A 57,671-nucleotide genomic window follows, 5' to 3' on the forward strand; every position below is an offset into this window, starting at 1 on the left:
CCAGCAAGTAACACGGTAAGCATACATGCTATAACTACCCAACCTTTTCTAAATCTCACTATATTTTCACTCCTCATCTCGGCCTAATATTTCCATTTTCATCATAAACATCCGGAATAGGTGTATCTACCTTGTTTCCATCATCATCAATCCCTGTAAAATTAGTAATAGAATGACTTGAAGGACTTAGTCCCAATTGATTATCTAATCCGTCTTCATCTTCCGCCCTATGTACACTACCATCCGATTCAATCTCATAGGTTACTCCCGGCCGGTATCCTAAAGAGCCAATAGTATCGTCATTATACCGATAGTTTCGAATCAATCCGTCATACGTACCCGCTTTTTCATTAGCAGCTTCTGCCCGGACTTGGGGATCTAACTGATTTAACTTATAGATAAGTTCTGTTGCAACTTCTGCGCCAAGAGGTCCGTGCAGTCCTCCTAACAAAGTACTGGCATTAACATTTCGAAACAGATTTTTCCCAGGTGCGTTGAAGGTCACCGCCGGAATCTTATATCTCGCAGCGGAATCCAAGGCCAAATAACCCCCCAGTGAATGACCGGTTAATACAATGTTATAACCTTGATATTCCGGATTATTAATAACACTTTCCACCAATTCCCGTGCTTTAACAGCTTGTGGATTGATAATATCATTTCCCAATGCAATCGGTATATCTCCAATAACAATATCCTGATACCATTTATCAGGCTCTGTCCCTCGAAAAGCTATAATCATCTCAGAACTTTCTTTATTTATAAAAACATAAGCTTCTAATCCATTGGCTGAATCACACTTTAAACTAGTCTCCCAACCATCCCCAAGAGTTTCCTTTAATTTTAGAATATCAATCTTCTCTTCATAGACTAAATCTGATATTTCAGCTAACTGTCTATCTGAAACCTTAATATCATTTAACATTATTTGTGGATGGCTCTGACCGACATTGCTACTACCGGGAATGGAACTACCAGTGCTTGCAGTCAAATGCCTTTTATCGCTAAAACTGTTACGTCCCAACAAATTCCTAATCCACTGCCTTGCACCACTGTACGCTGATTGAACCCCTTTTTTGATCTGTTGGCCATATCTGCGAAAGATCGCGGTAATGGCAGCAGCGCCAAAAGCGATACCGCCTGCGACCTTGCCTGTTTCTGAGGTCAGCCAGCCCCAGGCTCCTTTTGCTTTGGATACGGTCCAATTTTTTGCCGTCTTTAATCCTGTCTTTGTCTTTTCCCATGTACCGGAAAAAAAGTCTCCCACTTTATCGAAGAAACCTTTTTCCTGTCTGGTCTCTGTAATTGGTGACTCTTTAGCGGGGGCAGGGGTTTGTTCCACCTTGTTAAAGTCATCATTTACATCGGGAATTTCAAAACTTCCTCCCCCAGTAGCGCCGACAGGATGAATGCCAATAAAACTTACAACTAAAATGAAAAAGAGAATGACACTTACCTGATGCAAGATTTTCATTTTGTCACCGTTTCACCCCTTTTTTTATATGAGCTACAAAATAAATGATCCCCCGGTTCTGAAAATTATTAACAGATAATGCCCATTTTTTATTTTATTCTTAATGATTCGTATCCAGATTGAATAACTCCTTTAATATATAAAATATCGAATTTTGCAATCAATCCTAGTTTCTCTCCTATATTCTGAAATGGAAATAGCTGCAAAAATATCCCCGCCCTGTAGTTTCAGACGGGGATCAGGTTTATTTGTTTTGCGGGAACAGTTTGGCCAGTGCTTCTTTCAGGGCGGGGTTGCCCAGTTCCTGCTGCTGGTTCTGTTTGAGGTATTTGTTGATTTCTTTTCTGGATACTTTGCCTTTTTTCTCTTTTTCCATCCGTTCCTGGAAAGAAGCATATTTTTCACGGTAGCCACAGGCGCATACGAAGATGCGTCCTTCTCCTTCGCCGCGCAATTCGAGTTTTTTCCGGCATTCCGGACAGCGGGCATTGGTGAGGCGGGCAATGTTTTTGCGGTAGCCGCAAGCCCGGTCCTGGCATACCAGCATGCGCCCTTTTTTCGTTTTGACTTCCAGCAGGCGTTTGCCGCAATCAGGGCATTTGCTTGCCGTCAGGTTATCATGGCGGAAAGTTTGCTCGCTGTCCTTGATTTCCTGAACTACCCGCCTGGTATAGTCTCTCATCTCGTGGAGAAAAGCGTCTTTTTTCAATTTCCCGTTCGCGATCGCCTGCAGCTTTTGCTCCCATTTGGCCGTCAGTGCCGGCGATTTCAACTCTTCCGGAACCAGGTCGAGCAACTGCCTGCCTTTGGAAGTAAGGTGAATATATTTTCCTTTCTTTTCAATCAGGAAGCTGTCAAACAGTTTTTCAATAATGTCGGCCCGGGTGGCCACGGTTCCAAGACCGCCGGTTTCCCCGATCGTTTTGATCAGGTCTTTTCGCTCATTGCCCATAAATTTGACCGGATTTTCCATTGCCGCAACCAGCGTGCCTTCCGTAAACCGTTCTGGAGGCTGTGTTTCGCCTTGCGTCAGTTCAAGGGATCTGACAGTAAGCCGGTCTCCTTCTTTGACTCCGGAGAAGACCGGTTCATGTTCTTCCTCATCATCATGGCCCAGAACCTGTTTCCAGCCAAGAGAAAGAACCGTTTTTCCCCGGGCAACAAATGTTTCATCCCCGATCTCCGCCTGAAGTGTGGTTTGTTCGTATTCATAAGGCGGAAACAGGACGGCCAGAAACCTTCTTACAACCAGGTCGTAAATCTTTTTTTCTCTTGGACCCAGCCGCTCCGGATGAACCGGTTCTTCCGTAGGAATAATGGCATGGTGATCGGAAACTTTGCGGTCGTCAACAAAACGCGGACTCGCTTTCACCTGTTTTTTGGCCTGTTGTGCCAGTTCCCGATAGGGTCCCACCCGGCAGGCTTCGATCCGGTCCTTTAATGTATCGACAATATCGGATGACAGATATTTGGAATCGGTTCGCGGATAGGTGACCACTTTGTGGGTTTCATACAATTCCTGCAAGGTCGACAAGGTTTCCTTGGCAGAAAAGCCATACCGCTGATTGGCCTCCCGTTGCAATTCCGTCAAGTCGAACAAGGTGGGAGCCCATTGTTTTTTCCTCTTTTTGATCACCCGGGTGACGGTTGCCGCCTGATTCCGGCATTGGCTGATCACCCGTTCGCAAGTTTCCTTGCGAAAACTTCGGTTCTCTTTGGTTTTTTGATCCTGCCAGGTGAATTTCAAACCATTTCCCATAAGCGCTTCGATGCCATAAAACGTTTTCGGCTGAAAATTCCTGATCTCTGCTTCCCGGCTGGAAATCATGGCCAGGGTTGGTGTTTGCACCCGCCCGCACGAAAGGGAGGCGTTGTGTTTGCATGTCAGTGCCCTGGTGGCATTGATGCCGACAATCCAGTCCGCCTCCGCCCTGGCAACCGCGGAACGGTACAGGTTTTCGTACAATTTGCCATCCTTTAACCGGGCAAATCCTTCTTTAATCGCTTTATCGGTAACCGAAGAGATCCACAAACGCTTGACCGGCTTTTTGACATGGGCTTTTTCAATAATCCAGCGGGCAACCAGTTCACCCTCCCGCCCGGCGTCTGTGGCGATCACGATATTTTTGATATCAGGCCGTGCCATTAATTTCCTGACCACATGAAATTGTTTGCTCGTTTTGCGAATGACTACCTGTCTTAAAGTTTTTGGCAGGAGCGGGAGATCTTCCATCCGCCACACCTTGTACTGCTTGCCATATGCCTCCGGCTCGGCCAGGGTAACGAGATGGCCGAACGCCCAGGTAACGACATATTTGTTTCCTTCCATGTATCCATTTCCCTGCTTTCGGCAGCCGAGAACTTTGGCAATATCTCTGCCGACAGAAGGTTTTTCTGCCAATACCACTGATTTACTCATTCTGACATCCTTTCAATCAAACAAAAAGTTCTAACAATCTCACTCTACCACTGATTTCGGCCAAGTGCCAGTTTCAAAAGGTCCGGAAGCAAGGACCGGCAGTTCGAAACAAAAAGAAACCGGCCTGCCCACCGGTTTCCTTTATTCCAATTCAACAGATCCTTGGCAGCATCATTCCGGAAAGCCTGTTTAATCTTCTTGTACTTCCCAGACCCGTTTTCAAGTGGAGATGGCCTTTTCCCTTTCCGGTGATATGGCCGATCACCCTCGCATCCCGTCCGAGTTCATGCTGCTTCAGCAGTTCCAATACTTTTGCTTCATTTTCCTTCTTCACAATGATAATCACTTTTCCTTCATTGGCAAGATACAACGGATCATATCCAAGGATGTCACATGCTCCCTGAACCTGCTTTTGAATTGGAATCTGTTCTTCGACGATTTCCATTGTTACCTGAAAATCTTCCGCTATTTCCACCAATGTGGTGGCAAGGCCGCCTCTTGTTGGATCTCTCATGATGCGAACGCCATCAACATTTTTCAGGATGCTGTCAATCAAACCGTTTAACGCGGCACAATCACTGTTTACATCGGACTTGATGCCAAGCTCCCCTCTTGCTCCCAGGATCGCCACACCATGGTCACCGATGGTGCCGCTGATGATGATCGAATCCCCTGTTTCTATATGTTCGGGATTTACGGTTCTGTCCGGGTCAACAAACCCGACCCCGGTCGTATTGATATACAAGCCGTCAATGCTTCCCCGTTCTACAACCTTTGTGTCTCCGGCAATGACCCGGACATTCGCCTTTTCAGCCTCAGAAGCCATCGTACGGACGATTTCTTTCAGATCGTTTATCTTAAAGCCTTCTTCTATAATGAAAGCAGCAGTCAGATACATCGGCACCGCACCGCTGACCGCCAGATCATTGACAGTTCCCGCAATGGCAATCTTCCCGATATTTCCGCCTGGAAAGAAAATCGGCTTTACCACAAAACTGTCCGTCGTCACCGCCAAACGGGCCGAGGGAGCATCAATGATCGCCGAATCAAACCGGGCTTGATCATTATGTCCGAATGCCTGCACAAACACATCCTGAATCAGATTGTGCGCCAGTTCCCCTCCGTCCCCATGTGCCAGGCTGATTCTCTGATTCTTCATGTCATGAATCCTCCCTCATATACAGATAATGGGCTGAACATGTTCCTTCACTGGATACCATACAAGGCCCAATCGGTTTTGACGGAGTACAGGCTTTTGCAAACAGGGGGCATTCCTCAGGGGTTACAAGACCGCGAATGATTTCACCGCAGCGGCATTTTGTTTTTCCTGGTTCCCCCACGGTAATATTGAAGCGTTTCCTGGCATTGAAACGGTCATACTCTTCCCGAATATCCATTCCGCTGTCGGGAATTACCCCGATTCCTCGCCACGGTTCATCGACCGGTTTAAAAAACGTGTTGATCAATTTTTTTGTTTCTATATTGCCCTCGTCCGTGACAACTGCTGAATAGTTGTTTTCAATTTCAACCCGGCCTTCCAGGAGCTGGCGGATCAATTTGTAAATTGACCCCAACATTCCAACCGTTTCAAAACTGCTGATTACGCCCGGAACCTGGTATTCATCCACCAGGTACTGGTAATCGTTTTTCCCCAGAACAATGGAGACATGTCCCGGAAGGATGAATCCATCAATATTCAGTTCTTTTGTTTCAAGCAATGTTCTCAGGATCGGCTCCACCAGCTTGGTTGTCATCCACATGGAAAAATTGCGGACTCCCCGGTCCATCGCTTCTTTTATAGCAACTCCCAGCACTGGTATGGTCGTTTCAAACCCGATACCCAGAAAAATAACTTCTTTATCCGGATTCTCCTCCGCAATTTTAACAGCATCGGGCGGTGAATAGACTACCCGGATATCTTTTCCTTCCAACTTTGCTTCCATCAGGGAGAATTCGGTACCCGGAACGCGAATCATGTCGCCAAACGTACAGATGATGCGATTTTCCCCTTCGGCGAGTTTGATCATGGCGTCAATCGACTTTTGATCGGTCACACAGACGGGGCACCCCGGTCCGGAAATCAAATTCACATGATCTTTCAGCGCCCTTTTTACCCCTTTTTGGGCAAGAGCCATTGTGTGGGAGCCGCATACTTCCATAAATGCAGGCCTTCTACCGTTTAGCCGAATAAATTCTTCAGCAGCTTCCTGTACTTTATCCAGAAGCTTACGGCTGAGGGTTGAATCGGAAAATTTACTCAACAGCTCTTGCATCGGCGATTTTCCTCCATTCTTCTATACTGAGCATTGCATTTTCTTCATCAATAATCGACATTGCCTGTCCTGCGTGTACAATCACATACTCTCCCACTTTTACTTCAGGAACAAAAATGATGCCAACTGTCATTGTGGACCCCATTACGTCTACAACCGCTGTGTAATCATCTCTTTCAACCACTTTTGCCGGAACTCCGACACACATTTTTCTCCCCCCTTTATTTATAATAATAAAACAACAATCAGGAATCGGTTGCCTCTTCTTTTCTATTTGCAGCAACAATCAGCTGACCCAGTGAAAGTCCCCCATCATTGCACGGAACCCGGCTGTGGGAATAAACGTCAAACTGTTTTTCCTTCAGCCGTTTCGTGATTTCATGCAATAAATAGGGATTATGGAAACTCCCTCCGGATAAAACGACCCTCCTGTTCAGATCCGGATTCTCCCTGCTCAATGAGACTACGGTCTCTACACAAATCGAGACAATCGTTTCATGAAACTTTTGTATAATGGTTTGAACAGGCTTCTCTTGCAGGCGGTCCTCGACAATTCCAAGGAGGGCATCTCCAAAATCAATTGTTGCCACATCATCCCCGTTTTTGTTGATTTTAAAAGGATAAGATTTTTCCAATTTATCCGCTTTCATTTGCTCAGACAACCTGATCGCTGCTTCCCCGTCGTATGTAGACACCTGACATTGACCCAAAATGGCACTGACCGCATCAAACAGGCGACCGCATGTTCCTGCAAGCGGACTGTTAATGTTTCTCCGGATCATTTGGTTGATAATCCCGATTTCGTAAGATTTGTCCGGGAACAACTTTTCCGCAAACTCTTTTCCCCGTTCTCCAAAGTAATCAATCAACATGGCTGTGGCGTTTCGCCAAGGCTCCCTGATCGCCTTTTCACCACCAGGCAAATGGGTATATGTAAGATGTGCCATTCGTTTGTAAAAGTGCGCACTTCCATACAAAATTTCAAATCCCCATATATTCCCGTCTTCGCCATAACCGGTGCCATCCAGAATAATCCCGAATACCGGGTCCGTCAGGCGATTGTCCTCCATACAGGATACGAGATGGGCATGATGGTGCTGTACCAAAATAACACGGGCTCCCATTTCCTCTGCCATGCTCGTGGTCATATACCCGGGATGCAGATCGGTGGCAACCGTTTTCACTTCCGTTCCCATCCACTTCATTAAATAGGCATACTCTTTTTTGAAATGGTCCACAACCTCCAGATGTTCCATATCCCCAATATGCGGACCCACGAAAATCTGCCTGTTCCGTCCAATGGCAAAGGTATTTTTTTGCTGTGAACCAAGCGCCACTACTTCGTGAACAGGTTGGCCTGTCACCATCGGGTCAGGCACATAACCCCGCGCTCTTCTGTGAAAGGTCAGTTTCCCGTCCAGAACGCGTACGACTGAATCATCAACAGGACGCAAAATCTTTCGATTGTGGGATAAGATATAATCGGCTATTCCTGTTAAATACTCATGGGCTTCATCGTCTTTGTACACAAGGGGAAGTCCGGAAGGATTGGCACTTGTCATGACCAAAACGGAAACTTTCTTTTCATCAAACAGCAAATGATGAAGAGGAGTGTAAGGAATCATGACCCCCAGCGTATTCATCCCAGGAGCCAGACTTTCTGCCAATTGGCTGTCACGCTTTTTCAAAATGACGATGGGGGCTTCTGGTGAACGCATGATCTTTTCCTCTTGTTCAGAAACGTCACAAATCGCCTTTGCCACATCGATATTCGCCGCCATCACCGCAAGCGGACGATTTGGCCGGTTCTTTCTCTTCCTGAGCAGGCGAACCGTTTCTTCATTGTACGCATCGCAGGCAAGATGGTATCCGCCCAGACCTTTAATCGCGACAATTTTTCCTTCACTCAAAAGCCGGGATACCGTACGGATTGCTTCATCTTTTCCGGCAATGAACTCTCCGTCAATCGAGGTCAGGGTTACTTCAGGACCACACGCGTCGCAGGCGATCGGCTGGGCGTGATGCCTTCTGTTCCTTGGATCATTGTACTCGCTTTCACACCGGTCGCACATCTGAAAATCCTTCATAACCGTATAAGGGCGGTCATAAGGCAGGGCATCAATAATCGTGTACCTGGGTCCGCACTGGGTGCAATTGATGAATGGATAGCGATAGCGAAAATTGGCAGGATCTCCCATTTCCTCCAGGCAATCATTGCAGGTTGCCGAATCGACCGGAATGACAAGAGAGGATTTGCCATCCCGGTCACTGGGGATAATTTCAAACCTGTCAAATCCGGTCGGCTGTCCCTTCTCCACAATTACTTCATCAATTCGTGAAAGTCTTGGCGGCTCTGTCCGGATCGCTTTTACAAAAGCTTCAAGTTCTTCCTGGCTGCCCTCCGCCTGGATCCTGACACCATCCATGTTGTTTTGAACCGTCCCGCAAATCCGATACTGTTCAGCTATCCGGAAAATAAAAGGGCGGAATCCAACGCCTTGAACACGCCCCTTCACAGTCACTTTTATTGACTTTGACATTTGAGGTACGCCTGTTTTATCCATTGACACCACTCGTCCAATCCTTCTTCTGTTCTGGAAGATACCTTGATCAGTCCGGAATCCGGATTGATTCCTTTCAGATCTTCAACAGCTGTATCCACATCAAAATCGAGATATGGCAACAGATCGATCTTGTTCAAAACAACCAGCTCTGTCCGCCGAAACATCACCGGGTATTTCGGAATTTTGTCGTTTCCTTCCGGAACACTTAAAATGGCCACTTTATGGTTCTGTCCGAGGTCGTAACCGGAAGGACAAACAAGATTTCCTACGTTTTCGATAAACAGAATATCGATTTCATCGAGATTGAATTCCGGAAGAACCTTGGCAATCATTCTGGCATCCAGGTGGCAACCGCCGTTTGTATTGATCTGAACCGCCTTCGCCCCCAGTTTTCTGATCCGGTCAGCATCCTTTTCGGTTGCCAGATCGCCTTCGATTACACCGATTCGATATTCATTTCGCAAAGCTGCTACCGTTTTTTCCAGCAATGTGGTTTTTCCGGCACCAGGCGAGCTCATCAAATTGATGACAAGGGTTTTGCTTTTTTCAAAAAGATCACGGTTGAATTTTGCTGCCGCGTTATTATCGGATAGCACTTCTTCTTCCAGATTGATTTTCATAGTACCTAATTCCCTTCATATAACTTTACTTTGAATGTTTCCCCTGCGGTCAGCTTTCCGCTTGGCAAACCGCATTCGGGGCAGATGCTCAAACGTACCTCCGGGTGATATTCATACCCGCAAACGGTACATTTTGCCCTGGCTTCTTCTTTCCGGATGACCAGTTGCGACTGTCTGGTTAACATGGCAAGTTCTCTGGCCCGGAAGGTTTCAAATGCCATTTCAAGTGCGTCAGGAAGTGCATTGCTTAATTCGCCGACAACCAGCTCGATTTTATTGATCTGTTTGATGTTCCTTGCTTTTGCGTCCCTCTCCACAAGCTGAAGAATGTCTCCCATCAGTGCCATCTCATGCATCATGATCTTCCTTATGGTAAGAATTGGTTTAAAAGTCCATTCAACTTATACCAATATACAATTTTCCGTTTTCTTCTTTCAACGGATATTGCCGCAGTTTCATATCGTCGCTGTCTGAATCCACATGATACTCCTCGTCACAAAGAAAACATTTGAATTTTTTTTCATAGGCAATCCACTGGAGCATCGTCTTGCAAGTCGGGCATGCCTTTTGAAAAGCGGTAAATTGCTTTCCCTCACAAATAATGCTGACAGGTGCCTCCTTGATATACAAATCATGGATTCCCTCAACCGGCAAGGATTGCACCGAACCAACCTCGTGCCACTTGACACCGGCCAGTTCGTCAACAACTGTATCCAGCTTTTCCAAATAACCGGAGACAAATGGGGACGCCACTTCTTTCACTGTTTGGAGAAAGCCTTTTCCCATTTCAGAAAAAAATTCAGACCGCTTCAATTTTTTCCACTCCATTGTTTAATCTGTTCAACAACATTTTCTGCCAGTTCAGGTAACTTCTCTTTTACTATAGCAGAAAGTTCTACACCAAGCTCGAGTGATGCCGGCTGAATGCCAAACATAACCATTTCTTCAGGCAGCCTTTCCTGCAAATCAGCAGCAAACAGCACTTCCTGGAATCCAACTTGATGAATGGACATCTTGACCCCGTAGTATTTGGGAATTTCCCTGTTACGGATGGTGATGAGTTCTCCCCCGGGCTTGCCCGCATTAATGGCATCAATGATAATCAGATAATCTGCTTCTTCTACCGGTTCCAGCAATTTCATCCCATCTGTCGCGCCCTCAATAATCTCAACATTGTCATATCCGGACAGCGCTTCTTCCAGGTAAGGAAGAAGGTGAACGCCAACACCCTCATCTGAATAGAGGGTGTTGCCGATTCCAATGATTTTAATATTTTTTTGGTCTGTAATCGTGTGATTACTCACTTTTTTCACCTTCAGGTTTTTGCCCTGCATCATTGTGGTCATGTTTCTCTTCTATTTTATATCCAGTAAAGATTGATGACAATGTTCCGTTGCGGTTCAGCCAGTCATCACGGATCACCATGTACAAATGAATCACAATGAAGACTACGAAGAACCAGGCAACAATGTGATGGAAGGAACGGACAGAAAAGCTGTCCCCACCAAACAGAAATGCAACTTTTTCAAAAGGAACCGATGCAAATTGCGGTTCAAGATACAGATAAAAACCTGTCAGAACCATTATGATTGAGCCCAGTCCAATAAAGATCAGGTAAGTTAACTCTGCCAGTTTGTTATGACCGGGAGAATGTTCCTTTTTGTTCGGCAGGAAGAGGTAATATTTGGTTGCTTCGACAACCTGCTTCCAGAAATTCTTTTTCAACGGATTGGGTCTGGCATACTGATTTCCTTTAAATGCCCAGTAGAAACGGAAAATCAGGTTTCCGGTAAATGCAAATGCTGCGAAAAAGTGAATATACCGTACCCAGTTCATGATGTTGGAATAGTACGCTTCTTCCGGAACAGTCGGACTGAAGAACGGATTTCCAATATAGATGCCGGTAAGCATCAAAAGGACGATGGAAATCGCATTGATCCAGTGAAAGATCCGAACCGGAGCTTCCCAAACATAAACTCTTCCCAAATTTTTTTTGCTTTTGCTTGAAATTGCTCCCGACGAATTATAAGTAGCACCGGGATTGCCGGTGTTAGATATTTCCACCTTTTTACACCTCCTACCCTATTTTGATTTGCGTTGACTCTTGGTTCTCCAAATCAGTCAAATGAACAGCACATGCCAGACAAGGGTCAAAGGAATGCACGATCCGCAATATTTCAAGCGGTTTGTTCGGGTCTGCAACCGGTGTATTCTGAAGCGATGCCTCATAAGCTCCGTTATTACCTTTATGATCCAGTGGAGACGCATTCCAGGTTGTCGGCACCACTGCCTGATAGTTTTTCACTTTTTGGTTTTCAATTTCAATCCAGTGGGCGAGCGATCCGCGTGGCGCTTCCATCCAGCCTGCACCTTTCGCATTTTTCGGCCAGGTTTCAGGTTCCCATTTGGAGCGGTCAAATGTATTTTGATCGCCATTTTTTACGTTTTTCAGCAGCTGATCCATATCATTGCGCATCCAGTCAGAAATCAGCAGTGTTTCAAGTCCGCGGGCAACTGTCCGGCCTAAAGCGGAATGGAGGGCGCCCATTGGGACATTCAGTTTTTTCAATGTATCATTGACAAGGTTGACATATTCTGGCCGGCCGGAAGCATAACCAACCATGATCCGGGCAAGCGGTCCTGTCTCCATCGGTTGTTCTTTCCAGCGCGGTGCTTTAATCCAGCTGTATTTTTCGTTTACATTCAATTGTTTATATGGAGGTTTCGGTCCTGTATAGTTAAAGGTCGTTTCTCCTTCAAACGGATGTTTTCCGCCTTTATCCTGGCCGTCATAAGTATAGTAGGAATGATCGATGAACTCCTGAACCTGTTTCGGATCCTTCAGATCAACATCACGAATTTCTTTCAGATTACCATTTAAGATAACTCCACGGGGAACACGGAATGTTTTGGCGTCACGAATATCTCCGGTCGGGAAGTCTCCATAAACCAGATAGTTGTTTAATCCGCCGCCATAGGTCCAGCCTTTGTAATAGGATCCGATGGCCAGCAAGTCAGGAATGTATACTTTCTTGACAAATTCTCTTCCCTGGTCAATCAGCTGGGATACATGCATCAGTCTTTCAGCATGAATGCCGTTATCGCTGTTAATGTCCAGAGGAGTGGCCATTCCGCCGACAACATAGTGAGGATGCGGGTTTTTGCCGCCAAAGATTGTCTGGATCTTGACGATTTCCTTTTGCCAGTCAAGCGCTTCCAGATAGTGAGCTACAGCAAGCAGGTTCACTTCCGGGGGCAGTTTGTATTCCGGATGACCCCAGTATCCATTGGCAAAGATTCCAAGCTGTCCGCTTTCTACAACTTTCTTTACCCTGTTTTGGACTTCGGTGAAATACCCGGGAGAGGAATTGGGCCAATCGGAAATGGATTGGGCAATTTTGCTTGTTTCCTTCGGATCAGCTTTTAATGCATCCACAACGTCAACCCAGTCAAACGCATGCAAGTGATAAAAATGGACGACATGGTCATGCAAGAACAACGCTTCATTCATGATATTGCGAATCAGGTTGGCGTTTTGCGGAACTTTGATATCCAGTGCATCTTCTACTGTACGGATGGATGCCAATGCATGTGAACTGGTACAAACACCGCAGATCCGCTGTACATATGCCCATACATCCCTCGGATCACGGTCACGAACAATCAATTCGATCCCGCGTACAGCAGTTCCTGAACTGTAAGCCTTTGCGATTTTTCCACCCTGAATGTCTGCTTCGATACGGAGATGCCCTTCAATTCTTGAAACCGGGTCCACTATAATCCGTTCTGCCATGATTATTCACCTCGTTCTTCCGATCCATTTTTTTCTTTTTTCTTCATCGCAGCGGTTATGCCAGCGTGAGCTGCGACGCCTGCAACGGCTGCACCTGCAACTGCCAAACCAACTTTATCGGGATTAATCGTGGTTTGGGTTCCCATAATCTTGGCACGGCGAGCAAAGAATGGCCCATTATCCCAGAAGTTTTTCTCCGTACATCCAATACAGGGATTTCCTGATTGAATCGGGTAACTTGTTCCGCCATTCCAGCGCATTTCCGGACAAGCGCTGTATGTTGTCGGGCCTGCACAGCCAAGCTTATACAGGCAATAGCCCTGTTTAGCTCCCACATCATCGAATGATTCGGCAAAAAGACCGGAATCAAAGTATGCACGGCGGTTACATTTGTCGTGAATCCGGTGTCTGTAAAATGCTTTCGGTCTGCCAAAGCGGTCAAGTTCCGGTACGGCCCCGAATGTAATCACATGGGCAATCACCCCGGTCATGACTTCAGCAATTGGCGGGCATCCGGGCACGAGCACCACCGGTTTGTCCTTGACCACATCGGTGACGGGGACTGCCCCTGTCGGATTGGGTTTTGCTGCAGGAAGCCCGCCCCATGAAGCACAACTTCCATAAGTGATTACAAACTTGCAGTTTTTGGCTGCTTCTTCCAGAACAGCTCTTGCCGGTTTTCCGCTGACTGTAGTAAATTCGTCACCCGGAATGGAGCCTTCCACAACAAGGACATATTCTCCAGGATACTGCTTGAACGTATTATGCTTTGCCTCCTCAACCTGATGGCCTGCTGCAGCTGAAAGAACTTCACTGTATTCCAGGGAAATCATGTCAAGCAAAACGCTTTCAGCTTTGGGATGGGTAGACCGGATAAATGATTCTGAACAGCCGGAACAGCTTTGGAATTCAAGCCAGATCACAGGAACACGCTTATTCGTTTCCATGGCGTGCACAACTTTGTCAGAGTTTTTGAAACTGAGTCCCATGGTGGCGGCCAAAGCCGTACACATTTTGAGGAAGTCCCTGCGGGAAATCCCTCTTGAGAGCGCCTCTTCATAAATGGTTTTTTGCTTTGTTTCTAACATATAACCCACCTCTCCTCCCTAAAAAAATTTTTAAGATTGTTTCCCTTTTTCTTAAATCGCATTTTAATTTAAATAATTGAAATTACCCACAAAAACCCCCTATAAACAATACCATGTTTTACAAAAGTTTATCATAATGTTCAAATTAAATTCACGGAAACGTCAAATTTATAAAAGGGGAATATGATTATTTACACTTACAGTAGGGTAAGTGCTATTATTTAAAGAAATAACCGCTGGATCAGCCCTGCCTTTTTGGTTGCCATCTTCCCTGTTTTGCGTTTTGTGAATTGACCAGACCTGACCATCCTTGTTAACCGCCGGATCAACTTTTAAACCATTGAACTTGTTACCCCGATATCATCCTATGCAATAACATTTTTTACTATGATCAACTTTTTTTACCACCACCCTTCAATGTTCAGTTAACATAAAAAACAATATTTTTGTAATTTCACATTATATGATTCTACAGAAAAGGCTTGTCTACCTTCCGAAAAACAAAAAATATTGACAGAAATGTAAACATGATTTTTTATTAAACATAAAAAGTGATGGTTGTCATAATGAAAAAATTAAACTATAATTCTGAAAAGAATAAGTTATAATCAAAATGATTTTAAATAAAAGCGGTATAATAAAAAAGTCTATTATCTTCTTTTGTTATATGCTCATTTCTTTTAGTTAGTTAAAGGTTTCCATACGTTTCCTGGAAGCAAGCTTTGCATAACGGGCTCGCAAAGCCAGGTTTGCAGGCTATAATTATGTATAAGCGTGCTACTTTTTTGAACAAAAGTGTTACTGATATGCATAACAGAAGGTGGTTGCAAGATGCAGGATTCAACTTTGAAGAGATTCGGAGTTTCGATGGAGAGCAGTTTACTGAATAAATTCGATCACATGGTTAGACTGAAAGGCTACCAGAACCGTTCGGAAGCGATCCGGGATCTTGTCCGGGATGCCCTGGTTCAGGAAGCATGGGAAGATAAAGATCAGGTTGTGATCGGAAGCATTCTCCTGTTCTATAACCATCACCAACGGAATCTGCTGGCCGAGATGACAGATCTTCAGCACAGCATGCACGATCTGGTTCTTTCCACAACGCACTTTCACCTGGACCACGACAGTTGCCTGGAGCTGATTGTCGTAAAGGGGAAGGTGAAAAGAATCCGGGAATTCAGCAATAAGCTGATGAGTTTGAAAGGGGTCGAATACGCAAAGTTTACGGTAGCCCCCGTAAAACGGGTTTAATCCTTAAAGGAGGGACTTCCATGCCAGAAGCGGAATAAAGCCAAATTTTGCACACATCCAACAGATTTTCTTTATCGATCCATGGCAAACCCGCCCCACTCCCAAACAGCTTTTTTTAACGGTTTTTCTTTTTCTTGAATCGCATTTTGATTTAAACCATTGAAATTATCCCACCCCCACGTTGGTTCCGTTTCGCAAAAACGGGTGCAAAGGAGGCGTTTACAGCAGATAGCAGACAGGATTTGGCAAACAGTCGGGCCATTCTATTGAAAACAGATTTCTGTAAAGGAGTGAAACAAAAGTGGCAAAAAAAATATTTGGTTTGATCACATGCGTTATCCTGGCTTTTACGATGATATTGGCAGGTTGTTCCCAATCGGATGCCAATCAAACAGGGCAAACCCAAAAGGATGAACTGGTGTTGGCCATTGGCGGCGAGCCTAAAGAAGGTTTTGATCCGACAACCGGATGGGGAAGAAATGGATCTCCGCTCTTTCAAAGTACATTGTTCAAGTATGACAGCAATTTCAATGTTGTGAACGATTTGGCAGAAAATTATAAAGTAAGTGATGACGGTTTGATCTGGACCGTAAATATCCGCCAAGACGCAAAGTTTTCCGATGGTGAAAATGTAACCGCTGATGATGTCGCCTTTACATACAACAAAGCGAAAACAAGCGGATCTGTCATGGATCTGACAAACCTGGACAATGCCGAAAAGACAGGTCCGTACACAGTAAAATTCAAATTGAAAAAACCTCAATCCAACTTTATTTATCTGCTCATCACCACCGGAATTGTTCCAGAACATGCCTATGGAGATAATTACAAGGAACATCCAATTGGTTCCGGTCCATATAAATTCGTGCAATGGAACAAAGGACAACAATTAATCGTGGAAGCCAATCCCTATTATTACGGAAAAAAACCCTTCTTCAAGAAAATAACTTTCCTGTTTTTGGCTGAAGATGCCGCATTTGCAGCCGCCAAAGCCGGTCAGGTCGATATTGTGTCTGTCCCTGCCACCTTTGCCAAAGAGAAGATTGCCGGCATGAAACTTGTAACAGTGGAAAGCGTCGATAACCGGGGAATTACATTTCCCACTGTACCGGCAGGACAAAAAACAGAAGACGGAATCCCGGTCGGTAATGACGTAACAAGCGATATAGCGATCCGCAAGGCAATCAACGTCGGCATTAACCGGCAGGCATTGGTGGATGGCGTATTGGAAGGATTCGGCACACCGGCATACAGTGTGGCTGACAAATTGCCATGGTGGAACGCTGATACGGCAATAAAAGATAACAATATCGAAGAAGCCAAAAAAATACTGGATCAGGCCGGCTGGAAGGAAACTGCAAGCGGAATTCGTGTAAAGAACGGACTGGAAGCAGCCTTTACCCTGTATTATCCTTCCGATGACCAGATCCGCCAGTCCTTGTCAATCACGGTTGCCGAAATGATCAAACCTCTGGGAATCAAAGTGACAACAGAAGGTAAAAGCTGGAACGAACTTGAAAGATTAATGTTTTCAAATCCGGTTCTGATGGGCTGGGGAAACCATGACCCCATTGAAATGTACAATTTATACAGCTCCAAGACGAAAGGCGAAGGGTATTACAACCCCAATTTCTATTCAAATCCAAAAGTGGATGAATACATGGAGCAGGCATTGCGGGCGTCTTCCGTAGAAGAAGCCTACAAATACTGGAAAAAAGCACAGTGGGACGGAAAAACCGGATTTTCCGCCAAAGGCGATGCCCCTTGGGCCTGGTTGGTTAATGTACAGCATTTATACTATGTCAATGAAAAGCTGGACATCGGCAAGCAAAAAATTCATCCACACGGTCATGCCTGGCCGATCACAGACACCATCACCGACTGGAAGTGGAAATAAACAGAAATCCCGTGACGGGGGTTTTTCTCTCGCTCACGGTTTGTTAAATAAAAAGTATTTGAGGGAGCCAATTGTCTCCTGTCCTCTTCCCGATTTGTCCGGGACTTCTTTAAGGGGATTACAGCGTGTATCACTGACAGATTGTCAGAAAGAAGGGAAGGTATTGCGAACCAAACGGATTTCTTTGTACATTTTGAGCCAGGCTGCCAAGCTCTTGACATTATTAATCGCCATAAGCATTTTGTCTTTCATGCTTGTAAGCTACTCTCCCATTGATCCGATTCGGGCCTATATCGGGGGAGACATGCTGCGGGTAAGCCCGGAGCAGCGAGCCAATATTGAAGAATATTGGGGCTTGAATGAACCAAGAGTATCACAATATTTGAACTGGGCCAATTCCATCTTGCATGGTGATTTGGGAACTTCCCTGTTATATCGCAGCCCGGTTGCCCAGGTAATTGCGGAACGATTTGTCGCCTCTCTTGCATTAATGGCCATTGCGTGGCTCTTGTCCGGAATCTTCGGCTTTATATTGGGGATCATTGCAGGGATGAAAAAAGGAACCTGGATTGATCGGCTGATAAAAGGGTATTGTTATGTTCTCTCGGCCACTCCTACTTTCTGGTTAGGTTTGGTGGTCGTAATCGTATTTTCTGTATGGCTTGGATGGTTTCCAATCGGTCTGGGAACACCGGCCGGCATTCTGGAACAGGATGTATCACTGACAGATTACCTGCGCCATTTATTTTTGCCTGCTTTAACATTAAGCATCATCGGTGTCGCCAATATCGCATTGCATACAAGAACAAAGCTTGTCGAAACCCTTAACAGTGAGTTCATCTGGTTTGCCAAAGCCAAAGGAGAAAAAGGATTGAAACTGTTATGGCGCCATGGATTGCGAAATATCTCCTTGCCCGCAATCTCCTTACAGTTTGCTTCATTTGGAGAACTTTTTGGAGGCGCAGTACTGACCGAGCAGGTTTTCTCATATCCCGGCCTCGGACAGGCAATCGTCGAGGCGGGACTGGGCGGAGATGTCCCTCTTTTGTTGGGAATTGTTTTATTCAGCACGATATTTGTGTATGTAGGCAATCTAATGGCAGATATACTGTATAAAGTCATTGATCCGCGAATCAGAAAGGAATGGAACTAGTGAGTGGTCAGGAAATGATCGGGGCAAACCCCTCAGTTAACAGCAAATGGAATCTGCGGCGACAGACATTGGCTATCATCGTCATTTCGGTTCTCCTTCTTGCGGCGATGACCGTTAGCGGATTTTTAATAGAAAATGAAAAGCTGTCCGTAAATCTGGAAGCAAGAAACAGCAGTCCTTCTCTTGACCACCTGTTTGGTACCGATTGGCTGGGAAGGGATATGCTGGCCCGGACTCTGAAAGGTTTGACACTGAGCTTTGGGGTAGGTTTGTTAACTGCTTTTTTAAGCACAATTATTGCATTGTTTCTAAGTCTTCTATCCTCCTGGAACAAAAAAATCGATCATGGTGTAACCTGGCTCATTGATCTTTTTATTAGCATGCCCCATGTCGTAACCTTGTTGCTCATTTCTTTTGCCATTGGCGGAGGCTTTAAGGGAGTCGTCACAGGCATCGCCTTGACCCATTGGCCAAGCTTGACCCGTCTGCTTCGCGCGGAAGTGATGAAGGTAAAAACGGAACAATATATTGGGGTTTCCCGCCAACTGGGAAAATCCCGATGGTGGATTGCCTGTAACCATTATCTCCCCCATTTGATGCCACAGATAATGGTCGGTTTTATATTGCTTTTCCCACATACCATTTTGCATGAAGCCGCAATCACTTTTTTGGGATTCGGTTTGTCACCGGAACAGCCTGCAATCGGCATTATCTTATCGGAATCCATGCGTTATTTGTCAACCGGTATGTGGTGGCTTGCCTTCTTTCCGGGGCTTTCCCTGGTGATCATGGTCGGGATTTTCGATCTGCTTGGAAACAGCATCCGCAAGTTGATTGATCCTTTCCACGGGCAACGGTAGGTCAGCGCTTGCGGGAACCGGCAAGCACGTAATATCTGTTTGTTACTTTCCTTTACAAAGGAGTGAGCATCGATGAAATTGCAACAGAAAGAAGAACCATTGCCGGATCTGCTTGAAAAAGATCAGCCCTTACTTGAAGTGAAAGATCTTTCCCTTTCATTCCGTCAATACCGCGAAGGTCTCCGGGAAACCGATCTACAGGTCATCAGTAAATTGGACATTACCCTTTACAAAAAAGAAATCGTGGCTGTCGTTGGTGCGAGCGGGTCCGGAAAAAGCTTGTTGGCAAGCGCCATCCTGGGATTGCTCCCGGAAAATGCTTTTCTCCGCGGGACTATAAACTTCAAGGGAAAGCCCCTTTCCCCGGAACGCCAAGAACATCTGCGCGGGGAAGAAATTTCCCTCATTCCCCAATCGGTAAGCGCCCTTGATCCGTTAATGAAAACAGGCAAACAGGTACAAGCCGTAATCAAGGGGAAGAATAAAAAAGCCGTCCAACAGGAAATTTTTGATAAAGTCGGCCTGCCTTCCAAAACATCAAACAGTTATCCGTTTGAATTATCCGGCGGGATGGTCAGAAGGGTCTTGGCCGCCACCTCCCTGGCAAGTTCTGCTGACCTGATCATTGCCGATGAACCGACGCCCGGTCTGGATCCCTTCGCTCTGAAAGAGACGGTGAACTATATCAAACAACTGGCTGAAAATGGAAAAGGAGTTATCTTTATTACCCACGATATTGAAACAGCACTGAAGATTGCTGACAAAGTTGCTGTCTTTTATGCCGGGCAAACCGTAGAAATTGCCAAAGTGGAGAATTTTTGCGGTTCAGGAGAAAATTTGCGCCATCCATATACAAAAGCCTTATGGAATGCTTTGCCCCAGAATGGATTTGTTCCATTGCCCGGGTCCCAGCCCCTGTTGAGCGAGGTGGCAGAAGGATGCATTTTTCATCCAAGATGCCCGGTCAAAACAGATTTGTGTAAAAAGAAGCAACCCGAATCAAAAAGCAAAAATGGTGAAATGGTCAGGTGTTTTTATGCTTAAAGTTAATGGAATCAGTTACCGTTATCAAAATAATGGTCCATGGGTTTTCAGGAATTTTCGTCTTGCTGTCCAGCCTGGTGAGATCGTTGGTTTGTGCGGCTATAACGGCGCTGGCAAAACAACGCTGGCCAAAATCATTGCCGGATATTTGAAACCCCATGAAGGGGAAATTCTGGTGGATGAACAGCCTGTTTCATCTTTTACCGGCATCAGGCCTGTCCAGTTGGTTTGGCAGCATCCGGAAAAATCGATTAATCCAAAATGGAAAATGAAAAAGGTTCTTGAAGAAACAACCGACTTGGATGAAGAACTCCTCTCCCTGCTTGGAATAAAAAGCGAATGGCTGGACCGCTGGCCGAGTGAACTTTCGGGAGGCGAACTGCAACGCTTTTGCCTGGCCAGAACGCTTGGCAAACATACAAAATACCTGATCGCTGATGAAATGACAACAATGTTGGATGCAGTCACACAGGCACAAATCTGGCATGCCCTGTTAGAGCTGGCAAAACAGCGAAATATAGGTATTCTCGCAATCAGTCACAATCAGCATCTGCTCCAGAAAATAAGCGATCGAACGGTCTCGATCGCCTAGACAGATATGAATATGTTATTTTACAGGCGAAATAACCTCATAAATGATATAAGCAGAGCGTTCGCTGAAAAAACGGGCGAGTGTCAGTCAGTTGGAGAGCCCGTCTGAAAGCGAACGCTGAAACTGCTTACCGCCCCTTTAATTCACTTGATTTCAGATCCTTCTCTTTATTACGGGGTTTCCTGGAGTCTATCTGTTTTCCCCTTCATTTCTCCTCTGATTTGAACCCAAACCTTTTCCAGTAAGTTGAAAATCATTTTTCAGTCAATTGAATATTCTTCAGCCAAGTGTCCATGATTCACTCTCTGGAAGTTTGTCAGTCAATATTTAACTATTTTTCTTCTTACCGTATAAAAGCCTTTACACTATTAATCAATCCAAATATAAATATTTACTAAAAAGGAAAGAATGTGACAAATATGGCTTTAGGTAAAATGACCAAGCACAATCAAATGTTGAAGCATCCTGTATTGCGAAAATATATTCCTGAGACTCACTGGCATACCCGTAAAGGACTCTTTCAAATGCTTAAATCTTATTCATGCGTTTTCATCAAACCGAATCATGGAACCGGCGGAACCGGGATCATCCGGATCAAAAGAACCTCCAACGGATATCAGGTCCGTTACGGTAAAAGACGCACGGTTGTTCGTAATCACTCCTTTTTGCACAGAGTCGTTCAGTCCTGCCAAAAGCTTTCCCAACGTTATCTTGTGCAACAGGGGCTTCATTTGGCCAAATATAACGGGCGCATTTTTGACATCCGTTCATATATGCAGAAACCGCATTCAAAATGGGTTGTCTCCGGCATGGTAGCCCGTGTGGCTGCTCCAAATCACTATTTAACGAATTACCACAAAGGCGGACATGGAGAACCGTTAGACAAAGTGCTCGCACACCTCTTTAAGAGTAACCGAAGAAAAGTAAATAATCGCCTCAATCTAATAAAAAAATTATCACATATGATAGCAAAAACACTTAATAAACGATATTCCCATATTTGTGAACTTGGAATTGATTTTGTCATAGAGAAAAACGGGCGTTTATGGATTCTCGAAGCCAATACCAGACCTGGATATCAGTTGTTCTCCCACCTTCCCGATCAGACAATGTTTCGCAAAATCAGGAAAAACAAGTGTCTGATTCGAACACGGCATACCTGAGCCTGATCTGGAAAAAGGTCAGAAATCAGTTGTCCAATATTAATTATTCTAACGACCCGGGACGGAAAGGAGGATTTCATGAAGAAAACCAGTCAATTAAAACAATTGATTCACTCACGAAATCTGGAGTTTTTAATGGAAGCCCATAACGGATTGTCAGCAAAAATTGTTGAAGAAGCTGGATTTAAAGGAATTTGGGCCAGCGGGTTATCCATATCGGCGGCTATGGGTGTAAGGGATAACAATGAAGCTTCCTGGACACAGGTTCTGGAGGTTTTGGAATTCATGAGTGACGCTGCATCAATTCCAATTTTGCTTGACGGGGATACAGGATTTGGAAACTTCAACAACTCCCGGCGCTTGGTAAAAAAACTGGAACAGCGCCAAATTGCCGGGGTGTGTATCGAAGATAAATTATTCCCAAAGACCAACTCCTTCCTGAATTCCAAAATCCAACCACTGGCTGATATCAATGAATTTTGCGGAAAAATCAAAGCGATGAAAGATACACAGACGGATGAAGACTTTATCGTTGTCGCCAGAGTAGAAGCATTTATTGCGGGATTGGGTCTTAAAGAAGCTCTGCGGCGGGCAGATGCTTATCGACAGGCGGGGGCTGACGCCATTCTCATTCACAGCAAACGTACAGATATTGCAGAAATTGAATCGTTTGTCAAAGAATGGGAACAAAGATTGCCCGTCGTGATTGTGCCTACCAAATATTATTCCACTCCGACAAGCCGGTTTCAAAAGCTGGGGATTAATCTCGTTATTTGGGCAAACCACAATTTGAGAGCATCCATTGACGCCATGAAAAAGATATCCGAACAGATTTTCCGGGAGAAAAGCCTTGTCCGGGCAGAGAAAAAAGTCGCGACTCTGGAAGAGGTATTCCGCCTTCAAAGAGTCGATGAATTGCTTGAAGCTGAACGAAAGTATCTTCCTTCGACCGGAACAAATTCGGATGATTACCCATGATCAATACCAGAATATTTGGAAAGGAATTGGAAAAATTAGGGTTTCGGTTTTACAGCGGAGTTCCATGCTCCTTTTTAAAAGGTTTAATCAATTATGCAATCAACGAATGCAATTACGTGGCAGCAGTGAATGAAGGGGATGCGATCGCTATTGCATCCGGTGCCTGTTTAGGAGGGGAAAAATCGGTCGTCCTCATGCAGAATTCGGGTCTAGCCAACGCCGTTTCGCCACTCACATCTCTTAACGCTCCGTTTCGAATTCCACTGCTTGGCTTTGTCAGTCTCCGGGGAGAACCGGGTCTTTCCGATGAACCTCAACATGAACTGATGGGCTTGATCACAATCAGACTGCTGGATTTGATGCAAATTCCCTGGGATTATTTATCCGATGATATGGAGGAAAACAAGCGAAAACTGATTCGGGCCAATCATCATATTGAACACAACCGTCCCTTTTTTTTCGTCGTCAAAAAAGGAACTTTCGATCAGGTTTTTTTATACAAACGACAATCCCGCATTCATCCCAATCAGGTCAAAGTACAGGGCAGCATGGAAGACCAGTTTCCCTCACGGCTTGAGGCTTTGGCAGTCATCAATTCTTTGAAAGACAGCCAAACGGTTCAACTTGCCACAACCGGAAAAACGGGACGAGAATTATATGAAATTGAAGACGCCGAAAACAATTTATATATGGTTGGTTCTATGGGCTGTATCAGCTCTTTGGGGCTTGGTTTGTCACTCGCTCAAAAGAACAAGGATATTGTCGTGATTGACGGGGACGGTTCCTTGCTTATGCGTATGGGAAACCTGGCAACAATCGGATATTATCATCCGCCCAATATGATCCATATTTTGCTGGACAACAATTGCTATGATTCAACGGGGGGACAGAACACCGTATCCCATAACACCAACTTTGTGGATATTGCCGCTTCCTGTGGTTACACACGATCTGTTTATATCCACCATTTAAAAGAATTGGAGATTTTCCTCAAAGATTGGAAGAAAAGAAAAGGGCTGACTTTTTTGTATATGAAAATATCCAGAAACTCCAAGGGGAATCCCGGCCGTCCAAACATCAAACCCCACGAAGTGAAAAAACGACTACAACGTTTTTTAAAGAAAACAAGGAAGGGAGAACTTGATGAAGGACATTAAAAGGATGATTTTGCTCAATCCAGGCCCGGCGACTACGACAAACAGCGTGAAACTGGCACAGGTTGTACCCGATATTTGTCCCCGGGAACCGGAATTCGGCCAATTGATGGAAAATATCTCCACGGAACTGACGCGCTTTGTTGCCAATCCCGGGCATTACACAACGGTTTTGTTCGGTGGATCTGGCACCGCGGCTGTAGAATCCATGATCAGCTCCATTGCGGATCATAATAAGATGGTGATTATCAATAACGGAGCATATGGCAAACGGATGTGCGAGATTGCAAAAACCTACGGGTTGAATTATTCCGAATTTACCAGTTCCCCCTGTGACGCCATTGATTTGGATGCTTTGGAAAGATTTATCAAAGCTTCGGGCCAAACCTTCTCTCATCTTGCTGTTGTACATCATGAAACGACCACCGGACTGTTAAACGATATCCGGGCCATTGGAGAATTATGCAAACGATACCGGATTGATATGATTGTCGATGCCATGAGTTCATTTGCAGCCATTCCAATTGATATGGAGAAAATAAATATCAGTTTTCTGGCATCCAGTTCCAACAAAAATCTTCAGGGAATGGCCGGAGTTTCTTTTGTCATAGCGGAAAAAAACAAATTGGAACGTTTAAAACACAGGAAAGCAAGAAATTATTATCTCAATCTGTATGCCCAGTACCGTTTTTTTTCAATGAACAGGCAATTCCGGTTTACGCCACCCGTTCAAACCCTTTATGCTCTCAGTCAGGCAATTGAAGAGTTAAAACAGGAAGGAATCAACAACCGATACAAAAGGTATGCCAAATGCTGGAAAACGTTGGTTGCGGGAATTGCCCGACTCGGACTGACGTATGTCGTTCCCGAATCCTGTCATTCCAAACTTGTAACTGCCATTGTCGAACCGGATCATGCCCAATACAATTTCCAGGAAATGCATGATTATTTTTATGCAAGAGGCATTACCATTTATCCGGGCAAGCTGGATCAGTTGAATACCTTCCGAATTGCAAATATCGGGGATATCACCTGTAAGGATATCGAAAGATTTCTGGAATTGCTGGGCAGCTATCTTCGAGGTATCGGTGAATCCCAAAGAAAGGTGGGAAGTTAATGAAAAATCAACATGCCACCCGAAACAAATGGCTGAAATACAAGTTTATGAAAACCAAACGGTTATTGCCTTACCTCCCGGAAACGAGAATCATGACACGAGCATCTTTTTGGAATCTTCTCGGAAAATACCGGCATATCCTCATCAAACCAATAAGAGGCAGTCGTGGCAAAGGAATTATTCAAGTTTCGGCGATCGGAAACAATCAATATGGAATACATTTTGAAAACAGAAGAATTACCATCCGAGGAAAAGAAAATACTTATCGGTACCTAAAAAGAAAAATCAAATCCAGCAAGTATCGGACCCAATCCGGGTATATCGTTCAACGCAGAATCCCTCGCCCAACTGTTAACGGTCGCCCTTTTGACATCCGTGCCATCGTACAACGCCCGAAATCATTCAAATCATGGGTCGTTACCGGGAAAATTGCGAAAATTGCAGGCAAAGGTTACATCGTATCAAATATTTCCAGGAGTAATGGTACGGTTATGCCCCTGGAAATCGCCATCAAAAAGTCCTCTCTCAAAAAACCTTCCATAAAAATATTAATATCCAAAGTGAACAAAGTCGCAATACTTACCGCCAGAAGACTGGAATCCTTTTTCAAAGGTCATCGAATTTACGGATTGGACATCGTACTGGATCAAAACGGTCATGTATGGATCATTGAAGCAAATCTGTTCCCGATTTTGTCCCATTTTCGCAAACTGAAAGACAAAACGATGTACCGCCGGATCATGGCCTACAAAGCAGGAAGAAAAATCAAATGAAAATTGCCTTTAGCCTTGTACCCAAACCAGACTCTGTATCAATTCTTCCGGACATCCTGCATCCGACTCCTCCCTCTCCCCTTGACCCTGGTAATCATAAAAACCGGTTTCCCTTTCCAAAAGGTTATCCGATCTTCGAACATCGATGTCTTACCGATCCTGTTTTGTCCAATAAACAAAGCAAATTTTGCAACAACAAGACTTTTTGTCTGTTTACTTCCCAACATGATAAAAAATGTTGATCAAAGTTCAACCAGAAAAATTGCATACAACCAAACAAAATTATATTATGTTTATGTATTAACTAGACAAACAAGGAGTTTGTTTATATGAAGGATTTGGTAGAACTGTTTTGGACAGCTTCCGTGGAAGAGCTGAAGCGCGGATATGTCTGTAATGAAGAACAGGAAGAATATGTTTGCCTGGTTTGCGGTGAGCGATTTCAGAAAGGGGTGATCTACGAAAGAGACCATACTTGCTATGAAGCCGAAAAATTTACCAGGCTCCATATCGTTGACCAGCATTCTTCGATGTTCGAGTATTTACTAAACCTGGATAAAAAATGGACGGGTTTGACCGATTTGCAAAAGAAACTGTTGCGTTACTTTTATCAGGGGTACAGTGATAAAGAAATCGTGAAAGAGCTGGATGGCGGCAGCACCTCAACCATCAGGAATCACCGGTTCACCCTGAGGGAGAAAATGAAACAGGCCAAAATCTTTCTGGCTCTGATGGAACTGTCGGAAGAAAAAAACAGTCTTCCGTCCAGATTTATCCACGTTCCGCGTTCCGCTACCCGGCTTGACCAGCGCTACGCGATCACCGAAAAAGAAAACAGGGAAATTCTGGCAGCCTATTTCAAAGAAGGGTTGAACGGCCCCCTGTCCGAATTTCCCAAAAAAGAGAAACGAAAAATTGCTATTTTAAACCATCTGATCAGGAAATTTGAAACCAGCCGCAAATATACGGAAGCGGAAGTCAATAACATATTGAAAGAGATTTATCCCGACTATGTCACTTTGCGGCGGTACCTGATTGAATATGGCTTTATGGACAGATATCCGGACGGAAGCAAATACTGGGTCAAAATTTGAAGCGGCTGTTTATCAACGCTGTACATGAGGATCACTGCATTTCGCTTACAGCACGATTGATTGGCTGGATAGAAAGGCATTACCCACTTTCTCAAGTGGTTCTGCCATCCTGTTCAGCCTTTTATTTCTGTGTTGAAAGCAATTTTGTTTTTGATGATGGTATTATTATAAGCCCGATTTTTCCAGATGGATCATTTCATAGAAATTAACGTGATCCAATGCATTGGAACTGAAAAGCCGTTCTACTCGCCTTACTTTTTGATGCAATACCTTTACCTTTTCAACTTGGTTTTGTTCAATCCTTGTTTATTTGATTCAATACCTGTCCACACTTTCCGATTTCGTACCGCCAATCTTTCGCCCTTTTCCCCATCCATTCCAAGGAACACCAAACAATATACCCAAATGTCTCGCCAATTGGAACCTCCTGCGAGGCGATTCCCTGCCCGTCACAAATAAATAGACGGGCGGAAAACCGGCAATATAAGAAAGTTGTGCAATATCTTCCGTAAGATTTATGTAAAAATATCGTATGAATGAAATTTCCAGTGGCTCTTTTCATGATCCCTTGACACCTCCAGATCCCAACAAGGGATTTTTACCGTATGGCCATTTTGTGTCTCAATGTGAATCCACCGGTGCTGAATCCTTTTCGCATCAAAGGATATCCGGATTCCCTCCTCCCGCTCCGTCTGCTCATACACCACATACAGGTATTTTTTTTGCAAGCCTTCCAAAAACGCCTCAACTTCCGGTTTTGTCCCTTCAACGCTTACTTTAATCATGATGGTTCCTCCTTTTTCTGATATTCCACACTTTACAGATGCAATCCCAAAAAATGAAAACGAAAGGTTGATGTTTTGTTTGGAAATAGTATATAATCAAGAGCAAATAGTTGCAAATTTAAAAATAATCTTTATATTTTATGATTTATTTGTAATATTCCCAGTCAGGTACTAAATATCTATATAAATTTCCTCAATATTTGGTGTGTGGAACTAAATAATTGAAAAAATCCCCCCAAAAATCTGCAAATGACCTAGAAAAAATTTTTGAGGTGAACCTGATGAGTGATGTCAGAGTTGATCGTGTCGCATTTGGCAAATTTATTCGTCAACAAAGAAAGGAAAGGAACCTTCGTCAAAAAGACCTGGTAGACGACTTTCTGACGCAGCCTGTATTGAGCACCATCGAAAACGGAAAAGGACAGGTCAGCGAAAAAAAATTAAGATACGTGCTCAAGAAGCTCGGAATAGAAAAAGATTTATCCCACTTTTATGCCAAGGATGAGGAAGAAGATAAAGAGGAAAAAAACGAAGAATTGCAATTGAGGCTGATCGCGATCGAAAACATCATCGATCTTGTCAGTCCCGACCTCGGACTGGAGCAACTCCGGGAACTTGGAATCGCGGAGGACAATCCCCTCTCCGTATCGGTCCACTACCTGAAAGGCAAATGCTACATCGGGAAAAAGAAGTGGAAAAAAGCGCACAGGCATTTTTTTGACGTGATATACCTGATTGAGCAAAAATATCCAAACATGGCGGTGACCAACTTGAAATCGGCCAGTTACAGCGAACTGAGCTTTATTGAATATGCCCAGAATCATTATGCCCAAGCGCTGAGGTACGCCCAGCAGGCGCTGGAATGTTTTCTGGAAGACGGAAAAAGAAAATATTGCAAAGAGATCATCCTTGTAAGCAAAGCCATTTACCTGGAGAAATTAAACCGCCTCGAGGATGCACAAAATACACTGAATCAATTGGAAAATGTCCATAACTGCAAGGCCCGGAGCCTGCACACAAGCTGTATCAGCAAAGAAGCCAGTCTCAATATGTACGATATCCGTTCCTCTATTCTGGCCAAAACGAAAATGCATTCCCAGGCCATCAAATATGCTCTAAAAGGAATCGAACTGGCCCGGATTGACAAGATGACGGACCGTCTGTTTGAACTTTGGGTCACATTGGGCAGCATCTATATGGAAAATGATCAGCTGAACCTCGCTTTTATCTGCTTGGATACGGCACTCAAGCTGGAAAAGAAAGTGAGCAGCCAGGCGCTGTTAGCTTATGTATACATACAATTGGGAATTTTGCACGAAAAACGGAAGCAAACAGGCAAAGCACATCAATTGGCATTGGAAGCAATCAAATTATGCAGGAACTCCAACAATGCCTATCGCGAGTGTGAATCCCTGATCCTGCTGGGCAATTGTTATTTCCAACAGAACCAGAACGATCAAGCTTTCCAGACCATGAAGAGTGCTTTGGAAATCGCCAAAAAACATTCATTTACCGACTTGCGCAACAAACTTAATTTAATTATCGGGACCCGTCTGAACAAATTGGGGGACCCCCATGCACACACTTTTGTGCTCGACTTTCTTCACTCCTATGTGAAAACCATTGAAGGAGGTGATGAAGAGATGCCGGTAAACATTCGTGCTGCCGGGGAACCCCCCAATACGTAAACCGTTTGTGTTTTTAAATCATCCCCAGTCCCTGGACTGGGGATGATTTTTTAAATTAGATCAAAGAATTGTTTTTATTTCCTCTAATATAAGGAGGAAAGGAGTGATAACACGATCCCCCGCTTTTCATTGGAGGTCAATAACATGAGCAAACTAACCGATTACTGCCAGTTTGAACATACTTGGCCTATTTACGAAATAACGGGACTTGATAATCAAATAGAACGTATCCTGTCGGTTTTAGCGATTTCCGTTTGACCGGAAAGAAGTGGAGAAAAAATTTGAGGAAGCTTTGGAATCTGAAAATCCATTTACGGATTTTGTTATTCGCCATCCGGAGGATAAAAATATTTTTTTGTTGTACAGATTTTAGTGCTCCTGATTATGAGTATGTCATTATACGGGGAAAAAAAGAAAATAAAAAAACAGATTCAGAAAGTGTTTGTCGAAGAACGGATGCGTACTTCTGCAAGAAAGTATCCCGAAGGATTTGATATCAACAAGTATTTTAAGGATAGGATTGAAACAAAACATACCAAGATTGATGCCATTATAATGGACAAGAATCTCGACTTACAATGGTTTGGCATCAATGAGGATAATCAGGATTAAAGGAAATAATCCGGAGCAAATACAGTAAGATGATATTTTGGACAGAGGTGACGGAAAATCACCCCTGTCCTTTTTATATCAGTAAAGAACAAAATTTTATCATTGTGAAAGTGCTAAAACGCAAAACCTGATCTTAATCAAATTTCGATCCGGATGAACTAGGATTTAGATATAAAAACAAAGGAGAACAACCGATTATGACAAAAGCTGTCTTTCATCTGAAATCGTTAACCTGTCCTTCATGTATGCAAAAAATTGAAACAGCCCTGATGAAAATAACGGATGCCTGTTCAGCCAAAGTATTTTTCAACTCCGGCAAAGTAAGGGCGGAGTTTGATGAATCGTCCCTCCAGGCTGAAGAATTGGAAAAAGCAATTACCAGATTGGGTTACCCGGTAAAGTCCGTGAAATTGTCCCAATCATGAAAACTGTTTACTTTAACCAAATTATTTGGTTAAAGTTACAAAGGAGAAAAGCGACACGGCCACTGCGCCCTTGATTTCCCGATTCATTTTACTTTTCTCCATATTTACATTCTCAGCCGATACATGAAGTCCGCTCCGAATATTATGAATATGATGCCAAATAAATTTTCCCATTATCTGATTGCAGAAAAACTGCGAGGTAATTTTTTGGAGAATTGATGAAAAACGAATTGCGAACAATGCCCCGTTTTTTTCCACAACAGGGATGCCCGCAAATCCGTTTTTCACTGTATAAACAAACAGCTTACCCCTTTTGTGCTGTACCAGCCCGTTCTTTCAATTGCTGAAACCGATCGCTTCCCAAAACAGATTTCTCCACTTCGCTTAATACTTTCCCGATGCTTTCATGAATAACCAGTTCAGCCAAATAATCCAGTGGAGTGGAAGACTTGTTGATTATCATTACTTTCGACCCCGTCTCATGCGCAATTTCCACCAGTCCGGCAAAGGGATAAACCTGCAGTGAGGTGCCCAGTACAACTACAGTATCTGCCCGTTCCACTTCCTGGATCGCTGAGGGCCAGGCGACTGAATCAAGCGGTTCCCCGAACAGGACAATGGGCGGACGCAATGGAGCCTTGCAATGTTCATCAGTACAATAATAGGTTCCTTCACGATAGGAAACAGCCGGATACTCTTTGCCGCAGCGGGAACAGACCAGATAGCGCATATGCCCGTGGATCTCGATCACTTTCCGATTTCCCGCCTGTTGGTGGAAACCGTCAATATTCTGGGTCAGAACCGCTTTCAGGATCCCTTCTTTCTCCAGTTCGGCGAGCACATGATGACCAATATTGGGATGAAATTTCAATAAATCTTCAATCCGCATTTGATAGAATTCAAAAAAATCATCCGTTCCGATCGCCTGGGGAGTGGCAATCTCATTCGGATCTTTGCCACACCAAAGTCCACCCTGGGAACGAAAATCGGGAAGCCCGCTTTCCGTTGACATTCCCGCCCCCGTCAGGGCAACGAGATAATTGGAGTCCCGGATCAGCCGAATCAGCTCTTTCATCAGATTTCTCCCCCTTTCAAAGATTTATGTAAACAGCACCCTTCTCCAATGCCATTCCGGAGACAGCGTAACAAATGAAAGCAAAGTTTCCATTCTTCTTCGGGAATTTCGCGACAACAGTTTCACAAGCAATAACGTGGACTTCTTTTTCCAGCTGGGGAATCAGTTCTATTTTTTATTATAACATATAGATTTATGATAACTTTTTCACTTCAATCTCTTTGAATAAACAAGCTTTCATCGAATGAATCCGCTGAATCACATAAATAAAATTATTTGCTAAAAAGCCTGTTACTGGTTCTATGATTATCTTCATATTCAAATTTTCTTCCTGAAAATTACTTAACACGTTTGCCTCTTTCATCTTCAGATAACATAAATAACAAGGAGATTATTTATTATCAATATATAGATATTTTTCAATATAATATATTGTTTTTATATTTAAATAAATATATTATATAATTAAATGATAATCTAAATTTAAAAGGCTTATTCCGAACTTTGGAACTGCTGTTAAAAACCAACTCTTAATATACCTGCAGTAAGGAGGCATCCATTGCGATATAAAAACAAGACCGTTATCAAGTCGATGGAGATTGAACTTATTTTTAACACATGACCACCTGAATCTTCAGGAAATAGCTGAGTTTGCCAATCCCAAAAACTTCCGCCTATCGAATGACTGGATCATTAACTGAAATGGGTTTTCCGACCAGGGATGAAGAAGGTAAATACTCTCTCGGCCTATTGTTTCCCCATTTTGGCCAGTTAGTAGCAGGGATCAGTATCGTTGGCCCGGAGTCCCGTTTTCAGAAAGACGGCTGTCGATATTGACCGAAAAAGTAAAGGATGCAGCTAATTAAAATTTCATTTGCACTCCGATGGCAAGGCCGAGAACAATAACCGAACTAACTGGAACTAACTGGACACAAAGCCTGAAATGGAGGTGAAAGGGTGCCTGGTCACACATCTGTTGAACTGACCCCGCTTGGGGATACTGCTGTTATGGTTCAGTTAGGACAAACAATTAATCCTGAAACCCACCTGAAAGTCAAAAAACTGGCAATTTATCTGGATCAAAACCCGATTCCGGGAATGGTGGAATACGTCCCCGCGTTTACTACCATCGCGGTATATTACGATCCCTTAAAAACCTCTTATAAAAAAATCTGTTCCATATTGGAACTGATTGTTTCAAGATCAGAAGATTTAACAGATCCCAAACCGCGAACTGTCGAAATTCCTGTATGCTACGCAGAAGAATTTGGCCCTGATCTCGAATTTGTTGCAAAATATAACGGACTGACGCCCGATCAGGTAATAGATATTCACTCCAGCAACGAATACTTGATGTATATGATTGGATTTGCCCCAGGTTTTCCCTATCTGGGTGGCATATCCAAACACATTGCAACGCCACGACGAAAGTTCCCCCGTCTCTCCATTCCAGCCGGATCTGTCGGAATTGCCGGTTCACAAACTGGTGTATACCCAATCAGTACTCCAGGTGGATGGCAAATAATCGGTCGAACACCACTTGATCTTTTCCGACCTAATGAAAATCCCCCTTGTCTGTTACAAGTAGGAGATCTTGTGAAGTTTCGGCCAATATGCCGGGAAGAGTACGATGCCTGGAAGGAGAATGCTCAGTGAGCATAAAGGTCATCCGGGCAGGAATGCTCACTTCCATTCAAGATCTTGGCAGATATGGAATGCAAAAACACGGAATTATCGTGAGTGGTGCCATGGATCCTTTCGCTTTGCGAGTCGGGAACCTTTTGGTCGGAAACGAAGAAAGAGAAGCGGCTCTCGAAATAACAATGCTGGGGCCGACACTTCAGTTTCTCGAAGATTCATTAATTGCAATTTGCGGTGGGAATTTGTCCCCGAAAATTGACGGACATAAAATCCCTGGATGGCGTCCCATTCTGGTGAAAAAGGGAAGTATTCTGGAATTCGGTGCAGCGAGATCAGGTTGTCGCGCTTATCTGACACTGGCCGGTGGATTTGATATCCCGCAGGTAATGGGAAGCCGCAGCACTTATCTTCGTGCCGGGCTTGGCGGTTTCCAGGGGCGAGCCTTAAAAAAAGGAGATATTCTGAATCTCAGGGCACCTTCAGAACTGGCAAACAAAATGAAAGATTCTCTTTCTAAAACGACAGGAGTCCAGTTATTTTCTACCAGCAAATGGTCTGTAAGTAATCGCCTTCTTTCCTTTTACCAAAAAAAGACGATCATTCGTGTATTACCAGGCAACCAATTTTACCGTTTTACATGGGACAGCAGGAAAAAATTTTTCACAAGGGATTTTTTCATTACACAACAATCTGATCGCATGGGATATCAGCTGAAAGGGCCGCAAACAAGATTATCAGAACCGCTGGAACTTGTATCGGAAGCAGTATCAACCGGCACGGTGCAAATACCACCTGCTGGCAATCCGATTATTTTGATGGCAGACCGTCAAACAACAGGTGGTTACCCGAAAATAGCCCAGATAATCAATGTTGATATCCCAATTTTAGCTCAAATAAAACCTGGCGAAAAAATACGTTTTCAAATGGTTACACTGGAAGAATCTCAAGAGTTATATCGTACACGGGAAGTTGAAATCCGAAAATTAAAACTGGCTATTGCATCAAAAGTACAAAGATAATTTCAACTATTCCTGGAGGAATCGTTATGTTTCAAGTAGATTTGAACTGTGACCTGGGAGAAAGTTTTGGAGCTTATAGAATCGGCTTTGATGATGAAATTCTGAATTTTGTGACCTCGGCAAACATTGCTTGCGGCTTTCACGCCGGAGACCCGTTAACAATGCGCAAGACTGTCAGACTCGCCCTGGAAAAAAGCGTTGCGATCGGTGCCCACCCCGGACTGCCAGATCTGGCCGGTTTTGGACGACGGAACATGGATATTTCACCGGAAGAAATATATGACATTGTTATCTATCAAATTGGAGCCTTATACGGATTTGTAAAAGCAGAGGGTGGAACGATGCAGCATGTAAAACCACACGGCGCTTTATACAATATGGCTGCTAAAAGCCCTCAAATATCCGGTGCGATTGCAAAAGCAGTCTACAATGTAGACCCTCAGTTGATTCTGTTTGGTTTGTCCGGAAGTGAATTGGTAAAAGCCGGAGAATCAATCGGGCTTCGTACGGCAAATGAAGTTTTTGCCGATCGAACTTATCAACAGGACGGTACTTTAACTTCACGCCGTCAATCTGATGCTTTAATCACCGATTGCAAGAAAGCAGCCGAACAGGTCATCCGAATAGTTAAAGAAGGAAAAGTACTGACCCGGCAAAAGACAGAGATAACAATCCAGGCTGATACTGTTTGTATCCATGGTGACAGTCCCCATGCCCTGGTGTTCGCCCGTCAAATACAAGAACTCCTTGCAACTTCGGGAGTAAAAATCAGACCTGTTAAAAATGGATGAAACTATCCGGAAATGAAAGGAGAAAAAGTTTGGAGAAAAAACTGAACCGGAGTTTACTGCTTGGAGCCGCGTTTCTCATGGCAACATCAGCCACAGGTCCTGGATTTCTTACCCAGACCACCGTATTTACATCACAATTTGCTGCAAACTTTGGATTTGCAATCCTTACATCAGTTATCCTTGATATCGGTGTCCAGATGAATATTTGGCGAATTATTGCGGTTTCGGAAAAACGGGCACAAGACATTGCCAATATCATCTTGCCTGGACTGGGATATTTTCTTGCCTTGCTGATTATTTTTGGCGGCCTCGCCTTTAATATCGGGAACATAGCAGGTGCCGGCCTTGGATTTGATGTGTTGTTCGGGATTGACGCAAAAATTGGTGCAATTGCAAGCGGGATGATTGCAATCGGGATCTTCCTGTCCAAAGAAGCTGGCAGAGCGATGGACCGTTTTACTCAAGTTCTTGGCTTCGTTATGATCAGTCTTACTTTATATGTAGCATTGAAATCTGCACCACCTGTTGGAGAGGCAATAATCAGAACCTTTTATCCGGTTGTAACAGAAACAGAGCGAACTGAATTTTTTATGGCGATTGTTACTTTAGTTGGCGGAACCGTAGGTGGATATATAACATTTGCAGGCGGTCATCGCTTACTGGATGCCGGAGTCAAAGGTCCTGATTCACTGCCGCAGGTTACGAAAAGTGCTGTATCAGGCATCTTGATTACGACGATTATGCGAACAGTTTTGTTTTTGGCAATTCTTGGTGTGGTAGCTGCCGGATTCTCCCTGGACGTAACGAATCCACCTGCCTCTGTATTCAAACTGGCGGCAGGCGATATCGGATACAAGCTGTTTGGGATCGTCATGTGGGCGGCTGCGATTACATCTGTTGTCGGGTCTGCCTATACATTCGTATCATTTATACAAACTTTCAGTAACCGGCTGAATAAAAATCACAAATGGATCACTATTGGATTTATTGTTGTGTCAACAGGCATATTCATTTTAACCGGTCGTCCTGTCAAAACCCTGATTTTAGCAGGTGCCTTGAACGGGCTGATTCTTCCGGTTGCCTTAAGTATTTTGCTGATTGCTGCCCATAACAGAAAAATTGTCAATCATTACAAACACCCCATTTGGTTAACGGTATTTGGAGCGTTGGTTGTTACAGTCATGTCTTACTTAAGCATATATATGCTTATCGCGGAAATTCCAAAGTTGTTCATGTAAAATCAGGGTTCAATTTCTTAACACCTGCGGGGGATAGAGAAAAGAACCTTGAATAAATAAAACCTGAAGAAATTGGCCGTCTTCCGGCAGAATAAATTGATCAAACCCGGTTCCGGAATGACAACAAGTTATACACAGGCAATCCAGTCATCTTAAAAGAAGCTTGCCTTGAATTCGAAACCTTGATTCGCCTGACTATGGCGATCCTGCCATCGTCAAACTACCGGGCTTGCGAAATAACCCTCAGGCTGTAGCCATACCTGCAAAACCGGACCTGACGATTATACATTCTCCGCGGCATATGTTTATACTGACCTGAGAAAAGAACCGTTTCAAGTATTGCAGGACTTAAACTTTACAGGAATTTTGATTTAAAAGTGTTGCTTTTTTTCTCTGACCAAAGAAAGACCAAGGTATTGTTTCTACCTTGGTCTCCTTTGCCGGAGTCCTAAAACCGCAACAAAAAAGACCGATACAGATCGATCTTCTGGTAAGTAACGATTGGCATATTTCTATGTAACTAAAAGCCTGTTAAATTTTACTTGATGTTCCTTTCCTGAATAACAGGGAAGTGTTTCAAATCATGGCACCTCTCCCAAGAATGGTAAATATTTACCTCTCCAGTGATTTCCTTCAGCAGTTTGGTCGCTTTGCCAAGTTTATATGGATAATCGGGAAGCCGTGAAGAAAGCAACAATCCAATGCATGGGCCACTATGCGTCACGATTACCCCCAATGCCCTTATCCTTTCACAGATGTCCAGTACTTTGGGAAGGGTGCGTTTAACAAGAAGTTTCTGATTCAGCTGGGCGCTTCGGGTAGAGATTCGGCCCACACGCACATAATCTTTTTTATGAATGGCTAACACAATCTCATCGAGCAGTCGCTGATACTCAAGCTTGTCTCTTAGGGTGAACGGTTTTTTTCTTTGGTTGAAACTTAAAGTATCAATTGTTCCACCTTCATCAATGCCAACCACAGTCAAGTGCGGCAGCGTCCCAAGAAAGTCCCTGAGTTGTCCCGCTTTGTGGTAAAACGAAGTCACTCCGGGATACATTACTCCATCAGACGGTTCGATCTCCGCCAAAAAGCGTTGGATATCTTCCTCCCTAATCCCGAGATTGTAACAATTGTCAATGGCCCGGGCACATGCAACCAAATCGGCAGAAGAACTGGCCAATCCTTTTCCGACAGGAATCATACTGTTTACGGTGATTCTTCCTCCCGTCGGAAGCTTGTACCATGACAGGATTTTAGATGCCAGATCGCGTGTCTTGGTTTTGTGCGAGGGGATCACCTCAATGGAATCCCTTCCGGGGTCTGGTACAAAAGTTACATGCGAATACCGGGTGATCGGGAACGACACCAGGAAATCCAGGTCATTATCCGGCAAAACTCCTTGCAAAAGTTCACCGAACGTTCCAAACGACTGCCCGATCCCTGCCTGCGCAATCTGAACATTTTTACCCACTTGTTGTTTACCTTCCTTTAACTTTGTAGCAAAGAAGAAGCAGAGACTGATACTTTTGAAAACAGCCGCCAGCCTTTTGGAATCAGGGAAGGCATGAGGATCAGACAGTAACCAAAAAACAGCAACTTTCTTTATTCCCCCAATGAATGTACCATCTCCCGAACGATCTTGCCAACTGGCAACCCCCTTTTTTCATTTGGCATATTGGAAAATCACCTATATAACTACATGAGAAGGTCCACTGAATCATGTCCAGAAAGGATTCATCCAGGTTATCGAAAAATCTTATAATAGATGAATTTATGATGTACCTTTCATTATCAATCAATTATTTCCCCTTTTATATCTTCCAAAAGAAGTTGAAACAAACTTTCCTGATATCCCGCTTGTCGCAAACGTCTCATTGTATTGGCGACTTCTACCAGCCTTGGATTTTTTATATTTTTAAGTTTTTTGATACGATATTCTTCCAGTTCCTGTTCCAGCCGGCATGCCCGGTAATCTTCAACGCCGAATCTCCACAAAATTACCCGATCCGGATAACGTTGAGCGAGTCGGTCAGCAATTAGTAAACCTTCCGGATCAAAGTCACCCGAATAATAAATGTATGTTCCATTACCGGCCAATTGGTCCAGAAGAATAAGACTGCATGTATTGACCTGGCCATGAGTACAAATTAACGGCGGATGGATTCCTTCTTTGATTAACTCTTCAAATAAAGCAGAGAATAATCCTGAGTTTTCAACCACAAATACCTTTCTTAATTCAGGATCAGCTGGTTCTGCCTTTCTTATTTTAACCATCTCTTTCAAGGGAATATTGAGTACACAACGGTCTTCAATCGCCGCTTCCCATACTGCAAGCGGCCGGTTTTTGTAATCCCGGGCAAGCAATCCTGTCGTTGAGACAAAATTAAGAATATCATCCCGTAACAGTCCAAAAGAATGAAACAACAGATTAATTTCTTCCGCCGGTGTCAGTTTAAAACGAGATTCTTCCCCCTGGTAACTCCCTTTTCCAACAATTCGTAAAGCATTAAATAACATTTTTCCTCTGATGGTGTGCATATCAAAACCATGTGGGTTTCCCGTTATTCGTTCTGCGAAAAAGGGGAAACGCTCCAACTTTTCAACTGGCACATTTCCATTTGAACCCCTTTTCTTTTCCAGTTCAACCAAAGCGTTCCCTACAACCAACATATCTGCAGCCAAATGATCTTGCTGTCGCTCGTATAACTGGTGAATGAACCGAGTTTCTGTGGATTGACTCATAATTGAACAAATCCACATGGATACAAAAGAGGAAGAAAACTTTTCTTGAATATGTTGAAAAAAAAGCTGTTTTTTATTGTGATTTCTTGCTTTTAGCTCATGTTTACTTATTAATTTTTCACCAGCAAATCCTTCCAGCAACTTTAGGCAAGCAATGTCGGAAAATCGCGTATCTTTCAAGCGTTGTTCAAATTCTTTAATTAACACACGAATGTCCTGGCCGGGCTCAACTTCTTTTCGAAAAAAAGAAGAGAGCACAGCAGCCTCTTGTTTGGACAAGTTTGTTATTCTTACAGTTCCCCCGATTCGTCCTAAACTTCGATACTTTTTGATCATAAGCAGAAGAAGGCGGTGAAAGCCTTCTTCTGCTTGAAAAAAACGGACAGCCTCTTCCAATTTTTTGTCTTTTTCTTTCATAAGTTCTCCTTTTTTCTTCTTTTATTGAAAAGGAAGCAAATGACTTTCTGTTTTTCCCAATTCATCTGCATCAGGGTTAGACATTTCCAGACTGTTACCATTCCAGTGATAGCGCATCACCATCACAAACGTCGCGTTGTTAGGGCGAACAATTTCACAGATTGATAAACTCTTCACTGTATCATAATCACCCCATAAAGCCTGAGAGTTCATCACATAATTGAAACCTAACGTTTCTACTATATCAAACAAGTCGGCGATGTTGTTTTCATCTACTCCGGCAAACGCCTCATCCAAAGCGATAATCTTCGGGGCGTCCCTACTTGCGCTCGAGTATCGGGAATATGCCGCAGCAAACAGGGGAATGTACATCGCCATTGCTTTTTCGCCGCCGCTGTATTTTTCAAAAACGCGATTAGTCAACTCTTTACGCTTTTCATTTTCCTTTTTGGCATAAAGGACAAATTGGTACCAATCGCGATAATCCAACATCTTTTTAATTAATTGGTGAAAACTTTCCCCTCCGCCCTGCTCTCTTAATTGTTCTCTTGCCTGATTAATTTTCACTTGAAAATGGTTTCGGATTTTTGTAAGATCCTCATCTTTCAGGATGCGGGAATCACCACTAAGTAAATGAACGAGTTCTCTGGTATCCAATTCTGCCTCGATCCCCGCCGTTTTGGGTTTCCATTGCAGAGAAAACTTCAAACTGCTGGATGGGTTCCTCTCATCCATGATCCGGTTCATCTCTTCAATCCAATTTTCAGCGCGCGTAATTCTGGCCCGGATAATTCGCCCAATGCTGTTTAAAATAACTTCCTTGTAAAGCTCCTTATCTTTATTTTCAAGCAGCTGTTCTTGCTGTTCAGCTTTTTCACTGATTTTTTCCCGTCCTGTCGTCAAATCGATTCTCATTCCTTCATAGCTCATTGAAAAAACATCACGTTTTGCGCTTTTCTGCAATTCTTTCCACTGCAACTTTGCTTTTTCATATAACGTTTCATCTCGAAGTTGCTGCCAGATCTCTTCCGCCGATTTGGAGTATTCCAGTGTAGGGCTTAAACGAATATCGTACTCAAACAGATTGGATTGCTCTTCAAAACGCAGATTATCGAGCAATCTCTCCAAATTTCCCCTGTTCCGTCCTTCAGAAAATTCCTTGATGACCTGCTTAGCTTCTGAGATAAGCACTTCTTCGTCCTTCTCAGGACTCAATTGTTCTTTTGAACTTAAGCGGTTCTGTAAATTCTTTTCTTCTTTGAACACTTCCAACCATGAATAATAATAGAAACGATTCCAGGCCAGCTCCTGTTTCAACTTGTCCAATTCGTCCTCAGCCTTGGCCAGAGATAAATCAATCTTTTTACTTTGATCTTCAATGTTTTTCAGTTCCCGAGGAATTTCTTGATCCAGCCGGCGTGTATACAAACGGACTTTTTTCTGAATTTCTTCAAACCCCAACTTTTGCAAACGTTCTTGTATCTTCTGGATACGCAATTCCGCTTTACGGATCAGATGCTCCAGTTCATTCAGTTCGCCTTGCAAATCAAGCAAATGTTCCTCAGTCGCACTCAGCCGCTCCTGATAAAAATCTCTCTCCTGTACACAGGACAGAAATCTGTAATGGGACGATTTCAATTCCTCGAGGCATTCCAGATAATCTTCCATCCTGGCGTGTGCTTCTTGAAAAAGGTGAGGCCGAGGGTCCAAATCCCACCCTTCTTCATTTATTTTTTGCGTAATCCATTTTTTTTGGTGTTCCAGGTTGTAGAATGCTTCTTTTTGTTTCTGACTGTAATCGTCCAGTTCTATTTCTTTCGCCTTGACAGACTGCGATATTTGAACCCATGTATGGTGGGCCTCACTCAGATCCTGTTCCCCCGGAAAGGATTGATATTCGGTATCAATCCGACGGATTCTGTTCCGTAATTGCTCTTTTTCATCTGATAAAGCCTGTTCTTTTTCCTTTTCAGCATATAATTGGGTTGTTATCTTTTGAATCATCAGCTCCCTGTAACGCTGCCTCGACTCCTGGCCGATGTATATGGCATCCCCTTGCACAATCGCATGCCCTTTTACCAATCCATTTTGAAAATGTCCTTTGATCGTTACTGCTGTCCCTCCCGGCTCTATTTCTTCAATGCCGATACTTTGCAGAACCTGTTCAATGTCTTTTTCGGTTATGAACTGGTTTTTTGGCGGAGTTGGCTTTAAATATGCCGTCAGATTGGGGTTGGTATGGCCGGTTGGTACAAGAATCTGATCATGCTCGACAAACGAAGTATTATAACCAGACGGGAGAATCAGGGAATCCAAAATCCCCATCTGATTCAAGGCTGCCTCCAGTATATTTCTTTCCCTTTCCGTCACTTGTGGATGGAAATCGACTCCCTTGTAGAAAGGCAGGAACGGGATCTGCTTTGCTTTTAACATTTCTCTTGCACTGTCTGTCACCGTATGCCGGGTGGGTTCAGGATCTTCTTTTTGTTTCCAATCGCGTAATTCATCCTCCAATTTCAGGACTGTTTCACGTTGCTGACGAAGTTCATGGTCCAGACGATATAGCTCCTGTTGAACCTCCCCCCGAACCGTGTTCGTTTTTTTCCGAATGATCTCTTCCCATTCGTCTATTCTGGCTTCTGGATAATCCCATACTTTTTGTGAAATGGTTTGCAACTGCTCTTCATTCAGACAAATCTCCCGATTAGTATGATTCCAATAATAAACTGCATCAATATAGGATTTCTTTTCATCTTCCAGTACGCTTCTCCACTGTTGCTCCTGTACTATGAGATCATCCCACTCTTTTTTTCGCTTGCCAAGTTCAATCTGAATTTCTTCATAATTCTTTTCAACCCTCTTTAACTCTTCAAAGACTTGACAGATGGATTTTAATTTTTTCTGATACGCTTTTGCCTTCTTTCTCCAGTCAGTAAAGGAAAATTCCTGCTCCATTTGTCGCAAATAAAAGGATGCTTCCCCATCGTGGTGAAAAAAAGATGATTCTTCCGCAAGATTTTGCATTTCATTCAACTGCATTTCTATCTCTTTTTTTATTTGCAACTGTTTGATTTCCAATTGTTCAGCCTGCTTGGCAAATTGATACTCCTGTCGTTTCTTCTCACGGTAAGTATTCTCTTTTTGTTGCCAAGCCGATCGATTATTTTGCAATTCTATTTTGCAAGCACTCAGGTCCCGCTCGGCTTTATAAACATCATGATCTCTCAGTTCTTCAAGTTCTTCGCGAAGGACTTCACTTTCCTGCTGTAATTGTATGGATTCTTGCCCCAGATGGTGTTTTTGTTCCTGATCTTGATGAATCTGTTGTTGAAGAGTTTCATATTTCTTCTGGTTTCGTTTAAAGCTTTGCTGTGCCTTCACTGTTTGTTCGGCTTTCTCTCGCATAACAACCTGATTATAGCGCTTGTAATGTTTTATCAGGCGATCCAAAGAGCTTCTTTCTTTTACCAGTTGGTCCAACTGGCTCTGTATTTGATCAATTGCTTCAATCGATTCAGTAAGAGGTCTTAATTCTTCGTCCGTTAATGCAGGCAGTGCCCCGGTCAATATTTCATAGATAACAGTTGGTTTGAAATCCTTTGATAACTTAGGGCTACGAATCTGAATCAACAGCTTAATCAATTCTTCATATGCTTCAAGAGAAGGGAAACCAAATACATACCGATTCACCAATTCCATATATTCCTTCTGTGATTTAACAACAATACCGCCATTCTGCAATGCTTCTTCCAACTGCTTTCTGTTTAATGGAACTTTTTGTAATTTACCATCAGGGCCCCATTCTTCTTTATATAATTTCAAGTGGTGGCCAATCCGTTGGTTATTTTTGATGATAAATCCCCAAAAATCTACAGGACCATGTTTCTTGGCCCGCAAACCGATTCCGGTTGTCATATATTGTTCTAACCCGTCCCGAACATATTCCAGATACAAGTAACCAGTCCGTTCCTCTTGATTGTTGCACAGGAGATAGTCCTCGATCCTTCGAGATTTTGATCCAAACGGATCCAGGCGTTCCGGACTTTTTCTTCCATCCAGCAACAGTGGAAAAAAACTTTGCATTGTCACGGACTTTCCCGAACCGTTAGCTCCCCTGAGCAATAGCTTTCCGTCAGAAAACCGGAACTCTTCTTCATCATAAAACCAGTAATTAAACAAGCCTGCCCGATTTAATTTCCAGTTACTCATTTCGATCTCTCCTGAAATTACGCTGATGTTTTTCCCTGTAATCAGCCGGATAATCTCCTGTTATTCGTCCAATAGCGGGCAACAAGTAGATGATCGCCCGTTTGTCATCCACCCTGGCCATTTTCCAAATGCTTAAAAAGTGAAGCAACTCTTTCGCCGTTTTGCTCAAAGATTGTTTTTTATATTCCTTGCTCCATCCATAATCAAAACGTTCTTTACAACTTTGCAACCACTGTTCAAACTGTACGAAGGTAAGAATAATCCAGCCTCTGTCATTACGGTCTGTTTCTTCCGTCCTCAGCCGATGTCGAACCTCATCGGCAAATTGCAGACAAAGTGCGGTGATCATCTTTTCATCGGGAAACTGGTGGAACCTTGATCTTTGATCAATAATTGATGCCAAAGCTGATTTCTTGTATACCTCCAGAGAAAGTCCAGCCATCTTCTGAAAGTCTTCTGCAATACGATAGCGATAATTTTTTATATACAACCATTCTTCTCTGCTCATCTCGGATTCGTAAACAGCAGGAGACAGAAGAAGCCGCCGGTATACCAGATGACGTCTTCTGATCGAGTCATCATCTGTCAAGTCCGCTTTCAAGAGCTCGTCTTTAGTTGAAAACCGATACAAGTCCTTTGGATATGTTCTCATAAAATAACGCGACAAAACAGTTGGCTCATAAAGAGCCTCCGCTTCTTTCTCATCATGGGTAAATAACAGGTTATTACTATCAATGATGCGAATCATCTTCATCTCTTGCATCCATTTCAAAACACGAATTAAAGATTTACGATGGACGTAGTTTTCCCAATTCAGCCTTACATTCTCAGGAGCTGACAGTTTGAGTTCTTCACATAGTTGAGAGAGCAGGAACTGGTCATCTGCCGATTTGTTTTCCAAAAATGCAAGTACAGAACAAAGCAACACATAATCAAGCGGTTCATGAAACGCCTGGATTCCCATCCATTCTTCCGCTTGTGCAGGTATTTTTTCAAGTTTTATAAAATACCGGTGTACAATCAAACGGAAACCACACTTTTCACGCATAAAGTCTTTGATAACAGACTCCCTGTCCCGAATGATTGCGTATAATTCAGGATCATTTTCTTTTACGACCCAGAAGCGGGATAAAAGCACTTGTATCGCATGCTCAGCAATCTCATCCATCCATTTTTTATTCGTTGTCATCATATCATCCTTTACTTAAATGAAATGATCCAATCAGGCAAAGTCAGCACTCCGTCTGTACATTTTATTTGAACCCGTTCAGAGCTTGCCAGGATGATTGTGTACTTTTCCCCGTTCTCTGTCTGGCCCCGCTTTTCAGGATGAGCCATGGCTTTTCCAATCCAGTTTAACAGTTTTTTTCGCACAACCGGTTGTATATCTGATAGTTCCCTTAACTTGATTTCCCGATTGAAGACAAGGTTTTCCAACAGGCGTTTTTCTTCTTCTTTTTTCCTGATAGATTCCTCAATCGCCTTCTGTTTTTTCTCTGTTTGATCCAAAACTGCTGTTGTCTTCACCCGTTCTCTGAAATCCCTTGTTTTTGGCTTTATTTCATAAAAATCCGGGGAAAGATCCCAAACCTCGTGCTCAATTGACTCCGTTTCTTTTGGTTCATGAACAGAAAAATGTCGGACTTCAGGCACTCCGAAAACACAAGCCGATAACCGGTGGGCTTCCTCGAGGGTATTCACATCGGCAAACCACTTCGCTAATTGAAGATAATCATGTCTTCTGCTTTTATGTGGATGTTGAATCTCTCCTAACCGTTGTACAAAGCGAACCATTCGTCCAATGGTTTCGTTGGTTCGTTTTTGCAGCAGCTCAATATAACTTTCTCCTTTTTCACTCCCTAAAAACCACCACCGGAAGGCATTCCACTGGTTCGTTATTTCAGTGAGAATTTGTTTTTTTGTAGGGGGAGACTCATCAAACCTTGGAATATATTTTTCATACTCCGCCAATTTCTCTGCCACAATTTCAAGAAATAGCGGATCAATGTCCTCAATAACTCGTTCCAATTGCATGGCTGTTTTCTGTAACCGGGTCATAAAATTACGCAAATACTCGGTAACGGCTTCTTTAAATTGCAAATAATCAATGATCTTCATTTTTTCTTCGATTTGCTGGCTCTTTAAACGGTTAAAATAGTCACTGGCATCATCTCTTAGATTTTTAAAGTCTTCGTGAATATCGTTCCAAAGCATCCTTATCTCTTCTGCTTTTCTGCTTTTTATCTCATAGACTCCCCCTGCCCTGTTGGTCAATTCTACAATTCGTTTGTACAAACGTTCAAAAAGAGTAGGATCCAGGGAACCACTCATACCATCATCTATTTGTAAAACAGTCCGTAACATCCGTTCAATCTCTACCGTTTTTGGTTTCAATTGATAAATAAATTTCTTCTTCTTGAATTCCTCAATCGATTGAAAACGACCAGTTTCCTGGATCCGTTCGAGGTTACCCCATTCCACCAACTGATCTAAATCACGGTATAACTCTTCCTCACTATAATGAAAATAGTTCTTTAATTCTTTTAAATACATATAAATTTCTTCTGGATAGATAAAGGGATGAAGACGATCATGTTGTTGGTAAAAATATGTTATAATCGCTCGATATACATGGGCTTTGGTCTCGGTTAAATACTTAAATTCTGATATAACCCCTTCTGCCATAAATAAACCTTCCTTAAATTTAAAAAATCATGAATTTATTTTATCATAGCAAAAAGAAATTTTTAATGGAACTACAAGGGAAACAAATTTCTGATATACAAACAAAAACAGGATGGATTAAGGTTCTGTAGAAGTATTAAGTGAATATAGAAAAAAATAGCAATCGCTCCCATTTTTCAAATTAAATGATTGCCGTTATTAGCGTTTCTGAAAGTGCATCAGGAAACGCTCGCACAGAGAAGGTGCAATACGATTATAGACCAGGCGTGAATGTTTTTCAGAAAGAGTCTGTTAATGTCTAATACTACTTTGTACTTGGGCAATAACAATATTTTGAAAATAACATGCATTGGTTGTCTTTTCTGGAAAGTGGTAATGAAAAATAGAGCTAAGCCCAAAGATAAAAGGAAAGGAGATAACTTATGCCTTGGTGGACAGAAGGTAAAGATGGTCCGGAAAAGTATCGATGTGACGAATGTAATAGGTGGGATGCCGGCAAACCGGTATACAGGTATGAGGATAAAGTTTTTTGTTCAAACTCTTGCCTGGGAAAGTACAGACCCAGAGAAATAGACGGTGATGATGAAGATTATTCATTTTGGTAAAACCTTATATAGTCAAGCTTCCCTTTTTATGCTAACATTTCGATACGACGAACTTGCCGGAAAAGAGGACGCCAATCAATGAAGCGCATGGATAATGCCAATAATAAAATCAGCACAAAGATGATCGATAAGCAGGCAAAAACTATAATGAAGCATCCGTATGTAGTTAAATTCCTTTTGGATAACCAGGAAGAAATCACTCCATCGCAGCTCAGACCTTTTCTGTCTAAATTAAATCAGTATATCCGCGAACTGGATCACTGCAAAGAGTGTCCCGGCCTGGAAAAATGCCCTAACCTGATGCGTGGTTATTATCCATCCCTCAAGGTATATGCAGGAAATCTTATCACTATGAATCAATGTACAAAGTTGCAAAACTACCATATGGAACAAAACAGAAAAAAACTGATTCAATGTCATGTAATACCCAAAGAAGTAAAGGTTGCCACCTTTAATACAATAGAGATAACAAGTGATTAAAAGCCATTGATCTTGCCGTAGAATTTTGCAATCAGTACACTGCAGGAAACAAAGTAATATGAATAATGTTGTTTAAACAACTTTTTATCATGAAACGAATGATAGCGAAAAAAGATCCAAATTCCAACTTTAGAATCGAGGCAATGATCCGAAAATGATCTTCCTTTGGAGAAAACACCTCACCATTTAAATCATGTATGAAATATAAAAAACACCTAATAAAAGTAAAAAAACGATAATGCAAAGCATCAAGCTCGAAAGACCCCACATGGGGTCTTTTTAGCATCTCTTCAGTCGTGCAAGAAGATCATCTGCATGACGGTGCAACGGTCCGGCAAGATCCATAAAATCACCCAAATCAATCCGGTGAAGCAACCGAGTAATTACATAAAGTTGAGCTAAGACTCCCTCGTGGGTGTCAAGAATGTCAGCAAAAGTCTGATAAACCTGTTCGGCCACTTCAGGAATTAACAAACTGAAACAATACAGTGTCGCGGCATCATATCCAAGCGGTGCTTTTCCCCATCCTTCCCAGTCTAGAATTGAAAGTTGCGGAGCCATTAGATTGGCCCAATGGAGATCACCGTGAGCAGTAGTCCATTTCGTTATATTCGAGTCAATTTTATCTCCATAGAAGACTAAAAATCGACGAGTCACTTTTTCTTGTTTCGTATGAATACGCTCCGTTGGATAAAAAGAGAGTCTGTCCAGAGATGCACGCAATTCCGACAACCAACGAGGAGAAAGATCTAATTTTGTGCGTAATTCTGGTGTAAATGCACAAACACGACCTTCAACAAAGGACATTAGCTCTGCTCGTAACTGAATTCCTCCATCTTCCCATTCATAGATTTGGATCACACGGGGTTTTGTAATTCCCTTGATTTTATTTGCAGCAAGATTCCCTTCCCAAAAGTCCCCTTGTGCCCAGCACATCATTTCTGAAACAACTCGAAGCCAGTAGCATATCCCTTTCTGATTCTTCACTTTGGAACCAATAGACCGATCATTCCATCCGAATACCATCTTCCCTGTTATTTGAACATCGAAATAGGAAGCGGCTTTCATTAGCGATTCTTTCATAAACGATTGGTGATTTTGTCCATCTTTCACTGCGGATCCTCCTCTAAAAGGGGTTGCAAATAAAAAGACGGATCACTGAGATAGCGTCGCCAATGGTCAACAAGAGATAATTCCTTCCATTCCACCTGATGGATGCCATGAGACCCTAATTCAAGAATTTCAGCACCAGGTATCGCCGTCAACACAGGAGAATGTGTCGCACAGATCACTTGCCCTCCAATATTAACAAGCCGATGTATGATTGCAATCAGGCGTAAACATGAAGAAAAAGACAATGCGGCTTCCGGCTCATCCATCAAATAAAGACCCGGTTTGGAAAACATCGTATTCAGCACGGTGAGAAATCCCTCACCATGACTCATTTTTGTTATGTCTTCTTCCCAGTAGCCCGGCATGCCGGATACGAAAGACATGAACCCAAAAGCTGTTTCTGCCCGCAAAAAGTAACCCTTTCTTTTCCGACGGGAAGCAGAAAGTTTTGCACCCGTCGGGGTATAATAAAGCCGCATTATTTCACCAAGCGGAGTTTGGGGTCGATCATTGACAAATTTTCGCCCTGCACGGCCCCCATATGCATCCAATCCATAAGCTTCAGCCAACGCTTCAACAATGGTGGACTTTCCCGAACCATTCTCTCCTACTAAAAAAGTAATTGGTGAATGAAACTCAAGTCCAGCCTTAATGACCTGATTAACGGCCGGCACATGAAACATCCATTGATTTTCATTTAATATTAATTTGTCACATGTAACCCTCTCAATAATCAAAATCCTCCACCTGCTTATTTCTTAATAACTTGGCCAACACCGTTTTCCAGGTGCACAGGGGCTACAGGAGGGAGAACAACGTGGTGGACACTGCGGTTCACATTTACCCGGAATGCACGCAGCCAGATCATCCTCCCATAAAGTCAGCAGTTCAGCACGCGCTTTTTCAACTACCTGTTTTGCAACCAGTTCTGAGAGCATTTGTTTTTTTACATTTCCTAATGGCATAAACCGTGAAAATACGCATGGCCACACATCCCCTGATGATGATATAGCCAAAACTCCATCTGCACAATGTCCACATAACTGATCTGGACCTGATTTTTCATCGTGAGCGCCTCTGCCAATCTGTCTTAAGTCATCGTAACCAATTTGCTCCTCCCTAACACCCAGTTCCATGAGTAATTGTCGTGCTCGCTCTACTTTTTGATCCTCATGGATTCCAATGATACCTACTCGAATTGGAATACCGCGTCGCAATGCTTCTGAAATTCCAGCCTTCGTCATTTTAAAACTATTCCGATTGGTAATGGCTCCATGTTCTTTAGGGTCTTCAGAGTACCAGCTAGTTGCTATACTAACCCTCATATTAGAAAACAAATCCCACAATGTTGGAGTAATGTGGACTAAATTGCTGAAAATCTCTACCTCAATTCTATGATCCGCAGCGGTTTTTAAAAGTTTAGGAAAATCAGGGTGTAGTGTTGGTTCCCCGCCAATAAACTGCAAAGTGTTAACACCGAGTCTAGCTGCATCTTTAATCACACCTACCCAATCTTTTTGAGACATTGAGCCATGTGTACCATGAGGACCACTGTCGGCATAACAGTGAACACACTCCAACTGACACTGACCTGTAATTTCAAGCCACAGAAAACGGAGTGGTTTTTTTGCAATCGCTGTAGCATTAAGAGCCATTATCTATACCTCCTTCTTAGGATAACAAAAAATAGTTTTCAATTACAAATGGTCCTTTTTACAACACCCGGACCGGATTCTCATCTTTGCGAAAAGATGTGTCCGATCATCTGCACTTTGGACACCTTTGCAGTTATCCGGTGTTAAGTCATATTCTTTCAGAAACCGAACAATTTTTTCAAGCTGTCTGATCTCTCTTCGTTCACCACTACGATTATGTAAAACAATCAGCTTTTGTTCAGATGCATCATACCAAAAACGAATACTGTCCACAGCTCTGCCTCCCCTTACTTTAAAAGCCCTGCTGCAACCTTTCCAGAAATTGTGATGATATCCTCCGCCCGAAAGACATTGCCCTGTAACAATGTGAAACTTAAGTTTTTACCTTCCTTTGTTGCAAATGTTACTGTGACAGGCTGATCGATCTCGTCCAGTGGATGATACTCGAAATTGCAGAATGATCTGATTTTTCCATTTTCCAAAATATCGTTTTGATAAACTTTTGAAATGAATTTCACATCGTGTTGTGGAAGACTCGCGAATTCTTTGAGGAAAGCCTTTACTTCGTCAGCATATCCTTCTACTATCAAACGCAACATGAATTCACATCCTTATACTTTTAGTGTTTTCAATTAAATTGTAATGATAATTACCGAAATTAATCAATATTTTTGCTCTCTAATTTCAAAACTAAAATTCCCCTTAATATTAAAAAGCTAAAAACGAAAAAATCTAGTTTCTTGGTTATGAAAATGGGTAAATTCCAGAACGCTTTTCGGAGAAGAAAACTATTGAAGTTTTAGCCCCCTATTCCTAATATTAAAATAATACGAATAATTGAATAGAAAGGAAGTGAAGTGATGGAGAATCAAATGGATCTCAGCCAGTTTGATATGAACTTGATAAGTTACATAATCAGAAAGGAGAGGAATGAGAGAGGATTTACACAGGAGTATTTAAGTGATAAAACTGTCTCAGACTCGACGATATCGGATATCGAGAATCAGAAGGGAAATGTCAAGCCTCAAAAAATTTTTCATGTGTTAGCAAAGCTTGGCATCTATAAAGAAGATTTGCCCAACTGCATTGAAGAAATTGAAGCAGCATTAGCAGAATTAAATTTCCGATTAGAATTCATTAAAAATCTTATCGACATGGGAGAGTTAGAGGAAGCAATCACAAGACTTAATCAAATTTCAATAAAAGATTATCATCCACTTGCCCCTTTCTTCTACTTTCTCAAAGCCAGTTATTTTTATAGAAAGAAAAAATGGAAAAAAGCCGAGCAGAATTTTCTGTATGCCATTCATCTCTTCAATCAATACAAGATTAAACCCAAAGACAATATTATAGCCATGTGTTATAACGGGTTAAGTCGTTGTAAATATAACCAAAATGATTTAGGACAGGCTCTTAATTATGTTAATCAAGGGTTAGATTCATACAATGAGAGCCTTGGGAGAAATGATATTAAATATCCGCTGATAGGCAACAAAATTTTCTATTTACTCAGTTCTTCTCAAAATGCAGAAGCATTCCAACTAATGAATCATGTTTGGCCGATAATTCCTCAAGCTGACCTTTTTCATGCAGTATTGGATTTATATAAATTTCGCGCCATTCTGTTACGAAAAAATAAGAACTATTCCGAGGCCATTCAATGTTGTGAAGAAGGTATTCGAATTAGTTACAGAAAACAAATTCATACTCGTACAATTGACTTACTATTGGTTCTGGGAAGCATCCGTTTAAAAAGAAAGGAATTTGATAAAGCGGATGAATACTTCCAGATGGCAATATGCCTGGACAAAAATTTTGATTTTCCTCGAAGACATATGGATGCATATATTTACCTTGGAATCTTGTACTTCATGCAAGAAGACTGGCCAGAAGCTGACAAATACCTGAATAAAGCTATTCAGATCGGCAGAGAAATTAAGGATGAATTTCGTCTGGCTAAATCACTAATCGTCTACGGAAATTGTTATTTAAAACAAAAACAATACGAAAAAGCGGCTCCCTATTATCAGGAAGCCGCAGATTTAGCGGAAGATCATGGTTATAAAAATCATCAAATTACATCATACTTTAAATTAGCACAATGTTTTGGTAAGCTAGGAAAGGAGGAAGGGTTTTCAGAGTACATAAAAAAATTCTTCCTCCTGCAACACGATACCATCGAAAGTGAGGATGACGAATATGAGTTTTTTTGATTTCCTACACTCCTTCGACATACCTGTCAGAAGACGGGGCGAAGATGATGATGACACTAGCGGTAATTAATTTCTGATCAACTAACTTCAGTATACCAGAAAATCCAGTCTTCCAACAAATCTATGGAAGCTGGGTTTTTTATTATCTGAAATTAACATAAAAGCACATATAATTACGAATAGACATATAAACTATCTTTCATCTCTGGAGGGAGATGCTATTGAGAACTATAGTAGTGGTCTTGATCGGTTTATTTCTTATGACCGGCTGTTCGAGTGATGCTGCACCCAAACAGCCAGCCCCAGTGAAAAAAGAAACCACACAGATGGAACAAACCGAATCACTACAGACCGGATCCACCGATGCAGTCGGAAAATACAAAGTTGATCTTGAAACACAAATGATGGATCTCAAATCAAATTTGGATAGCACAGTTGTGAATGAGACGAATGAACTGATGATGGCGGCTAAAATGTATTATGCGCTCGATTCAGGTCTTACGAATATCGAGACTATGGATGTACCTGATTCGTTAAAGGAAAAGCACCAAACACTGGTTGCCGATTTACAGACGGCTCAATATTTATTGTCTGAGGCACAATCTGATTTTATTAACAAGGATTCGGACAATGGAAACGACAAGATAGAAAAAGCGATTGAGTCGGTTATCCGTGCTCAATCCGTACTATCAGAAATACTGAAATCCCCCTCGGAATGAGAGAGATTTTTAATTTTTTTGCACTGGTATTGAGAAAAGGCTATAACTTTTTAATGCTTATTTCGTTAGCTTTTTTCCGCACAGCATCAATTACCGCATCGGTGATCTTCGACCTCAATAAATAACCCTGCCAAATTGGCAGGGGAACTTTCCTTTTAGCTCATTGGACAAAGTTTTGATGGATTCGCTCAAAATCAATTTTGAAAGGTAGAATGTTAGCTAAATGATCCTTATTCAGTCTTTGGTAATCCATGACAATAGCCCCGATTACTTCGTCTGTACAATCATCTTTTCTAATAAAAATCCCTGGAGAGATCTCATCTTCATACCCAAATCTGGGTTTCCCAAAGAAAATATATAAAACATCATGCTCCATGTCATAACTTATCTTTTCATCTCTTCTTTGGACGCTCATAAATGATCTCCCTTTCTCCGGGCTCATCCCTTAATCTTGACTGAACAAAGATTGTACAGATATCACCGGTGCTATAAAGATGATCGACGACAACCAACAAAGGCTTGATTTTATTAATCGAGGACAAATACACAAGATCGTAATAACGTTCTCGGTTATCAATAGGATCTCTGATGATGAATTTAGGATCTTCGACAACATCTTTTACTGTCTCCTCCTGATCCTTTAGCTCCAGTCTGTAGTTATCACCATCTATTATATGCATATCCCACGTTGTTTGTTTCAGTATTACCGTTCTATTGATTGGATCAGTTGCAGTAAAAACGATTGGTATGTCACTCGTCGAGCCCGCTATGATAAACGACTGCTTTTTATTTTTTTCTGCCATTGGGCATTTCCTTTATAAGTCCTTTATCTTTTAGACGATTTAGCGTTTCTTGATTCACTTCTAAATTGATCGGTCCAAACAATTCTTCATACCGTTTTAAGTTCTCCGTAAGTATGTGAATCAATGCTTTATAATGTTGCGGGCTCGTAACGATTTTTACCTGGCTTTCAACCTCTCTACCTTGTCTATAGCACACATCTAACACAAAGTCAAACTGCGACATGGAAACATTGACCGCATTGGTGTAAATTACCTTTTCTCCATCTTCATTCATTGTATAAGCCTCCGATGATTTCTTAGGAATCATACAAGAATTCGATCTTTCTTAATAAAAATCCTTCATAAAACGGTCCTCTGCTGGTTAAGTAGGAGGATTTTTCACAGTTTCTTCAATTCGATCATCTCTGAACCTTTCTGTACAGCATCCAGTACCGCATCTGTGATCTTCGACTCATACGCTGTATCGTAAATAATCTTCCCGTCAACGGTGATCCGGTACATAGGCTTCGGCTGATGCTTCCTCAACCCGAATATTTCAGCTACTCCCTGGACAATCGCCTCAGCCAATCCATCCAGGAAATGCGGCTCTCTCAGTAATTGATTCTCTTTTTGATTGGTGATAAACAGGTTTTCAATCAACACGGCTGGCATAGCAGTTTCCCGCAACACAGCAAAATTGGCGCGTTTTTGATTCCTGTCACGAATATTGTGTTGCTGAAGGTAACTCGTGATTTTTCAAAAAAACCTCCATATGGGTATCTTAGAGATGAAAATCTGAAACTTTACCCGGATCCCAATACCTCATGGGTAGTTAAACGTATTTTTGAAAGAATAGCCGAGGGAGCGGGGCGGGTCCTGGTTGCAAGAGAGCTGGATGAAATGGGGATAAAACCCCCGACAAATAAATACTGGGCTCCCAGTACAATATCCAGCTTCATTAAAAATGAGGTTTATTTAGGCCATATAATTTGGGGGAAGCTCCAATATAAAAAGCGTAATGGCAAATATAAAAGGAAAAAGGTCCCGCCAGATCAATGGATCCGGCACGAAAATGCACATGAACCTTTAGTATCAGAAGATTTATTTGAACAAGTCAATCTTGCCCATACTGGCCGATGGAGAACACCGACAGTCAAAAATAAAGAGTTAGCAAATCCTTTAGCCGGCATTCTCTATTGCGAGTTGTGCAACCATGCTATGGTGCAGCTACCGAAGATTGACCGCAGAAATCATATTCGTTGTTTACAGACCAGCTGTAAGGGAATTCAACGTGGTGCTGTGTTAGAGCTGGTTGAAAAGCGAGTATTAGAAGGATTGGAGCAGATCATTCAGACATTTGAAGCATCTGACGAGGAAATGAACAAACAAAACCACATCTCACTACTTCCCTATAAAAGAGAACAATTAATTCAAAAAGAAGCTGAGTTACAGGACTTATTTGAACAAAGAAACAATCTTCACGAATTCCTGGAAAAAAAGGTTTATACCATTGAGGTTTTTATGGAGCGTCAACAAATTGTAGGCGACAAAATTAAAAAGTGCCAGGAAGCAATCCATAAGATCAAACAGGAAATCGAAATGGAAGAGGAAAAGGAAAAGCGCCGCAACGAATATGTCCCCAAAATTAAAAACGTCTTGGAAGCATATCGAGAAACCGAGGACATCGAAAAGAAAAATCGCCTCCTCAAGTCTGTACTTGAGAAAGCGACCTTTCTTAGAAAAAAGAATGGAAGCGAATCGACGAGTTTGTTATTCAGCTTTATCCACGAATTTAAGAGGAGGCGGGATTCTCATTTGTCCTTATATTCCTGCTTCCCAAAGAAATGTTTTAATGCGTCATACACTTGCCCCTTTTCCCGGATGACGAAATGATAAAAGCGTGGCTCCTTAATATGGCGAAATGAACTCAGTATAGATGATGAACGGTTATACTGGTTGACTTCCCCATAACCGAACATATTGGACCGTTTGAGAATTTCCCTGACCAGGGAGACACAGCGCTCATTGTCGGAGCTAAGATTATCGCCATCGGAGAAATGGAATGGATAAATGTTGTAACGGTCGGGCGGAAAACGGGCGTCGATGATTTCAAGTGCTTTCCGGTATGCGGAGGAACAAATGGTTCCGCCGCTCTCGCCTTTGGTAAAGAAGTGTTCTTCACTGACTTCTTTGGCTTCGGTATGGTGGGCAATAAAGACGATCTCGACATTTTCATATTTTGTGCGCAGAAAACGGGTCATCCAGAAAAAGAAACTGCGGGCAATATATTTTTCAAAAATCCCCATCGAGCCGCTGGTATCCATCATCGCAATTACAACCGCATTGGAATGCGGAATGACAATATCTTCCCATGTTTTGAAGCGCAGATCATCGACGGAGATTTTTATCTTCTTGCTGCCTTTCAGTGCATTTCGTTTGATTGCGGATATCAGGGTGCGTTTTTTATCGATGTTCCCCATCAGGCCTTTTTTGCGGACATCGTTAAAGCGGATATCTTCCACGATCATATCCTGGTTTTCCTTGTTTTCCATGTGAGGAAGTTCCAGTTCGGAAAACAGAATGCCCTCCAATTCTTCAATCGTAATATCTGCTTCGTAATAATCTGCCCCTGGCTGATCGCCTGCTCCCTGTCCCTTGCCAGGACCGGCCTGACCGGAATCGGAATCTTTTCCCAACACATCTCCCACTTGACTGTCCCCGTCACCTTGTCCCACGTGTTTGCCTTTGTTGTAGTTGTAGCGGAAACGATATTCTTCCATCGAACGGATCGGAATCTTGATGATCTGTTTTCCATCTGACATAATGATGCTTTCTTCACTGACCAGATCAGGCAGATTCTTTCGAATCGCTTCCTTTACTTTTTCCTGATGACGTATCTGGTCCTGATATCCCTTGCGATGGAGGGACCAGTCTTCCTCAGAGACGATATACAGGGGGTGTGTCACGGGTTTCACCTCCCTCAAAGTGAAAAAGTGCCTTTAAAAGACTGTTAGCGGCAAGGTTCTTCCAATATGCGGAGATTATGGAAGAGTCCTTGCCACATATTTGTCTTATCATCGGTTTAGCAAACTGCCTACATATCGCAAGAGTTCATTGGCACTGGCAGGCGTGTATCCATAGTCAGAAACCAACCGGTTAATGACCTCATTAATCTTCTTCAGCTGGTTTTCATCGGGGGTTTTGGTGGAAGTCGTGATTTTCACCACATCTTTCAAATCGGCAAACAATTTCTTCTGAATCGCCTCGCGCAGACGCGGATGAATGTTGTAATCAAATTTTTTCCCTTTGCGGGCATATGCCGAAATCCGGATCAGGATTTCTTCACGGAACGCCTTTTTGGCATTTTCGGAAATTCCGATTTGCTCTTCAATGGAGCGCATCAATCTTTCATCTGGCTGCAATTCTTCCCCTGTGATCGGATCACGGATTTTTTGCCAGTTGCAATAAGC

At 42.8% G+C, this 57,671-nt stretch carries 58 protein-coding genes (2 of these 58 cut by a window edge); 25 read left to right on the forward strand and 33 right to left on the reverse strand.

What is annotated here, in order from left to right; all coding sequences use genetic code 11:
• From H2C83_RS05790 to H2C83_RS05855, 14 genes are all read right to left on the reverse strand, one after another.
• Positions 1 to 59: the beginning of a hypothetical protein gene (locus H2C83_RS05790; RefSeq protein WP_181738703.1), read on the reverse strand. The gene continues 688 nt to the left of window position 1, outside the view; 59 of the gene's 747 nt are visible here — the first part of the coding sequence; the start codon lies at positions 57 to 59; its stop codon lies beyond the left edge, outside the window.
• A gap of 14 nt (positions 60 to 73) precedes the next feature.
• Complete coding sequence (locus tag H2C83_RS05795) at positions 74 to 1,474, reverse strand: Tle-like phospholipase domain-containing protein (protein ID WP_181738705.1); 1,401 nt, start codon at positions 1,472 to 1,474, stop codon at positions 74 to 76.
• Positions 1,475 to 1,718: 244 nt separating this feature from the next.
• On the reverse strand, positions 1,719 to 3,893 hold the full coding sequence (locus H2C83_RS05800) for a DNA topoisomerase III (protein WP_181738707.1): 2,175 nt from the start codon (positions 3,891 to 3,893) through the stop codon (positions 1,719 to 1,721).
• Between the two features lie 151 nt (positions 3,894 to 4,044).
• Positions 4,045 to 5,052, reverse strand: a complete 1,008-nt coding sequence (gene hypE, locus H2C83_RS05805) for a hydrogenase expression/formation protein HypE (RefSeq protein WP_181738709.1) — start codon at positions 5,050 to 5,052, stop codon at positions 4,045 to 4,047.
• 1 nt (position 5,053) lies between these two features.
• Positions 5,054 to 6,166 (reverse strand): hydrogenase formation protein HypD, encoded by a 1,113-nt coding sequence (gene hypD / locus H2C83_RS05810; protein ID WP_181738711.1) that lies wholly within the window; start codon positions 6,164 to 6,166, stop codon positions 5,054 to 5,056.
• Positions 6,147 to 6,374, reverse strand: a complete 228-nt coding sequence (locus H2C83_RS05815; protein ID WP_181738712.1) for a HypC/HybG/HupF family hydrogenase formation chaperone — start codon at positions 6,372 to 6,374, stop codon at positions 6,147 to 6,149. The genes hypD and H2C83_RS05815 overlap by 20 nt, the downstream gene beginning before the upstream one ends.
• A 37-nt stretch (positions 6,375 to 6,411) precedes the next feature.
• Positions 6,412 to 8,706, reverse strand: a complete 2,295-nt coding sequence (gene hypF / locus H2C83_RS05820) for a carbamoyltransferase HypF (RefSeq protein ID WP_181738714.1) — start codon at positions 8,704 to 8,706, stop codon at positions 6,412 to 6,414.
• Positions 8,691 to 9,350: a hydrogenase nickel incorporation protein HypB gene (gene hypB, locus H2C83_RS05825; protein ID WP_181738716.1), complete on the reverse strand. Its 660-nt coding sequence runs from the start codon at positions 9,348 to 9,350 to the stop codon at positions 8,691 to 8,693. Before hypB ends, hypF begins: the two co-directional genes overlap by 16 nt.
• A gap of 5 nt (positions 9,351 to 9,355) precedes the next feature.
• A complete protein-coding gene (locus H2C83_RS05830; protein ID WP_312853854.1) occupies positions 9,356 to 9,709 on the reverse strand; it encodes a hydrogenase maturation nickel metallochaperone HypA/HybF in 354 nt (117 codons plus the stop codon).
• 37 nt (positions 9,710 to 9,746) lie between these two features.
• A complete protein-coding gene (locus H2C83_RS05835) occupies positions 9,747 to 10,163 on the reverse strand; it encodes a Rieske (2Fe-2S) protein (RefSeq protein WP_181738718.1) in 417 nt (138 codons plus the stop codon).
• Positions 10,160 to 10,684 carry a HyaD/HybD family hydrogenase maturation endopeptidase gene (locus tag H2C83_RS05840; RefSeq protein ID WP_181738838.1) on the reverse strand — a complete coding sequence of 175 codons (525 nt, stop codon included), beginning with the start codon at positions 10,682 to 10,684 and terminating at the stop codon, positions 10,160 to 10,162. The genes H2C83_RS05835 and H2C83_RS05840 overlap by 4 nt, the downstream gene beginning before the upstream one ends.
• Positions 10,647 to 11,408 carry a Ni/Fe-hydrogenase, b-type cytochrome subunit gene (cybH, locus tag H2C83_RS05845; RefSeq protein WP_376766343.1) on the reverse strand — a complete coding sequence of 254 codons (762 nt, stop codon included), beginning with the start codon at positions 11,406 to 11,408 and terminating at the stop codon, positions 10,647 to 10,649. The genes H2C83_RS05840 and cybH overlap by 38 nt, the downstream gene beginning before the upstream one ends.
• A 19-nt stretch (positions 11,409 to 11,427) precedes the next feature.
• Entirely contained in the window at positions 11,428 to 13,143 is a 1,716-nt protein-coding gene (locus H2C83_RS05850; RefSeq protein WP_181738722.1) for a nickel-dependent hydrogenase large subunit, read from the reverse strand.
• Positions 13,144 to 13,145: 2 nt separating this feature from the next.
• Positions 13,146 to 14,231, reverse strand: coding sequence for a hydrogenase small subunit (locus H2C83_RS05855; protein WP_181738724.1), 1,086 nt, complete (start codon positions 14,229 to 14,231; stop codon positions 13,146 to 13,148).
• A gap of 831 nt (positions 14,232 to 15,062) precedes the next feature.
• On the opposite strand from H2C83_RS05855, the gene nikR reads away from it, so the two are divergent.
• From nikR to H2C83_RS05915, 12 genes are all read left to right on the forward strand, one after another.
• A complete protein-coding gene (gene nikR, locus H2C83_RS05860) occupies positions 15,063 to 15,482 on the forward strand; it encodes a nickel-responsive transcriptional regulator NikR (protein WP_181738726.1) in 420 nt (139 codons plus the stop codon).
• 352 nt (positions 15,483 to 15,834) lie between these two features.
• Complete coding sequence (locus tag H2C83_RS05865; RefSeq protein WP_181738840.1) at positions 15,835 to 17,379, forward strand: ABC transporter substrate-binding protein; 1,545 nt, start codon at positions 15,835 to 15,837, stop codon at positions 17,377 to 17,379.
• Positions 17,333 to 18,532 (forward strand): ABC transporter permease, encoded by a 1,200-nt coding sequence (locus H2C83_RS05870; protein ID WP_220184032.1) that lies wholly within the window; start codon positions 17,333 to 17,335, stop codon positions 18,530 to 18,532. The genes H2C83_RS05865 and H2C83_RS05870 overlap by 47 nt, the downstream gene beginning before the upstream one ends.
• Positions 18,532 to 19,392 carry an ABC transporter permease gene (locus H2C83_RS05875; protein ID WP_376766341.1) on the forward strand — a complete coding sequence of 287 codons (861 nt, stop codon included), beginning with the start codon at positions 18,532 to 18,534 and terminating at the stop codon, positions 19,390 to 19,392. The genes H2C83_RS05870 and H2C83_RS05875 overlap by 1 nt, the downstream gene beginning before the upstream one ends.
• Before the next feature lie 72 nt (positions 19,393 to 19,464).
• Positions 19,465 to 20,436 carry an ABC transporter ATP-binding protein gene (locus H2C83_RS05880; protein WP_181738730.1) on the forward strand — a complete coding sequence of 324 codons (972 nt, stop codon included), beginning with the start codon at positions 19,465 to 19,467 and terminating at the stop codon, positions 20,434 to 20,436.
• Positions 20,405 to 21,028, forward strand: a complete 624-nt coding sequence (locus tag H2C83_RS05885; RefSeq protein WP_246333774.1) for an ABC transporter ATP-binding protein — start codon at positions 20,405 to 20,407, stop codon at positions 21,026 to 21,028. The genes H2C83_RS05880 and H2C83_RS05885 overlap by 32 nt, the downstream gene beginning before the upstream one ends.
• 419 nt (positions 21,029 to 21,447) lie before the next feature.
• Positions 21,448 to 22,191 (forward strand): YheC/YheD family protein, encoded by a 744-nt coding sequence (locus H2C83_RS05890; protein ID WP_181738734.1) that lies wholly within the window; start codon positions 21,448 to 21,450, stop codon positions 22,189 to 22,191.
• Positions 22,192 to 22,269: 78 nt separating this feature from the next.
• The gene (aepX, locus tag H2C83_RS05895; RefSeq protein WP_181738736.1) at positions 22,270 to 23,169 is read left to right on the forward strand and encodes a phosphoenolpyruvate mutase; all 900 of its coding nucleotides are present in this window, start codon (positions 22,270 to 22,272) and stop codon (positions 23,167 to 23,169) included.
• Positions 23,166 to 24,326: a phosphonopyruvate decarboxylase gene (gene aepY, locus H2C83_RS05900; RefSeq protein ID WP_181738738.1), complete on the forward strand. Its 1,161-nt coding sequence runs from the start codon at positions 23,166 to 23,168 to the stop codon at positions 24,324 to 24,326. Before aepX ends, aepY begins: the two co-directional genes overlap by 4 nt.
• On the forward strand, positions 24,313 to 25,440 hold the full coding sequence (locus tag H2C83_RS05905) for a 2-aminoethylphosphonate aminotransferase (protein ID WP_181738844.1): 1,128 nt from the start codon (positions 24,313 to 24,315) through the stop codon (positions 25,438 to 25,440). The genes aepY and H2C83_RS05905 overlap by 14 nt, the downstream gene beginning before the upstream one ends.
• Positions 25,440 to 26,213 carry a YheC/YheD family protein gene (locus tag H2C83_RS05910; protein ID WP_181738740.1) on the forward strand — a complete coding sequence of 258 codons (774 nt, stop codon included), beginning with the start codon at positions 25,440 to 25,442 and terminating at the stop codon, positions 26,211 to 26,213. The genes H2C83_RS05905 and H2C83_RS05910 overlap by 1 nt, the downstream gene beginning before the upstream one ends.
• A gap of 329 nt (positions 26,214 to 26,542) precedes the next feature.
• On the forward strand, positions 26,543 to 27,307 hold the full coding sequence (locus tag H2C83_RS05915; protein WP_181738742.1) for a DUF2087 domain-containing protein: 765 nt from the start codon (positions 26,543 to 26,545) through the stop codon (positions 27,305 to 27,307).
• A 515-nt stretch (positions 27,308 to 27,822) separates the two neighbouring features.
• Here the strand turns inward: H2C83_RS05915 and H2C83_RS05920 are convergent.
• Entirely contained in the window at positions 27,823 to 28,092 is a 270-nt protein-coding gene (locus H2C83_RS05920; protein WP_181738744.1) for a hypothetical protein, read from the reverse strand.
• 281 nt (positions 28,093 to 28,373) lie between these two features.
• On the opposite strand from H2C83_RS05920, the gene H2C83_RS05925 reads away from it, so the two are divergent.
• The 3 genes from H2C83_RS05925 to H2C83_RS05935 all read left to right on the forward strand — a co-directional run bounded on the left by H2C83_RS05925 (position 28,374) and on the right by H2C83_RS05935 (position 30,817).
• The gene (locus H2C83_RS05925; protein ID WP_181738746.1) at positions 28,374 to 29,780 is read left to right on the forward strand and encodes a tetratricopeptide repeat protein; all 1,407 of its coding nucleotides are present in this window, start codon (positions 28,374 to 28,376) and stop codon (positions 29,778 to 29,780) included.
• Between the two features lie 372 nt (positions 29,781 to 30,152).
• Complete coding sequence (locus H2C83_RS05930) at positions 30,153 to 30,392, forward strand: hypothetical protein (protein ID WP_181738748.1); 240 nt, start codon at positions 30,153 to 30,155, stop codon at positions 30,390 to 30,392.
• 197 nt (positions 30,393 to 30,589) lie between these two features.
• Positions 30,590 to 30,817 (forward strand): heavy-metal-associated domain-containing protein, encoded by a 228-nt coding sequence (locus H2C83_RS05935; protein WP_181738750.1) that lies wholly within the window; start codon positions 30,590 to 30,592, stop codon positions 30,815 to 30,817.
• Between the two features lie 304 nt (positions 30,818 to 31,121).
• Here the strand turns inward: H2C83_RS05935 and H2C83_RS05940 are convergent, their stop codons facing one another.
• Together H2C83_RS05940 and H2C83_RS05945 are read right to left on the reverse strand one after the other, a co-directional pair.
• Positions 31,122 to 31,892, reverse strand: coding sequence for an NAD-dependent protein deacylase (locus tag H2C83_RS05940; RefSeq protein WP_181738752.1), 771 nt, complete (start codon positions 31,890 to 31,892; stop codon positions 31,122 to 31,124).
• Between the two features lie 193 nt (positions 31,893 to 32,085).
• Positions 32,086 to 32,256: a hypothetical protein gene (locus H2C83_RS05945; protein ID WP_181738754.1), complete on the reverse strand. Its 171-nt coding sequence runs from the start codon at positions 32,254 to 32,256 to the stop codon at positions 32,086 to 32,088.
• Between the two features lie 287 nt (positions 32,257 to 32,543).
• On the opposite strand from H2C83_RS05945, the gene H2C83_RS05950 reads away from it, so the two are divergent.
• The 5 genes from H2C83_RS05950 (at position 32,544) to H2C83_RS05970 (ending at position 36,581) form a co-directional block, all read left to right on the forward strand.
• Positions 32,544 to 32,729 (forward strand): hypothetical protein, encoded by a 186-nt coding sequence (locus H2C83_RS05950; protein ID WP_181738756.1) that lies wholly within the window; start codon positions 32,544 to 32,546, stop codon positions 32,727 to 32,729.
• Positions 32,730 to 32,849: 120 nt separating this feature from the next.
• Entirely contained in the window at positions 32,850 to 33,548 is a 699-nt protein-coding gene (gene pxpB, locus H2C83_RS05955; RefSeq protein WP_312853856.1) for a 5-oxoprolinase subunit PxpB, read from the forward strand.
• Positions 33,545 to 34,552, forward strand: a complete 1,008-nt coding sequence (locus H2C83_RS05960) for a 5-oxoprolinase subunit C family protein (RefSeq protein WP_181738758.1) — start codon at positions 33,545 to 33,547, stop codon at positions 34,550 to 34,552. The genes pxpB and H2C83_RS05960 overlap by 4 nt, the downstream gene beginning before the upstream one ends.
• 26 nt (positions 34,553 to 34,578) lie before the next feature.
• Complete coding sequence (locus H2C83_RS05965; RefSeq protein WP_181738760.1) at positions 34,579 to 35,343, forward strand: LamB/YcsF family protein; 765 nt, start codon at positions 34,579 to 34,581, stop codon at positions 35,341 to 35,343.
• A complete protein-coding gene (locus H2C83_RS05970) occupies positions 35,340 to 36,581 on the forward strand; it encodes an NRAMP family divalent metal transporter (protein ID WP_181738762.1) in 1,242 nt (413 codons plus the stop codon). The genes H2C83_RS05965 and H2C83_RS05970 overlap by 4 nt, the downstream gene beginning before the upstream one ends.
• Positions 36,582 to 37,119: 538 nt before the next feature.
• Here the strand turns inward: H2C83_RS05970 and H2C83_RS05975 are convergent.
• The 5 genes from H2C83_RS05975 to H2C83_RS05995 all read right to left on the reverse strand — a co-directional run bounded on the left by H2C83_RS05975 (position 37,120) and on the right by H2C83_RS05995 (position 46,634).
• Positions 37,120 to 38,052 carry a GHMP family kinase ATP-binding protein gene (locus H2C83_RS05975; RefSeq protein WP_181738764.1) on the reverse strand — a complete coding sequence of 311 codons (933 nt, stop codon included), beginning with the start codon at positions 38,050 to 38,052 and terminating at the stop codon, positions 37,120 to 37,122.
• Positions 38,053 to 38,372: 320 nt separating this feature from the next.
• Complete coding sequence (locus tag H2C83_RS05980; RefSeq protein ID WP_181738766.1) at positions 38,373 to 39,740, reverse strand: TIGR02679 family protein; 1,368 nt, start codon at positions 39,738 to 39,740, stop codon at positions 38,373 to 38,375.
• Positions 39,741 to 39,761: 21 nt separating this feature from the next.
• Positions 39,762 to 43,949 carry a TIGR02680 family protein gene (locus H2C83_RS05985; RefSeq protein WP_181738768.1) on the reverse strand — a complete coding sequence of 1,396 codons (4,188 nt, stop codon included), beginning with the start codon at positions 43,947 to 43,949 and terminating at the stop codon, positions 39,762 to 39,764.
• A complete protein-coding gene (locus H2C83_RS05990) occupies positions 43,942 to 45,141 on the reverse strand; it encodes a TIGR02678 family protein (RefSeq protein ID WP_181738770.1) in 1,200 nt (399 codons plus the stop codon). The genes H2C83_RS05985 and H2C83_RS05990 overlap by 8 nt, the downstream gene beginning before the upstream one ends.
• An 8-nt stretch (positions 45,142 to 45,149) precedes the next feature.
• Positions 45,150 to 46,634, reverse strand: a complete 1,485-nt coding sequence (locus H2C83_RS05995; RefSeq protein WP_181738772.1) for a TIGR02677 family protein — start codon at positions 46,632 to 46,634, stop codon at positions 45,150 to 45,152.
• Positions 46,635 to 47,056: 422 nt separating this feature from the next.
• Here H2C83_RS05995 and H2C83_RS06000 point away from each other — a divergent pair, with 422 nt between their 5' ends.
• A complete protein-coding gene (locus H2C83_RS06000; protein WP_181738774.1) occupies positions 47,057 to 47,239 on the forward strand; it encodes a hypothetical protein in 183 nt (60 codons plus the stop codon).
• 78 nt (positions 47,240 to 47,317) lie between these two features.
• Positions 47,318 to 47,719, forward strand: coding sequence for a hypothetical protein (locus H2C83_RS06005; protein ID WP_281364101.1), 402 nt, complete (start codon positions 47,318 to 47,320; stop codon positions 47,717 to 47,719).
• Positions 47,720 to 47,998: 279 nt separating this feature from the next.
• Here the strand turns inward: H2C83_RS06005 and H2C83_RS06010 are convergent, their stop codons facing one another.
• From H2C83_RS06010 to H2C83_RS06030, 5 genes are read right to left on the reverse strand one after another with little or no spacing between them, the layout of a single operon-like run.
• Entirely contained in the window at positions 47,999 to 48,832 is an 834-nt protein-coding gene (locus H2C83_RS06010; RefSeq protein WP_220184034.1) for an aminoglycoside phosphotransferase family protein, read from the reverse strand.
• Positions 48,829 to 49,569 carry an AAA family ATPase gene (locus H2C83_RS06015; RefSeq protein ID WP_220184035.1) on the reverse strand — a complete coding sequence of 247 codons (741 nt, stop codon included), beginning with the start codon at positions 49,567 to 49,569 and terminating at the stop codon, positions 48,829 to 48,831. The genes H2C83_RS06010 and H2C83_RS06015 overlap by 4 nt, the downstream gene beginning before the upstream one ends.
• A gap of 21 nt (positions 49,570 to 49,590) precedes the next feature.
• Entirely contained in the window at positions 49,591 to 50,487 is an 897-nt protein-coding gene (locus tag H2C83_RS06020) for a radical SAM/SPASM domain-containing protein (protein WP_181738778.1), read from the reverse strand.
• 42 nt (positions 50,488 to 50,529) lie between these two features.
• Positions 50,530 to 50,760: a hypothetical protein gene (locus H2C83_RS06025; RefSeq protein ID WP_181738780.1), complete on the reverse strand. Its 231-nt coding sequence runs from the start codon at positions 50,758 to 50,760 to the stop codon at positions 50,530 to 50,532.
• Between the two features lie 14 nt (positions 50,761 to 50,774).
• Entirely contained in the window at positions 50,775 to 51,086 is a 312-nt protein-coding gene (locus H2C83_RS06030) for a hypothetical protein (RefSeq protein ID WP_181738782.1), read from the reverse strand.
• 261 nt (positions 51,087 to 51,347) lie between these two features.
• Between H2C83_RS06030 and H2C83_RS06035 the strand changes: the two genes are divergently transcribed.
• Positions 51,348 to 52,700, forward strand: coding sequence for a tetratricopeptide repeat protein (locus H2C83_RS06035; RefSeq protein WP_181738784.1), 1,353 nt, complete (start codon positions 51,348 to 51,350; stop codon positions 52,698 to 52,700).
• Between the two features lie 221 nt (positions 52,701 to 52,921).
• Positions 52,922 to 53,419: a hypothetical protein gene (locus H2C83_RS06040; RefSeq protein WP_181738786.1), complete on the forward strand. Its 498-nt coding sequence runs from the start codon at positions 52,922 to 52,924 to the stop codon at positions 53,417 to 53,419.
• A 160-nt stretch (positions 53,420 to 53,579) separates the two neighbouring features.
• Here H2C83_RS06040 and H2C83_RS06045 read toward each other — a convergent pair whose 3' ends face one another.
• From H2C83_RS06045 to H2C83_RS06060, 4 genes are all read right to left on the reverse strand, one after another.
• Positions 53,580 to 53,834, reverse strand: coding sequence for a DUF2283 domain-containing protein (locus H2C83_RS06045; RefSeq protein ID WP_181738788.1), 255 nt, complete (start codon positions 53,832 to 53,834; stop codon positions 53,580 to 53,582).
• Complete coding sequence (locus tag H2C83_RS06050) at positions 53,812 to 54,222, reverse strand: hypothetical protein (RefSeq protein ID WP_181738790.1); 411 nt, start codon at positions 54,220 to 54,222, stop codon at positions 53,812 to 53,814. The genes H2C83_RS06045 and H2C83_RS06050 overlap by 23 nt, the downstream gene beginning before the upstream one ends.
• Entirely contained in the window at positions 54,206 to 54,496 is a 291-nt protein-coding gene (locus H2C83_RS06055) for a DUF3467 domain-containing protein (RefSeq protein ID WP_181738792.1), read from the reverse strand. Before H2C83_RS06055 ends, H2C83_RS06050 begins: the two co-directional genes overlap by 17 nt.
• Before the next feature lie 104 nt (positions 54,497 to 54,600).
• On the reverse strand, positions 54,601 to 54,891 hold the full coding sequence (locus tag H2C83_RS06060) for an N-acetylmuramoyl-L-alanine amidase family protein (RefSeq protein WP_312853857.1): 291 nt from the start codon (positions 54,889 to 54,891) through the stop codon (positions 54,601 to 54,603).
• Here H2C83_RS06060 and H2C83_RS06065 point away from each other — a divergent pair.
• Complete coding sequence (locus H2C83_RS06065; protein WP_181738796.1) at positions 54,832 to 56,094, forward strand: recombinase family protein; 1,263 nt, start codon at positions 54,832 to 54,834, stop codon at positions 56,092 to 56,094. The genes H2C83_RS06060 and H2C83_RS06065 overlap by 60 nt on opposite strands.
• On the opposite strand, the gene yhbH is transcribed toward H2C83_RS06065, so the two are convergent.
• Both yhbH and H2C83_RS06075 read right to left on the reverse strand, forming a co-directional pair.
• A complete protein-coding gene (gene yhbH / locus H2C83_RS06070; protein ID WP_181738797.1) occupies positions 56,013 to 57,167 on the reverse strand; it encodes a sporulation protein YhbH in 1,155 nt (384 codons plus the stop codon). The genes H2C83_RS06065 and yhbH overlap by 82 nt on opposite strands.
• Positions 57,168 to 57,275: 108 nt before the next feature.
• Positions 57,276 to 57,671 carry the end of an ATP-dependent protease PrkA gene (locus H2C83_RS06075; protein WP_181738799.1) on the reverse strand. The gene runs 1,503 nt beyond the window's last position, so 396 of the gene's 1,899 nt are visible here — the last part of the coding sequence; its start codon lies beyond the right edge, outside the window — the gene reads right to left on this strand; its stop codon occupies positions 57,276 to 57,278.

This window comes from Thermoactinomyces mirandus, from assembly GCF_013868055.1.
Lineage (GTDB): Bacteria > Bacillota > Bacilli > Thermoactinomycetales > Thermoactinomycetaceae > Thermoactinomyces > Thermoactinomyces mirandus.

What these genes read in the sequence shown, in the direction of transcription:
- H2C83_RS05855 (WP_181738724.1), bottom strand. Translation starts at nt 14,231, where the DNA reads ATGTTAGAAACAAAGCAAAAAACCATTTATGAAGAGGCGCTCTCAAGA.
- H2C83_RS05985 (WP_181738768.1), bottom strand. Translation starts at nt 43,949, where the DNA reads ATGAGTAACTGGAAATTAAATCGGGCAGGCTTGTTTAATTACTGGTTT.
- H2C83_RS05830 (WP_312853854.1), bottom strand. Translation starts at nt 9,709, where the DNA reads ATGATGCATGAGATGGCACTGATGGGAGACATTCTTCAGCTTGTGGAG.
- hypB (WP_181738716.1), bottom strand. Translation starts at nt 9,350, where the DNA reads ATGAAAATCAATCTGGAAGAAGAAGTGCTATCCGATAATAACGCGGCA.
- H2C83_RS05800 (WP_181738707.1), bottom strand. Translation starts at nt 3,893, where the DNA reads ATGAGTAAATCAGTGGTATTGGCAGAAAAACCTTCTGTCGGCAGAGAT.
- H2C83_RS05865 (WP_181738840.1), top strand. Translation starts at nt 15,835, where the DNA reads ATGATATTGGCAGGTTGTTCCCAATCGGATGCCAATCAAACAGGGCAA.
- H2C83_RS06005 (WP_281364101.1), top strand. Translation starts at nt 47,318, where the DNA reads ATGAAGCGCATGGATAATGCCAATAATAAAATCAGCACAAAGATGATC.
- H2C83_RS05925 (WP_181738746.1), top strand. Translation starts at nt 28,374, where the DNA reads ATGAGTGATGTCAGAGTTGATCGTGTCGCATTTGGCAAATTTATTCGT.
- H2C83_RS05945 (WP_181738754.1), bottom strand. Translation starts at nt 32,256, where the DNA reads ATGAAAGAGGCAAACGTGTTAAGTAATTTTCAGGAAGAAAATTTGAAT.
- H2C83_RS05880 (WP_181738730.1), top strand. Translation starts at nt 19,465, where the DNA reads ATGAAATTGCAACAGAAAGAAGAACCATTGCCGGATCTGCTTGAAAAA.
- H2C83_RS06045 (WP_181738788.1), bottom strand. Translation starts at nt 53,834, where the DNA reads ATGAGCGTCCAAAGAAGAGATGAAAAGATAAGTTATGACATGGAGCAT.
- H2C83_RS05915 (WP_181738742.1), top strand. Translation starts at nt 26,543, where the DNA reads ATGAAGGATTTGGTAGAACTGTTTTGGACAGCTTCCGTGGAAGAGCTG.
- H2C83_RS06050 (WP_181738790.1), bottom strand. Translation starts at nt 54,222, where the DNA reads ATGGCAGAAAAAAATAAAAAGCAGTCGTTTATCATAGCGGGCTCGACG.
- hypE (WP_181738709.1), bottom strand. Translation starts at nt 5,052, where the DNA reads ATGAAGAATCAGAGAATCAGCCTGGCACATGGGGACGGAGGGGAACTG.
- H2C83_RS05935 (WP_181738750.1), top strand. Translation starts at nt 30,590, where the DNA reads ATGACAAAAGCTGTCTTTCATCTGAAATCGTTAACCTGTCCTTCATGT.
- nikR (WP_181738726.1), top strand. Translation starts at nt 15,063, where the DNA reads ATGCAGGATTCAACTTTGAAGAGATTCGGAGTTTCGATGGAGAGCAGT.
- H2C83_RS06035 (WP_181738784.1), top strand. Translation starts at nt 51,348, where the DNA reads ATGGAGAATCAAATGGATCTCAGCCAGTTTGATATGAACTTGATAAGT.
- H2C83_RS05910 (WP_181738740.1), top strand. Translation starts at nt 25,440, where the DNA reads ATGAAAAATCAACATGCCACCCGAAACAAATGGCTGAAATACAAGTTT.
- hypF (WP_181738714.1), bottom strand. Translation starts at nt 8,706, where the DNA reads ATGTCAAAGTCAATAAAAGTGACTGTGAAGGGGCGTGTTCAAGGCGTT.
- H2C83_RS06000 (WP_181738774.1), top strand. Translation starts at nt 47,057, where the DNA reads ATGCCTTGGTGGACAGAAGGTAAAGATGGTCCGGAAAAGTATCGATGT.
- H2C83_RS05905 (WP_181738844.1), top strand. Translation starts at nt 24,313, where the DNA reads ATGAAGGACATTAAAAGGATGATTTTGCTCAATCCAGGCCCGGCGACT.
- H2C83_RS05965 (WP_181738760.1), top strand. Translation starts at nt 34,579, where the DNA reads ATGTTTCAAGTAGATTTGAACTGTGACCTGGGAGAAAGTTTTGGAGCT.
- H2C83_RS05980 (WP_181738766.1), bottom strand. Translation starts at nt 39,740, where the DNA reads ATGAAAGAAAAAGACAAAAAATTGGAAGAGGCTGTCCGTTTTTTTCAA.
- H2C83_RS05940 (WP_181738752.1), bottom strand. Translation starts at nt 31,892, where the DNA reads ATGAAAGAGCTGATTCGGCTGATCCGGGACTCCAATTATCTCGTTGCC.
- H2C83_RS06020 (WP_181738778.1), bottom strand. Translation starts at nt 50,487, where the DNA reads ATGGCTCTTAATGCTACAGCGATTGCAAAAAAACCACTCCGTTTTCTG.
- H2C83_RS06055 (WP_181738792.1), bottom strand. Translation starts at nt 54,496, where the DNA reads ATGAATGAAGATGGAGAAAAGGTAATTTACACCAATGCGGTCAATGTT.
- aepY (WP_181738738.1), top strand. Translation starts at nt 23,166, where the DNA reads ATGATCAATACCAGAATATTTGGAAAGGAATTGGAAAAATTAGGGTTT.
- H2C83_RS05795 (WP_181738705.1), bottom strand. Translation starts at nt 1,474, where the DNA reads ATGAAAATCTTGCATCAGGTAAGTGTCATTCTCTTTTTCATTTTAGTT.
- H2C83_RS05990 (WP_181738770.1), bottom strand. Translation starts at nt 45,141, where the DNA reads ATGATGACAACGAATAAAAAATGGATGGATGAGATTGCTGAGCATGCG.
- H2C83_RS05840 (WP_181738838.1), bottom strand. Translation starts at nt 10,684, where the DNA reads ATGCAGGGCAAAAACCTGAAGGTGAAAAAAGTGAGTAATCACACGATT.
- H2C83_RS05995 (WP_181738772.1), bottom strand. Translation starts at nt 46,634, where the DNA reads ATGGCAGAAGGGGTTATATCAGAATTTAAGTATTTAACCGAGACCAAA.
- H2C83_RS05920 (WP_181738744.1), bottom strand. Translation starts at nt 28,092, where the DNA reads ATGATTAAAGTAAGCGTTGAAGGGACAAAACCGGAAGTTGAGGCGTTT.
- aepX (WP_181738736.1), top strand. Translation starts at nt 22,270, where the DNA reads ATGAAGAAAACCAGTCAATTAAAACAATTGATTCACTCACGAAATCTG.
- H2C83_RS05970 (WP_181738762.1), top strand. Translation starts at nt 35,340, where the DNA reads ATGAAACTATCCGGAAATGAAAGGAGAAAAAGTTTGGAGAAAAAACTG.
- H2C83_RS06030 (WP_181738782.1), bottom strand. Translation starts at nt 51,086, where the DNA reads ATGTTGCGTTTGATAGTAGAAGGATATGCTGACGAAGTAAAGGCTTTC.
- hypD (WP_181738711.1), bottom strand. Translation starts at nt 6,166, where the DNA reads ATGCAAGAGCTGTTGAGTAAATTTTCCGATTCAACCCTCAGCCGTAAG.
- H2C83_RS05850 (WP_181738722.1), bottom strand. Translation starts at nt 13,143, where the DNA reads ATGGCAGAACGGATTATAGTGGACCCGGTTTCAAGAATTGAAGGGCAT.
- H2C83_RS05885 (WP_246333774.1), top strand. Translation starts at nt 20,405, where the DNA reads ATGGTGAAATGGTCAGGTGTTTTTATGCTTAAAGTTAATGGAATCAGT.
- H2C83_RS05815 (WP_181738712.1), bottom strand. Translation starts at nt 6,374, where the DNA reads ATGTGTGTCGGAGTTCCGGCAAAAGTGGTTGAAAGAGATGATTACACA.
- H2C83_RS05890 (WP_181738734.1), top strand. Translation starts at nt 21,448, where the DNA reads ATGGCTTTAGGTAAAATGACCAAGCACAATCAAATGTTGAAGCATCCT.
- H2C83_RS05870 (WP_220184032.1), top strand. Translation starts at nt 17,333, where the DNA reads ATGCCTGGCCGATCACAGACACCATCACCGACTGGAAGTGGAAATAAA.